At 60.4% G+C, this 53,405-nt stretch carries 59 protein-coding genes and 1 rRNA gene; 33 read left to right on the top strand and 27 right to left on the bottom strand.

Translation table 11 applies throughout. The features are described 5' to 3' along the window. Positions 1-158: 158 nt before the first annotated feature. From C9411_RS24490 to C9411_RS24470, 5 genes are all read right to left on the bottom strand, one after another. The gene (locus C9411_RS24490) at positions 159-383 is read right to left on the bottom strand and encodes a hypothetical protein (RefSeq protein ID WP_055317294.1); all 225 of its coding nucleotides are present in this window, start codon (positions 381-383) and stop codon (positions 159-161) included. Further along, positions 343-990, bottom strand: coding sequence for a hypothetical protein (locus C9411_RS25890; RefSeq protein WP_199200152.1), 648 nt, complete (start codon positions 988-990; stop codon positions 343-345). Before C9411_RS25890 ends, C9411_RS24490 begins: the two co-directional genes overlap by 41 nt. 355 nt (positions 991-1,345) lie before the next feature. Then, positions 1,346-3,007, bottom strand: a complete 1,662-nt coding sequence (locus C9411_RS24480; RefSeq protein WP_199200151.1) for a DUF2534 family protein — start codon at positions 3,005-3,007, stop codon at positions 1,346-1,348. Positions 3,008-3,078: 71 nt separating this feature from the next. Then, positions 3,079-3,495: a DUF2946 domain-containing protein gene (locus C9411_RS24475; protein WP_233221946.1), complete on the bottom strand. Its 417-nt coding sequence runs from the start codon at positions 3,493-3,495 to the stop codon at positions 3,079-3,081. A gap of 112 nt (positions 3,496-3,607) precedes the next feature. Then, entirely contained in the window at positions 3,608-4,060 is a 453-nt protein-coding gene (locus C9411_RS24470; protein ID WP_107228104.1) for a GNAT family N-acetyltransferase, read from the bottom strand. Between the two features lie 98 nt (positions 4,061-4,158). Here C9411_RS24470 and C9411_RS24465 point away from each other — a divergent pair, with 98 nt between their 5' ends. Next, the gene (locus tag C9411_RS24465; RefSeq protein WP_107228101.1) at positions 4,159-4,893 is read left to right on the top strand and encodes a bifunctional 2-polyprenyl-6-hydroxyphenol methylase/3-demethylubiquinol 3-O-methyltransferase UbiG; all 735 of its coding nucleotides are present in this window, start codon (positions 4,159-4,161) and stop codon (positions 4,891-4,893) included. Between the two features lie 62 nt (positions 4,894-4,955). Here C9411_RS24465 and C9411_RS24460 read toward each other — a convergent pair whose 3' ends face one another. Next, on the bottom strand, positions 4,956-5,453 hold the full coding sequence (locus tag C9411_RS24460) for a GNAT family N-acetyltransferase (protein ID WP_033649791.1): 498 nt from the start codon (positions 5,451-5,453) through the stop codon (positions 4,956-4,958). A gap of 85 nt (positions 5,454-5,538) precedes the next feature. On the opposite strand from C9411_RS24460, the gene C9411_RS24455 reads away from it, so the two are divergent. Continuing rightward, positions 5,539-6,465, top strand: coding sequence for a LysR substrate-binding domain-containing protein (locus C9411_RS24455; RefSeq protein ID WP_060426208.1), 927 nt, complete (start codon positions 5,539-5,541; stop codon positions 6,463-6,465). On the opposite strand, the gene C9411_RS24450 is transcribed toward C9411_RS24455, so the two are convergent. Beyond that, positions 6,460-6,975: a DUF1543 domain-containing protein gene (locus C9411_RS24450; RefSeq protein ID WP_063990619.1), complete on the bottom strand. Its 516-nt coding sequence runs from the start codon at positions 6,973-6,975 to the stop codon at positions 6,460-6,462. The genes C9411_RS24455 and C9411_RS24450 overlap by 6 nt on opposite strands. A 120-nt stretch (positions 6,976-7,095) precedes the next feature. On the opposite strand from C9411_RS24450, the gene C9411_RS24445 reads away from it, so the two are divergent. Beyond that, positions 7,096-7,278, top strand: coding sequence for a YodC family protein (locus tag C9411_RS24445; RefSeq protein WP_025303973.1), 183 nt, complete (start codon positions 7,096-7,098; stop codon positions 7,276-7,278). A 32-nt stretch (positions 7,279-7,310) separates the two neighbouring features. Here the strand turns inward: C9411_RS24445 and C9411_RS24440 are convergent, their stop codons facing one another. After that, positions 7,311-7,589, bottom strand: a complete 279-nt coding sequence (locus C9411_RS24440) for a GNAT family N-acetyltransferase (RefSeq protein ID WP_063990620.1) — start codon at positions 7,587-7,589, stop codon at positions 7,311-7,313. A 1-nt stretch (position 7,590) separates the two neighbouring features. Further along, on the bottom strand, positions 7,591-7,821 hold the full coding sequence (locus C9411_RS24435) for a (4Fe-4S)-binding protein (RefSeq protein WP_016929825.1): 231 nt from the start codon (positions 7,819-7,821) through the stop codon (positions 7,591-7,593). A gap of 192 nt (positions 7,822-8,013) precedes the next feature. Here C9411_RS24435 and C9411_RS24430 point away from each other — a divergent pair, with 192 nt between their 5' ends. Continuing rightward, the gene (locus C9411_RS24430) at positions 8,014-8,427 is read left to right on the top strand and encodes a DoxX family protein (protein ID WP_004928980.1); all 414 of its coding nucleotides are present in this window, start codon (positions 8,014-8,016) and stop codon (positions 8,425-8,427) included. Between the two features lie 50 nt (positions 8,428-8,477). On the opposite strand, the gene smrA is transcribed toward C9411_RS24430, so the two are convergent. Next, the gene (gene smrA / locus C9411_RS24425; RefSeq protein WP_039568637.1) at positions 8,478-9,050 is read right to left on the bottom strand and encodes a DNA endonuclease SmrA; all 573 of its coding nucleotides are present in this window, start codon (positions 9,048-9,050) and stop codon (positions 8,478-8,480) included. Between the two features lie 184 nt (positions 9,051-9,234). Here smrA and C9411_RS24420 point away from each other — a divergent pair, with 184 nt between their 5' ends. Next, a complete protein-coding gene (locus C9411_RS24420) occupies positions 9,235-9,570 on the top strand; it encodes an MbeD/MobD family mobilization/exclusion protein (protein WP_004928976.1) in 336 nt (111 codons plus the stop codon). A 67-nt stretch (positions 9,571-9,637) separates the two neighbouring features. Further along, positions 9,638-10,084, top strand: coding sequence for a DUF1198 family protein (locus tag C9411_RS24415; RefSeq protein WP_063990622.1), 447 nt, complete (start codon positions 9,638-9,640; stop codon positions 10,082-10,084). Positions 10,085-10,110: 26 nt separating this feature from the next. On the opposite strand, the gene C9411_RS24410 is transcribed toward C9411_RS24415, so the two are convergent. From C9411_RS24410 to C9411_RS24400, 3 genes are all read right to left on the bottom strand, one after another. Then, a complete protein-coding gene (locus C9411_RS24410) occupies positions 10,111-10,449 on the bottom strand; it encodes a DUF2002 family protein (protein WP_063990623.1) in 339 nt (112 codons plus the stop codon). Between the two features lie 102 nt (positions 10,450-10,551). Beyond that, positions 10,552-11,724 carry an MFS transporter gene (locus C9411_RS24405; RefSeq protein ID WP_107228100.1) on the bottom strand — a complete coding sequence of 391 codons (1,173 nt, stop codon included), beginning with the start codon at positions 11,722-11,724 and terminating at the stop codon, positions 10,552-10,554. A 94-nt stretch (positions 11,725-11,818) separates the two neighbouring features. Then, a complete protein-coding gene (locus tag C9411_RS24400; RefSeq protein ID WP_107228099.1) occupies positions 11,819-12,823 on the bottom strand; it encodes an AraC family transcriptional regulator in 1,005 nt (334 codons plus the stop codon). Positions 12,824-12,973: 150 nt separating this feature from the next. Between C9411_RS24400 and C9411_RS24395 the strand changes: the two genes are divergently transcribed. Then, on the top strand, positions 12,974-14,014 hold the full coding sequence (locus C9411_RS24395; protein WP_063990626.1) for a prolyl oligopeptidase family serine peptidase: 1,041 nt from the start codon (positions 12,974-12,976) through the stop codon (positions 14,012-14,014). Here C9411_RS24395 and C9411_RS24390 read toward each other — a convergent pair. Continuing rightward, complete coding sequence (locus C9411_RS24390; RefSeq protein ID WP_063990627.1) at positions 13,974-14,870, bottom strand: LysR family transcriptional regulator; 897 nt, start codon at positions 14,868-14,870, stop codon at positions 13,974-13,976. The two genes, C9411_RS24395 and C9411_RS24390, sit on opposite strands and share 41 nt — an antisense overlap. 105 nt (positions 14,871-14,975) lie before the next feature. On the opposite strand from C9411_RS24390, the gene C9411_RS24385 reads away from it, so the two are divergent. Both C9411_RS24385 and C9411_RS24380 read left to right on the top strand, forming a co-directional pair. Continuing rightward, positions 14,976-16,358, top strand: coding sequence for an MFS transporter (locus C9411_RS24385; RefSeq protein WP_063990628.1), 1,383 nt, complete (start codon positions 14,976-14,978; stop codon positions 16,356-16,358). Continuing rightward, positions 16,355-16,735 (top strand): DUF4440 domain-containing protein, encoded by a 381-nt coding sequence (locus C9411_RS24380; protein WP_107228098.1) that lies wholly within the window; start codon positions 16,355-16,357, stop codon positions 16,733-16,735. Before C9411_RS24385 ends, C9411_RS24380 begins: the two co-directional genes overlap by 4 nt. Before the next feature lie 195 nt (positions 16,736-16,930). Here the strand turns inward: C9411_RS24380 and asr are convergent, their stop codons facing one another. Further along, positions 16,931-17,281: an acid resistance repetitive basic protein Asr gene (asr, locus tag C9411_RS24375; RefSeq protein WP_004928953.1), complete on the bottom strand. Its 351-nt coding sequence runs from the start codon at positions 17,279-17,281 to the stop codon at positions 16,931-16,933. Between the two features lie 229 nt (positions 17,282-17,510). Between asr and C9411_RS24370 the strand changes: the two genes are divergently transcribed. Beyond that, on the top strand, positions 17,511-17,819 hold the full coding sequence (locus C9411_RS24370) for a YqjD family protein (RefSeq protein WP_004928950.1): 309 nt from the start codon (positions 17,511-17,513) through the stop codon (positions 17,817-17,819). A gap of 61 nt (positions 17,820-17,880) precedes the next feature. On the opposite strand, the gene C9411_RS24365 is transcribed toward C9411_RS24370, so the two are convergent. After that, positions 17,881-19,314, bottom strand: coding sequence for a PLP-dependent aminotransferase family protein (locus C9411_RS24365; RefSeq protein ID WP_107228097.1), 1,434 nt, complete (start codon positions 19,312-19,314; stop codon positions 17,881-17,883). Positions 19,315-19,409: 95 nt separating this feature from the next. On the opposite strand from C9411_RS24365, the gene C9411_RS24360 reads away from it, so the two are divergent. The 5 genes from C9411_RS24360 (at position 19,410) to nrdF (ending at position 23,864) form a co-directional block, all read left to right on the top strand. Next, positions 19,410-19,841, top strand: a complete 432-nt coding sequence (locus tag C9411_RS24360) for a carboxymuconolactone decarboxylase family protein (RefSeq protein ID WP_107228096.1) — start codon at positions 19,410-19,412, stop codon at positions 19,839-19,841. Between the two features lie 272 nt (positions 19,842-20,113). Next, entirely contained in the window at positions 20,114-20,344 is a 231-nt protein-coding gene (gene nrdH, locus C9411_RS24355) for a glutaredoxin-like protein NrdH (RefSeq protein WP_004928934.1), read from the top strand. Positions 20,345-20,353: 9 nt separating this feature from the next. Continuing rightward, positions 20,354-20,758 carry a class Ib ribonucleoside-diphosphate reductase assembly flavoprotein NrdI gene (gene nrdI / locus C9411_RS24350; RefSeq protein ID WP_004928930.1) on the top strand — a complete coding sequence of 135 codons (405 nt, stop codon included), beginning with the start codon at positions 20,354-20,356 and terminating at the stop codon, positions 20,756-20,758. Then, positions 20,740-22,884, top strand: a complete 2,145-nt coding sequence (nrdE, locus tag C9411_RS24345; protein WP_074181253.1) for a class 1b ribonucleoside-diphosphate reductase subunit alpha — start codon at positions 20,740-20,742, stop codon at positions 22,882-22,884. The genes nrdI and nrdE overlap by 19 nt, the downstream gene beginning before the upstream one ends. Before the next feature lie 8 nt (positions 22,885-22,892). Next, positions 22,893-23,864: a class 1b ribonucleoside-diphosphate reductase subunit beta gene (gene nrdF, locus C9411_RS24340; protein WP_025303987.1), complete on the top strand. Its 972-nt coding sequence runs from the start codon at positions 22,893-22,895 to the stop codon at positions 23,862-23,864. A gap of 43 nt (positions 23,865-23,907) precedes the next feature. Here the strand turns inward: nrdF and C9411_RS24335 are convergent, their stop codons facing one another. The 4 genes from C9411_RS24335 to C9411_RS24320 form a co-directional block, all read right to left on the bottom strand. Then, entirely contained in the window at positions 23,908-24,195 is a 288-nt protein-coding gene (locus C9411_RS24335) for a type II toxin-antitoxin system RelE/ParE family toxin (RefSeq protein ID WP_107228095.1), read from the bottom strand. Continuing rightward, complete coding sequence (locus tag C9411_RS24330; RefSeq protein WP_107228094.1) at positions 24,195-24,482, bottom strand: CopG family ribbon-helix-helix protein; 288 nt, start codon at positions 24,480-24,482, stop codon at positions 24,195-24,197. Before C9411_RS24330 ends, C9411_RS24335 begins: the two co-directional genes overlap by 1 nt. Before the next feature lie 77 nt (positions 24,483-24,559). Further along, on the bottom strand, positions 24,560-24,754 hold the full coding sequence (locus C9411_RS24325; RefSeq protein WP_107228093.1) for a DUF1289 domain-containing protein: 195 nt from the start codon (positions 24,752-24,754) through the stop codon (positions 24,560-24,562). 64 nt (positions 24,755-24,818) lie between these two features. Beyond that, positions 24,819-25,559, bottom strand: a complete 741-nt coding sequence (locus tag C9411_RS24320; protein WP_107228092.1) for an SDR family oxidoreductase — start codon at positions 25,557-25,559, stop codon at positions 24,819-24,821. A 105-nt stretch (positions 25,560-25,664) separates the two neighbouring features. Between C9411_RS24320 and C9411_RS24315 the strand changes: the two genes are divergently transcribed. Next, a complete protein-coding gene (locus tag C9411_RS24315) occupies positions 25,665-26,558 on the top strand; it encodes a LysR family transcriptional regulator (RefSeq protein WP_063990634.1) in 894 nt (297 codons plus the stop codon). A gap of 12 nt (positions 26,559-26,570) precedes the next feature. Here the strand turns inward: C9411_RS24315 and C9411_RS24310 are convergent, their stop codons facing one another. Further along, positions 26,571-27,515 carry an MBL fold metallo-hydrolase gene (locus tag C9411_RS24310; protein ID WP_107228091.1) on the bottom strand — a complete coding sequence of 315 codons (945 nt, stop codon included), beginning with the start codon at positions 27,513-27,515 and terminating at the stop codon, positions 26,571-26,573. Between the two features lie 206 nt (positions 27,516-27,721). On the opposite strand from C9411_RS24310, the gene C9411_RS24305 reads away from it, so the two are divergent. After that, on the top strand, positions 27,722-28,693 hold the full coding sequence (locus C9411_RS24305) for a patatin-like phospholipase family protein (protein ID WP_107228090.1): 972 nt from the start codon (positions 27,722-27,724) through the stop codon (positions 28,691-28,693). Between the two features lie 98 nt (positions 28,694-28,791). Here the strand turns inward: C9411_RS24305 and C9411_RS24300 are convergent, their stop codons facing one another. Continuing rightward, positions 28,792-30,147, bottom strand: a complete 1,356-nt coding sequence (locus C9411_RS24300) for a 2-hydroxycarboxylate transporter family protein (protein WP_033635692.1) — start codon at positions 30,145-30,147, stop codon at positions 28,792-28,794. Between the two features lie 326 nt (positions 30,148-30,473). Between C9411_RS24300 and C9411_RS24295 the strand changes: the two genes are divergently transcribed. Together C9411_RS24295 and C9411_RS24290 are read left to right on the top strand one after the other, a co-directional pair. Next, on the top strand, positions 30,474-32,066 hold the full coding sequence (locus C9411_RS24295) for a sensor histidine kinase (protein WP_107228089.1): 1,593 nt from the start codon (positions 30,474-30,476) through the stop codon (positions 32,064-32,066). A 32-nt stretch (positions 32,067-32,098) separates the two neighbouring features. Then, positions 32,099-32,785, top strand: a complete 687-nt coding sequence (locus tag C9411_RS24290) for a response regulator (protein WP_033635694.1) — start codon at positions 32,099-32,101, stop codon at positions 32,783-32,785. Between the two features lie 16 nt (positions 32,786-32,801). On the opposite strand, the gene C9411_RS25660 is transcribed toward C9411_RS24290, so the two are convergent. Further along, positions 32,802-33,065 carry a hypothetical protein gene (locus C9411_RS25660; protein WP_130018107.1) on the bottom strand — a complete coding sequence of 88 codons (264 nt, stop codon included), beginning with the start codon at positions 33,063-33,065 and terminating at the stop codon, positions 32,802-32,804. A 126-nt stretch (positions 33,066-33,191) separates the two neighbouring features. Between C9411_RS25660 and proV the strand changes: the two genes are divergently transcribed. The 3 genes from proV to proX all read left to right on the top strand — a co-directional run bounded on the left by proV (position 33,192) and on the right by proX (position 36,564). Continuing rightward, the gene (gene proV / locus C9411_RS24285; protein WP_063990638.1) at positions 33,192-34,394 is read left to right on the top strand and encodes a glycine betaine/L-proline ABC transporter ATP-binding protein ProV; all 1,203 of its coding nucleotides are present in this window, start codon (positions 33,192-33,194) and stop codon (positions 34,392-34,394) included. Continuing rightward, entirely contained in the window at positions 34,387-35,493 is a 1,107-nt protein-coding gene (proW, locus tag C9411_RS24280) for a glycine betaine/L-proline ABC transporter permease ProW (protein ID WP_063990639.1), read from the top strand. The genes proV and proW overlap by 8 nt, the downstream gene beginning before the upstream one ends. Positions 35,494-35,562: 69 nt before the next feature. Then, complete coding sequence (gene proX / locus C9411_RS24275; RefSeq protein WP_033635697.1) at positions 35,563-36,564, top strand: glycine betaine/L-proline ABC transporter substrate-binding protein ProX; 1,002 nt, start codon at positions 35,563-35,565, stop codon at positions 36,562-36,564. Positions 36,565-36,594: 30 nt separating this feature from the next. Here the strand turns inward: proX and C9411_RS24270 are convergent, their stop codons facing one another. After that, positions 36,595-37,473 (bottom strand): LysR family transcriptional regulator, encoded by an 879-nt coding sequence (locus C9411_RS24270; RefSeq protein ID WP_107228088.1) that lies wholly within the window; start codon positions 37,471-37,473, stop codon positions 36,595-36,597. Between the two features lie 105 nt (positions 37,474-37,578). Between C9411_RS24270 and C9411_RS24265 the strand changes: the two genes are divergently transcribed. The 7 genes from C9411_RS24265 to emrB all read left to right on the top strand — a co-directional run bounded on the left by C9411_RS24265 (position 37,579) and on the right by emrB (position 44,896). Further along, a complete protein-coding gene (locus tag C9411_RS24265; RefSeq protein ID WP_033632267.1) occupies positions 37,579-38,778 on the top strand; it encodes an MFS transporter in 1,200 nt (399 codons plus the stop codon). Between the two features lie 121 nt (positions 38,779-38,899). Then, the gene (locus C9411_RS24260; protein WP_107228087.1) at positions 38,900-39,646 is read left to right on the top strand and encodes an AzlC family ABC transporter permease; all 747 of its coding nucleotides are present in this window, start codon (positions 38,900-38,902) and stop codon (positions 39,644-39,646) included. After that, positions 39,636-39,983 (top strand): L-valine transporter subunit YgaH, encoded by a 348-nt coding sequence (gene ygaH / locus C9411_RS24255; RefSeq protein ID WP_025304001.1) that lies wholly within the window; start codon positions 39,636-39,638, stop codon positions 39,981-39,983. The genes C9411_RS24260 and ygaH overlap by 11 nt, the downstream gene beginning before the upstream one ends. Before the next feature lie 162 nt (positions 39,984-40,145). After that, positions 40,146-40,664, top strand: a complete 519-nt coding sequence (gene mprA, locus C9411_RS24250) for a transcriptional repressor MprA (RefSeq protein WP_025160249.1) — start codon at positions 40,146-40,148, stop codon at positions 40,662-40,664. Between the two features lie 28 nt (positions 40,665-40,692). Beyond that, entirely contained in the window at positions 40,693-42,144 is a 1,452-nt protein-coding gene (locus tag C9411_RS24245) for an efflux transporter outer membrane subunit (RefSeq protein ID WP_060425102.1), read from the top strand. A gap of 23 nt (positions 42,145-42,167) precedes the next feature. Continuing rightward, on the top strand, positions 42,168-43,340 hold the full coding sequence (gene emrA / locus C9411_RS24240) for a multidrug efflux MFS transporter periplasmic adaptor subunit EmrA (RefSeq protein ID WP_063990641.1): 1,173 nt from the start codon (positions 42,168-42,170) through the stop codon (positions 43,338-43,340). A 17-nt stretch (positions 43,341-43,357) separates the two neighbouring features. After that, positions 43,358-44,896, top strand: a complete 1,539-nt coding sequence (emrB, locus tag C9411_RS24235; protein WP_063990642.1) for a multidrug efflux MFS transporter permease subunit EmrB — start codon at positions 43,358-43,360, stop codon at positions 44,894-44,896. Positions 44,897-44,956: 60 nt separating this feature from the next. Here emrB and C9411_RS24230 read toward each other — a convergent pair whose 3' ends face one another. After that, entirely contained in the window at positions 44,957-46,045 is a 1,089-nt protein-coding gene (locus C9411_RS24230) for a tRNA/rRNA methyltransferase (RefSeq protein ID WP_063990643.1), read from the bottom strand. Between the two features lie 207 nt (positions 46,046-46,252). Between C9411_RS24230 and trxC the strand changes: the two genes are divergently transcribed. The 4 genes from trxC to pssA all read left to right on the top strand — a co-directional run bounded on the left by trxC (position 46,253) and on the right by pssA (position 51,681). Continuing rightward, complete coding sequence (trxC, locus tag C9411_RS24225; protein ID WP_004928868.1) at positions 46,253-46,672, top strand: thioredoxin TrxC; 420 nt, start codon at positions 46,253-46,255, stop codon at positions 46,670-46,672. Between the two features lie 114 nt (positions 46,673-46,786). Continuing rightward, entirely contained in the window at positions 46,787-47,476 is a 690-nt protein-coding gene (locus tag C9411_RS24220) for a tRNA-uridine aminocarboxypropyltransferase (protein WP_107228086.1), read from the top strand. Between the two features lie 48 nt (positions 47,477-47,524). Then, complete coding sequence (locus C9411_RS24215) at positions 47,525-50,173, top strand: bifunctional acetate--CoA ligase family protein/GNAT family N-acetyltransferase (protein ID WP_107228085.1); 2,649 nt, start codon at positions 47,525-47,527, stop codon at positions 50,171-50,173. Between the two features lie 152 nt (positions 50,174-50,325). After that, positions 50,326-51,681, top strand: a complete 1,356-nt coding sequence (gene pssA / locus C9411_RS24210) for a CDP-diacylglycerol--serine O-phosphatidyltransferase (RefSeq protein ID WP_063990646.1) — start codon at positions 50,326-50,328, stop codon at positions 51,679-51,681. 36 nt (positions 51,682-51,717) lie between these two features. Here pssA and C9411_RS24205 read toward each other — a convergent pair whose 3' ends face one another. Further along, complete coding sequence (locus tag C9411_RS24205; RefSeq protein WP_063990647.1) at positions 51,718-53,028, bottom strand: MFS family transporter; 1,311 nt, start codon at positions 53,026-53,028, stop codon at positions 51,718-51,720. A 256-nt stretch (positions 53,029-53,284) separates the two neighbouring features. Beyond that, positions 53,285-53,400: ribosomal RNA gene (gene rrf / locus C9411_RS24200) — 5S ribosomal RNA — on the bottom strand. Positions 53,401-53,405 lie beyond the last annotated feature (5 nt).

Below are 53,405 nucleotides of genomic sequence, written 5' to 3'. Positions count from 1 at the left end.
GGCCCCCCCCCCCCCCACTAACGACACAGTTTCCCAGGCGGCTCCGCACAGATCCAGTAAAGAAACAGGCCCGCGAGAGCTTTGGGAATACAGTAGGTGAAGTAATGGACACAGTGGAATCTTTGTAATGGCGACAAGAAAATTACGTCGCCACTTTGTTACCGCTCCCCACGCAGCCATGCAATCGCCAGGGTGATTAGATAGCCGGCAACGAAGAAACCAACAAAGCCAGCAACCTTCATTACTGCCCCATCAAGTAAGAACAGCGACATGAAAGCAGCAATCGCGCAAACGCCGGTTACTATCGCTTCCAAAGCATGCGAAGCACCTAACCCTATATACTTAGTGAGTTTTCTGGTTAGAGAGGATTTTGCAGAGTTCATTCTGAATACCTTTACAAAGCATAGGGTGGCTGTTAATGAATTGGAGATACGGCTCTAGTTGTTCCTCAACCAAGAAATATGCCATATCTAAATTTAACGCCGACACCTTCCGGAATGTTTGAGGAAACTTAACTTGCATTCGTCGGGATGCTTGGGCTGCCTCTTCGATAAGTCCCTGTAACATTACAAGGTTGAGAGTGAACGAAGCGCCAAAGCGTACAAATTGTTTATACGCTAATGCAGAGGTCGCTTTCCTTAGCATCATGTGAGCCGCAAATTGCGCCAATGCAAATTGGCCTCCAGTTCGTCCACCAAGACGACCGACACCATAGGCTAGTTTATTATTGATGGACTCTTTGCCGCTAGCGTCTAGTTTCTGATAGAAATCAGTGATCACAATAGTAATCAGGCGTCGTAAGGGTTCTTCACTGTTACCCATCGACTTAACCATACGGGCGAAACGTTCTGTTTCTTCTTGGTTTCTAGTTTTGAGGTTGCTACCAGCCAATCCAGCTCCTTGCCAAGTGCGAACGACGCCATGATACATCCCGCTGGGTATAGTCGAAATTCCATCCAAAATTCCATGTGCAATTTGCTTTGCGTCCATTCACTTTCCTTGAGCAAAATGTGTCCAGCTCAGAGAATAACCAAACCAGAACGCGATTACGAATTCACGCATTTTTCAGTTTGGGAGTACGCCAAAGTCCCAGGCTTGGCACGGCCCGATGGGGTATTTTATAGAAGAGCAGAACTGAAAAAACTTTCTGAACAAAATTGCGCAAATGGATAGGATACAGTACTGAAATACCAACCAATACATTGATTTATATATTTTTATTTCAAGCTTATTCAAACGTCATCGTTCGCTTACTTTCAGTGGAAATTGCCTATCCAGTGAGATAATACGTGCTTAAGCCCCATTCCCAAATATCCGGCATGCCCGCAGGCATGCCGGACGCCCCTCACCGCCCCTCATTCTCCCCCAGGAAGAAATACCACAGCGGAATGGAAAGCAGCAGGGTGAACACCAGCGTATACAGCAGCACCATCAGGCTCTGCATGATCACCATCTGGGCGCTCCAGGCGCCGATCGGCAGCTGGAATTGCTCGACGGTGCCGCCGAGGATCGCTCGGCCCATCACGCAGCCAACCGCCACCGCCACCGTCGCCACCGCCGCGCGGAACTTGCGCACTTCGGCGCGGCGGGCGGCCGCTTCCGGCGTTTCGTCCCGGTGGCCCTGCCGTTGGCCGCGCCAACGCCACACGTCCACCAGCAGCAACGCCGCGAGGCTCACGCCCATCACCGGCAGGCAATACCCCAGTGCGGAAGCCACCAGCAGCGTGACGGTTCGCGCCGGCAGGGAAAGCGCCAGCCAGGCGGCAATCAGCGTATGCACCGGATGCTGCGCCCCCGCCGCCGGGCGGCGGATCCACCACATGCGGTAACCCAACGCGATCATCAAGCACAGCCCAAGGCCGAACGCCGCCAGCAGCAGCTGATTCGGCAAGCCGAACAGAATGCCCATGTGGGCGTCGATGCCCCAGCGGGTCAGTTTGGCGATGAGCGGGAAGGTGTCGAACCGCACCTGGTCGACGACGGCGAAGCTTTGCGGCGCGATGGCAACCGCGTCCACCTGTGTCGGCCAGCTGCGATCCACTTCGGTCACCGTCCAGGCTTTGCCCTCGCCTTTCGGCTGGCGCAGCTCGACCTTGGCGGCATCTATTCCGGCGGCGCGCGCGGCGTGCAGCGCCCGATCCCAATCACCGTTCAACGCATTGGCCTGCGCGGCAGGGCCCATCTTCATGCCCGGCATCATCCCGCGGTGCTCGGCGTGCGGATCGGCCGGCGTCTGCGGCGCATCGGCCTGCAGGCTGGTGTTGACCTGCGGCGTCAGCCAGCCCAGGTTGGCCCGCAGCGCGTCGATGTTGCCGCCGGCCCACTGCGACCAGGTCAGCCCAGTAGCCGAGAAGAACAGCAGCCCGGCCAGCAGCGCCACGCCCAGCGTGATATGCCAATGGCGGCTGGCGGCGAAGCCCCCTTTCGCCCTTTTCAGCTTGCGCTTCGGCCGCGTCGCCAGCCACAGCGCCACGCCGCCCAGCGCGGCCACCCACAGCCAGGAGGCCACCAGCTCGCTGTAGTTGCGCCCTAGATCGCCAAGCAGCAGGCTGCTGTGCAGCTTGTCCAGCCAGGTGCGCAGCGGCAGCACGCCGGAGGTGCCGTACACCGTCATATCGCCCTTGATCGCCAGGGTATAAGGATCGACAAACAGCGCGCGCGACTCGGAAGCGCCCAGATCGGCGCCCGCGAACTGTACGCGCGTGGTGTCCATTGCGCCGGGTGCCGGGCGCACGGCGTAAATACGCGCCTCGTCACCCGCCGCGCGGCGGGCGGCGGCGATCTGGTCAGCCAGCGATCTCGCCTGCCCGTGCGGTTCGGTGAAAAGCGCATCGCGATACAGCGCCTCTTCAAGCTGCGGCGTCAGCACATACAGCGTGCCGGTCAATGCAGCGACCAGAATAAAAGGAGCGACCAGCAGGCCGATATAAAAATGCAGCCGTCTGATCAGGTTCAGCATTGCGCCACGCGGCGATGCGGCAGGTGGAGTTTTGGTTATTGAAGACATGGCCTTTCTCGTTTTTCAAACTGTGCGCGCAGGCAAACCGTCCGCAGCGATACGGACGGCGTTACCCATGATCAAGCAATAGGGAAAAACGGTTGGCCGGGTGGCCCGCGCGGGCTCGGCCGCAGAGTCAGGCGCCGAATGGGCGGAGAAACGATGCGCGGCGCGCAAGGCAGGCGCGCGATGCGCGTCATCAGCCACAGCAGCGGGACGAATGTCCATAGCAGCAGCGGCACGTGGATCAGCAGCTCGCAATAGCCGCAGAAAATCATCGCCGCAGGATCCATGCCGTGGTGGCCGGCATGCTCGGCGGCGGGCATCGCCATCGCGTGCATGTCGTGCGGCATGGCGGCGTCCGTCTGCGCCATGCCGCCCATCATCGGGTGGTGCATCAGCGATTTCGACACCACCGGCGCCACAAACAGCAACAGCACCGCCATAATGGCGATGCAGGCGGTAAAGCGTTGCTGTAGCTGGCGTGGCACTCTCATCGCGGCGGCGAATTAACCCGGTCGGTGGCGAACAAGCGGCCAGTGTAACCCGCGATGCGCGATGAGGTGAAAGAAAAGTCAGATTTGTCTTAATCGTCCCCGGCGGCGGCAATCACAGCACCCGCGAATAGACCCGAGAGGATTCGCCCCACGGGTGATACCCGAGCCCGTTATAAACGAAGCCGCTGCGCTCGTAGTAGCCTTCCAGATCGGTGCACAGGTGCAGCTGCGGGAAGCCCAACCGGCAGGTTTCCGCCGCCACATGCTCAATCAGTTTGGCGCCGCAGCCCTGGCCGCGCTGCGTTTCCTCTACGTAGAGCGCACACAGCCAGGGATACAGTTCCCCACGGCTGATAAAGTCATTGGTGATGAGCCCCGCGCAGCCGAGGATCTGGTCATTTTCCATCAGCAGGTACCACTGCGGCAGCGGGTTGGCGGCGCCGAGGCTGCGGTTGATGGCGTCTTCATACATCATCAGCGTTTCTGGCGTGGCCCAGTGCCGCTGAAAATACGCAATGGCGCGCGGCGCCAGCTCGGGCGCTTGTCGCACCGAAATCATGTCCATCGTCATTCCCGTTATTCATGTTGTCAGCGTAGAATTATGCAGCAATATGCACGGTATGGCAGCGGCATTCCGCCGCCGTCATTCACTAAGGAGTCTTCATGACGCAAAACATCTATGACAATCAGGCCTTCTTCGACGGCTACGCGCAGCTCAGCCGCTCGCGGCACGGCCTGGACGGCGCGCCGGAATGGCCCGCCATCCGCCGCATCCTGCCGGATTTGCAGGACAAAATCGTGGTCGATCTCGGCTGCGGCTACGGCTGGTTCTGCCGCAGCGCGTGCGAACAGGGCGCCGCCGACGTGCTGGGATTGGACGTCTCGGAAAAGATGCTGGCCAAGGCGCGGGAGATGACCGCCGACGCGGGCATTGAGTATCGTCGGCAGGATTTGGCGCAGCTGCAGCTGCCGCCGGAAAGTTACGATCTGGTCTACAGCTCGCTGACGCTGCACTACCTCGAGGATTTGTCCACCCTGTTCGCCACGGTGTATGCCGCGCTGAAACCCGGCGGGCAGTTCATCTTCACCGCCGAGCACCCGATCTACACCGCCCCGGCGCAGCAGGGCTGGTTGACCGACGGCAACGGGCAGAAATCCTGGCCGGTCAACGGTTACCAGCGAGAAGGCCAGCGCGTTTCCAACTGGCTGGCGGAAGGCGTCATCAAGCAGCACCGCACGCTTGGCGGCTATATCAACCCGCTGGCGCAGCAAGGGTTTATCATCCAGCATTTGAACGAATGGGGCCCCAGCGCGCAGCAAATCGCCGCTAATCCGTCGCTGGACGAAGAGCAGGAACGCCCGATGATCTTCATTCTCGCCGCCCGCAAACCCGCCTGATTGATCCGCAGTAAACCGTTCACATCACCACAGTTGGGGAGGCCGCCTCCCCCCAACGGCTATTATGCCGGCAGCGCCGCCCCGTGCGCCGCGAAGTGCGTCAGCGCCTCGCCCTCCATACGATAGCGCACCCACTCGCCCTGCGGCTGCGCGCCGATGCTGAGGTAGAAATCGATGGCCGGTTGGTTCCAGTCCAGCACGCTCCACTCCAGGCGGCCGCACTGCCGTTCGCACGCCAGTTGGGCGATGTGCCGCAGCAGCTTTTTACCGGCGCCCGCGCCGCGATGCTTCGGCGCCACGTACAGGTCTTCCAGATAGATGCCGTTTTTACCCAGCCAGGTGGAGTAACTCATAAAGAACACCGCATAACCCGCCGGCTCGCCGTTTACCGTACAAATCAGCGCTTCGGAACAGGCGCCCGGCCCAAACAGGCTGCGTTCGATATCTTCCACGCTGGCCAGCACCTGCTCGCGCGCCTTTTCGTACACCGCCAGCTCGATAATCATATCCAGAATCAGTTTGGCGTCGCTTTTTTGCGCCGGGTAAATCTCAATGGTCATGGCAAATCCTGAGTGTGTTGATAACTGTGCTTGCCAGCATATCGCGCCTCAAATACTGTATGAACTGCATTTTCATCAACAGGTAATGAATATCATGCATCTGGATTTGAAGCGTCTCGATCTCAACCTGCTGCTGGTGTTCGAAGCGGTCTATCGGCTGCGATCGGTGACGCGCGCCGCGGCGGAGCTGGCCCTCAGTGCGTCGGCGCTGAGCCACGCGCTGATCCGGCTGCGCAAGGCGCTGGCGGACGAGCTGTTCTACCGGGTCGGCAACGACATGCACCCGACGGTGTATGCCGACAGCCTGGCCCCGACCGTCAGCGAAAGTCTGGCGCTCCTGGCCAAAGGGCTGCATCCGCGCCCGCGCTTCGTTCCCGCCGAAAGCCGGGAGAGCTTCACCTTCGCCATTACCGATTACACCGCCTTCGCGGTGTTTCCCGCGCTGATGGCGCAGATGCAGCGCCTGGCACCGGGGCTGTCGTTTCAGCTGCGCTATTCCGAGCGCAAGGTGGCGCTGAACGATCTGCTGGCGGGGCGTATCGACTTCGCGCTGGGCTTTACCGAAACCGACGGCGAAAGCTATCCGGAGATCGACGAGGTGAGCTGGTTGGAGGATGAGTATGTGGCGATCTGTTCGCCCGCCTTCAGCGCAAAATACGGCGAGCTGACGCGGGAAAACTACCTGCGGGCGCGCCATCTGGTGGTGACGCCGTGGAACGAACAGCGCGGCGTCATTGACTATCAGCTCGACAAACTGGGGCTGCAGCGCGATATCGCCATCCGCACGCCTTCGCTGCTGGGAGCGCCGTTCATCGTCGCCGACAGCGAACTGGTGATGAGCATGCCGCGCTACGCCGCGCAAAAATTGCGGCAGGCGGCGGCGCTGGATATCCACCCCCTGCCGTTTCCGGTGCCGCCGTATCAGATCAAAATCTACCTGCACCGCAAGAACGGCCGGCCTGAGGCCTGCCGCTGGTTGCGGCAACAGCTGCAGGCGTTGGCGGCGTTATAACGCGGGTTCGCCGATCGGCAGATACCCCTGCCACAGCGGCCGGGCCGGTTTACCGTGCGGATTGGCCCGCAGATGCACGTGGTAGCCTTGCAGCGCCTGCAGCAGCAGGCAGTCGTCCACCTCGGCCAGGTCATCCTTGTGCTGCTGCGCGCTGTCCGTCAGTAGCACCCGTTTGGCTTTGTCCTTCGCCTCGCCGGCGGAACGCGCCACAAACAGGCCGAACTGGTGCAATTCCGCCAGCTCATCGCTGCGGTAGCCGCCCACGTTGACGAAAAACAGCTTCTCTTCACCGGCGAACGGCGCAGGCTCCAGGCTCACGTCGTAACCGTCCGCCCAGTCGATGCGCGCATAGCCGTCGACATGCACCTTGCGCTTATCGCCGAACCACTTTTCACGCAGCAGCGGATACGCCTCTTCCGGCCGATCCGCCGCCGCGAACTGTACGTCGTGCAGCTCAATATTGGCGCCCGGCGCCGTACCGCCCACATAAAACATCAATAATCCCGGCATGTTATTCTGCTCTCCTTGGTGATAATCGCTATATAAAATAATACATAACGAAACTCGTGCCAACGGCAGCGCCATTCTGTGTTATCAATAGGTGAGGTTTAATCTGTTGTGGAGGAACGCATGGCATTCAATATCGGTGATTTTGTTCAACGCACCACCGGCGGCCCAAAGATGACCGTGGTGGCGATCGACGGCGAAACCCTGGTTTGCAGCTGGAATGAACTGGGCAAAGAGCAGCGCACGGAGGTGCAGGCCAGCGATGTGGCGCTGTACCACGAAGACGGCGATTTCGGCGTCTGCTGAATAACCGGGGCGCACCGCGCCCCGTTATCGCCTCAGGCGCGAATGTCCTGATAGGCCGGCGTGGTATCAAACTCATGCTTGGCGAACGGGCATAGCGGAATGATTTTACGCCGCTCCGCGCGCATCTTCTCCACCACCAGCGCCACCAGCTTTTTGCCGACGCCCTGCCCCTTCAATGACTCATCCACCCAGGTGTGATCGATAATGGTCAGCTTGTCGCCGCTCGGCACGAAAGAGATCTCGGCGATCAGCTTGCCCTGCTCGTCATTGATATAAAAACGTTTGTCGTCTGCCAGTATTTTATGTTCCATATTATTTCTCCCTATATTTAAGTGCGCCGCTGGGGCAGGTGTCGATAACGCGTTTCACCTCCGCCGCGTCGGCATTGTCCGGCATAATCCACGGGCGGCGGTTCAGGGTAAAAATAGCCGCGTTGCCACGCACGCAGTTGGCGGAATGGCGGCATATCGCGCTGTTAAAATAAACGTCAATCTTGTCGCCGGAATAACGGCGGTAACCGGCGGCGGTCAATTCCTCGTCCATTTTGGCCTCACATTGCCTGTTTTATTGTTTTTGCTCCAGGCTCAAGTATAGGCAATGCCGCCGGCTTCACCACGCGTCTCGCCCACCGAAAAAAATGGCGCAACCGCCCGCCGCCGCTAGAAAAAAACGTAAATTGTTCTAATCTTTATTCAGTAAGACAACATCATTCCGACAGTGGCTAAGGAGTTCGAAATGGGTGATAGCTCAAAAGACGGCGTAATTCTGCTGTCCCGCATATTACTGATGATTCTGTTTATCATTTTCGGCTGGATGAAACTGGTCAACTTCGGTGCGACCGTCACGGCGATGGAAGGCTACGGCACGCCGATGCCTTATTTGGCGGCGATCGTTGCCGTGGTGGTGGAGTTTATTTTCGGCATCGCGCTTATTCTCGGTCTGTTTACTCGCCCTATCGCGGTCATTTTCGCCCTGTATGTGTTGGGCACCGCGTTTATCGGCCATCCGTTCTGGAAAATGACCGGCATGGAAATGATGGGCAACGAAATCAACTTCTTTAAAAACATCAGCATCATTGGCGGCTTGCTGTTGCTGGCGGTAACCGGCGCCGGCCGTTATTCGCTGGACTATAAAATATTTAATAAATAATTCATCGATGGCCGGCGATATTCGCCGGCCATTTTATTTCGGCTATCCCTTCAACGGCTGCGCTTGGCGTGGCGCTCAAAGTTTTCCGCCTTGGCCTGCACCGATTTACGCAGCGTGACATAGCAGGCGCCCTCGCCACCGTCGCGCGGTAAGGCGCGGCAAAACGCCTGTACCTGTTCAAACTGCGCCAGCCATTTGGCGACGTAACTGCGCACAATATTCGGATGGCTTTCGTTCTGCCGCCCGCGGCCGTGCACGATCAGCAGCGAACGCAGGTTTTGCGCCTCCGCCTGCATAATGAAGCGAAACAGCGCCTGCCGGCTGGCTTCGACCGACTGGCGCAGCAGGTTCAGCGACGCCTGCGGCGGGTAACGCCCGTTGCGCAGCTTGTCCAGCACGCCCTGTTGAATGCCTTCCCCTTTGAACTCCAGCGGCTGTTCGCAGGGGATCACCTCGAGAAAATCAGTGCTGAGGAAGTTTTCCTGCATCAGCCGCTGCGCTTCGCGCCGCGCGCTTTTGTCCACCGCCTCCTGCGGCTTGAGGTACAGCGTCTGCCGCCCGCTCGCCAGCGGCACCACGTCCGCCATCGCCTGTTCAAAAAAGTCTTTTTCCTGCTCGCTCATGTCCCACCTCTCTTGAACGGCAGCCGTTACGGCTGGGAATGGGGTCGATTGTAAGACGCCTTGCCACGGTTGCAAGCCGGGAATTGTCAGCGGCATTTGTCTCATTTGTCGTCAACGGGTGAGCTTGCGAACAGTTTTCGCTATACTGCTAAGCCATCATTGAGTGCCGCAAAGGATCGAGCCCATGACAATGCGCGAGCTGGAAATCCAGTTTCAAAATGCGATGAATGAGTTGCAGAGCAGCTTCGAACGGCAACACCGCGAATGGCAGCAGAGCTACCAGGCGCTGCAGCAACTGCTGGAAGAAGCCAAACAGCGCGAAGCCGCGCTGCGGGCGCAGAATGAACAACTGGCGCGCAAGCTGAGCACCGCCAGTTCGGTGCCGGAACAGCATGCGCTGGTGAAGCAGATCAAAATGCTCGGCGCCCATCTGGACGCGCTGGCCAAAGACGCGGCCACCTTCAATCACCACCTGCGCCAACAGAGCGCGGTCGGTAATTTCAGCGGCGAACAGCATTGATAGCGGGCGCTGTCGCACAGCGCCTCCCGCCCCTCTTATGGCGTATTGAGAGTGTAATAAAGCCTAAATGACCTGGATCATCCTCGCCGCCCTGATCGTCGTATTCATTATCGGTTACCGCATCCTGACGTCCGACACCCGCAAAGCCATCGATTCGCTGGCCCATCTGCTGAGGGTCAAACCGATGCTGATCGAATCGATGATCCAGGAAATGGGCGGCCGCCAAAGCCAGACCTTTATCCGCATGCTGAACAACGGCTACACCGAAGAGATGCACCAGGCGGCTTATCTGCTGTTCATCTACCTGACGTTCATCAAACAGGCGGACGACGAGCAGATCGCCCTGTGGCGCGACGTGCTGCTGCGCGCTGGGCTGTCGCCGGAGCTGCACGCCGAGCACACCGAAGCGGCGCTGTTTTACTTCGCCGAGCTGGATATTGATGCGTTTGAACTGGCGCAGTTCCGCCGCGCCTACAATGAGCGTTTCAACCACGAAGCGTTGGCCCACGGCTGATCGCGTCCCCCGGTGCGGGGGACCGATTACAAGAACATGCTGAAGAGGTAGCGCGACAGCGCTTCGCGCGAGCTGAAGCCGTGTGCGATGCCGTAGCGCTGGTTCGGGGCGTCGCCGCTTAAATCCAGGGGAAATTCCAGATACTGCTCGCTGGTGCGCACCGGGGAAGTTGGCGTGGCGAAATGCACGCTTCTCTCTTTCAGCGCCGGGTGGATCACCAACGCGGTTCTGCCCATCCGCGCTTCGCGGTTCACATACACGTAGTGTGCACCCTTGCGGTAGCCATAGGCCTGATCGGTGACATAATCACGCTCAAAGCCGGTATTCTCCAACACTTTAGCCACTTCATCCGGCCGTAAATACATCGATTCCTCCTCTCATTCTGGACCGCTGAGCGACCTTACCGTAATCATTCACCGAAACAATGATTTTCTGGGGAGGAATCCGGGTTTCGGACTATTCCTGAATCAGGCCCGGCTGCGCTGCAGCAGGCGCAGAGTGAGCAACACGCCGAGCGCCACCAGCAGCGCCGCCGCCAGATAGATCGACGGCACGCCCGCTTGCCCAATCAGCAGCCCGGCCAGCGGGCCGGTGATGCCCAGCGCCAGGTCGAGGAACGCCGAATAGGTGCCGAGCGCCGTGCCCTGATTCTGCGGCGGCACCTGTTTCACCGCCTCGACGCCCAGCGCCGGGAACACCAGCGAGAAACCGGCGCCGGCCAGCAACGCACCGGTTTGCACCATCCAGGGTTCGCCGGCCTGCCAGATCAACAGCAGCCCGACGATCTCGACCAGAAACGACGCCAGCGTCACCTTCAGGCCGCCGTGGCGGTTGATGACGTTGCTGAAGATCAGGCGGATGCCGACGAAGGCGCAGCTGAACAGCGTCAGCGAAAACGCCGCGCCGCTCCAACCTTTGTCGGCGTAGTAAAGGGTGATGAACGTGGCGATCACGCCGAAGCCGACGGTGCCCATCGCCAGCCCGAGGCCATAGGCCCAGATGCGGCCGAACACCGCGCGGAAGGCGATGCGTTGCCCGGCGGCGATCGAGACGTCCGGCTTGCCGCTCGCCAACAGCAGCGCCACCGCGACCGCCAGCACGATCAGCGCCGCCACCCCGGCCAATCCCCACTGCTGATTCAGGTACACGCCGAGCGGCGCCCCGGCCGCCATCGCCCCGTAGGTGGCGACGCCGTTCCAGGAAATCACCCGCGCGGTGTGCATCGCTCCGACCCGGCCGATGCCCCACAGCGTGGAACCGGTGCTGGCGAAGCTTTCGCCGACGCCGAGAAACACCCTCCCCACGCACAGCAACAGCAGGCTGAGCCACGGGTAATCGTCAATGCCGAACGCCAGCGCGTAAAACAGGCCGCTGGCACCGCAGCACGCCAGGCCGAACAGCACCACCTTCTTCGGCCCCAGCTGATCGGCATAGCGCCCGGCGTGCGGGCGGCTGAACAGCGTGGCGAAGTACTGCGCGCTGATGATAAGGCCCGCCAGCACCGAGTTGTAGCCCAGGTGGTCATGCACAAATCCCGGCAGCACCGCCAGCGGCAGGCCGATGGTCAGGTAGCAGACGAAGGTGAACATCACCACGGACAGAATGCGTCGGTTCAGCTGGAGGTTATTTTCTGCGGTCATCGAAGGTGGCTCGCATCGAACGGGGTAGACAGAGATTGCCAGCATACCCCGATGGGATCTGATGATAAATGAGAGATTTATAACGAATTATTATTTAACTAAGTCTTTGCTGTCTGCGCCATTCGCTGGGATTGGCACCATATACGCGCAAGAATTCGCGGTTAAAATTCGACTTGGTGGTAAATCCCGACTCATGCATGATTTCGGTTATCGGGCGGTCGCCGACAAGCAGCCTTCGCGCCGCCTCACCGATGCGCAATTGGTTCACGTATTGCGAGACATTCATCCCGGCATGCTGATTGATGGCCTGCGACACCCGGCGCGCCGGCAATCCACTTTTGCGCGCCAACAGCGCCAAATTCAGCTCCGGTTGCAAATAAAGATCGTCTTTCAGCAATCGCTGTTGCACCTGAACAAACCAGTGGTGGATCTGGTCATCATTCACTGCGACGACTTTAACAGGCTCCGGCGTTTCCTCGACCGGTTGCTCCGCCGGCCGGGTGCGGGACAAGACCAGGTACACGCCCAACGTAAGCAGCAGAGTGTCGACCGTCACCAACAGGCCGGCATGTCGCCCGCCAAACCAGGCAAAATCGAGGGTAATGATCAGCTCCGCTATCGCGACGGTGAACAATAAAATGGCTAACCCACGCCACAGACGGCAGCAGAGCCCGCTTTCCGCCAACGCCACCTGCTTCAAACTATTCTCACCGCCGCGCAGTGCATACCACAAGGCCACGCCGTAAGCCGCATCGGCGGCAATAATCAACGCATCCAACCAAACTGGCGCATACCAGCTGGCCAACAGCGTCAGGCATAAGGGCGCAAAATGCCAGACATCGGTAAGCCGCAATCGCCCCTGCGTGCTCACCCGGAAGGCCAGCCAGACCAGCACCGGGATCATGGCGGCGCCAATCGGCTGCAACCGGTTGAACTGCGTTAAGTCGTAACCGTAACGCAACCCCACCAGCAGGCTTTGCCATGCGCACAGCAGCAGTAACAGCTGGAAAACCCAACGCCGGGCGCTGGGCCGGCCAAGGCGAAGCAACAGCCCGCAGCACAGCAGGCTGAACAAAAAGGTAACGGGAATGAGCGGCATTCATTACGCCTTATCCAAAGAGACGACGCGGAAAAGTGTATGGCGTGAAGTCTGTTAAAACAATAATTTAACGACCTTGATCGCGATCGAGGTCGCCGAGAGGCACAGCCGATGTCACCTTTGCGCTTTTGTCGTAATGAGGATGTGAGGATGAAAAAGTTACTGTCTCTGTGGCTGCTGCTGTGCACGACGGCCAGCGCATCGCCTTATCAGATCGCCATTCATGATGAAGCGTTTTCCCGGGGTTCGCGCACGCTCGCCAGCCGTATTTATTATCCCACCGAGGCCGAAGGCCCACGACAAAACGTCGGTGCCAATCCGGTATTCACCGGTATTGCCGGCCAAATTGACGCACCACCGGCCAAGGGCGCCTTTCCCTTGGTGGTGTTCAGTCACGGCAGCGGAGGGAACAATACCAGCCAGGCCTGGCTGGCGGCAGCGCTGGTTAGCCAGGGCGTGGTGGTGATTGCCGCCAACTCACCCGGCAGTACCACCGGCGACTCAGTCCCGGCGCAGTCCATCAATCTTTGGCGGCAAACCGAAGATATCTCCGCGCTGATTGACGCGATCGGCGCCTCCCCTCGCTGGGCTGCTCTCGTCAACCCTCACGCCATCGGCGTTGTCGGCCACTCCAAGGGCGGTTACAGCGCCATCGCGGCCATCGGCGGCAGAGTCAGACTGGCAGATTTCATCGCCGGTTGCCGGCAACGGCCGCAGTCACCCAATTGCCGGTTCTATACCCAGGCCAGGGTTGACCTGACGCAGGTCGCCGCCGATCGGTTCGATGCCGATTATACCGACCCGCGCATCCGCTTTGCCGTCGCCCTCGATCCCGGCATGGTGCCCTATCTGCGGCCGGAGAGTTTGCGTCACCTAAACGCACCCTTGTTGATTATCGAACCGCAAAACTATCTGCCAAGCGAGAAAGGCTCGCGTTTGGGTGGGGCATCGCTGGCAGCTAACGGCGCTGAACAGCCTATCCGCGCACAGCGATTAACCCGCGGCAATCATTTCGATTTCTTACCCATTTGCCAACCCAACGGCCGCAAAATTTTGGCCTCTGAAGAACAGGAAGCAGAGGTACTATGCGCAACCACGCCTGCCCAACGTGCATGGGTACATCAGCAAACGGTGGCGGCAATATTGCCGTTCATTCGCCCCTGGCTACCCGCGCGCGCAGAAAATCGATAAACGCCCGCACCTTTTCCGGCACATGGCGGGTGTTCGGGTAAAGCGCATAGATGCTCTGTTCGGGGAAACGGTGATCCGGCAGCAACCGCTGCAGCCGGCCGGCGTCGATTTCGGGCTGTGCCAGCCACGCTGGCAGCAGCGCCACCCCGGCCCCATGCAGGGCGAACGCCAGCAATGCCGCGGCACTGTCGCCGGTGAGCGTGGCAGCGTCCGCGACCTTGAACAGCACCGCTTCGCGCTGCGGCGTGGCCACCTGCCAGCTGAGCGGTGAACTGAGCCGGCTGTGGGCGATCCACTGCGCCTGCGCCAGATCCGTCAGCGAATGAATCGGTCGGTCGGCCAGATAACCCGGCGACGCCACCGGAAAAATGGCGAAGCTGTCGATCAGCGCCGCGCGGTGGCTGGAATCCGCCAGTTGGCCCAGGCGGATCGCCACGTCAAAGCGCTCCGAGATCAGATCGGCGTGATAAGAAGAAGACACATGCTGGATGCGCAGCCGCGGGTGCTGTCGCGAAAATGCCGCCAGCGCCGGCACCACCACCTGCGCGCCGTACTCCGGTGTACTGGTGATGCGCAGCACGCCGCTCAGCCCGTGATGATCGCGGCGCACGTCGTCCAGCACGTTTTCCGCCTCCTGCAGCAGCTGCAGGCTGCGCTGGTAAAAGCGTTCGCCGGCGTCGGTCAGCGACAGCCGCCGGGTGCTGCGCGCCAGCAGTGACACCCCCAGCTCGTTCTCCAGCTGTTTGACGTTAAAACTCACCACCGCCTTGGTTTGCCCCAGCGCCGCCGCCGCCGCGGTAAAGCTGCCCGCTTCCACCACCGCCGCAAAGATCGCCAGGCGCTGCAAATTCAGCATTTCGCCGCCCTTATTGTCAAAATCATTTTGACAGTGTAATCGCCTGTCGCCGATTTATCCGCACTTTTCCCCCCGATACACTGCTCGCCTTCAACCGGAGGCACCATGTCTTATCGCAGCAAAGTGGCAATCGTCTATCTGCTCGGCTTTTTCGTCGATCTGATCAATATGTTTATCGCCAACGTCGCCTACCCCGCCATCGGCCAGGCGATGCGGGCATCGGTCAGCCAACTGGCGTGGGTCAGCAACGGCTATATTCTCGGCCTGACGCTGGTGATCCCGCTCAGCGCTTGGCTGGCGCAGCGCATCGGTGGGCGGCGGGTCTTTCTGCTGTCGCTGACGCTGTTCATGCTGGCCACCCTCGGCGCAGGCAACGCCGACAGCATCGGTGCGCTGATCGGCTGGCGTACCCTGCAGGGCATGGGCGGCGGCTTGCTGATCCCCATCGGCCAAACGCTGACCTACCAGCTGTACCGCAGCCATGAACGCGCCGGGCTATCGGCGGCCATCATGCTGGTGGGGCTGCTGGCGCCGGCGCTGTCACCGGCGCTGGGCGGCTGGCTCGTCGATCGGCTGGACTGGCGCTGGGTGTTTTTCGCCAACCTGCCGCTGGCGGCCCTGGCCCTGGCGCTGGCGGCCCTGTGGCTGCGCGCGGAAACGTCGACGGCGGTGCGTAAACCGCTCGACGGCAAAGGGCTGCTGAGCGCCTGCGCGGCGTTGACGCTGCTGCTGCTCGGCCTGACCCGGCTGAGCGAGGCCGGTCATCAGGCTTCCGGCGCGGCGCTGCTGGCCGCCGGCTTGCTGGTGCTGGCGTACTATCTGCGTCATAGCCTGCGCGCCCCACAGCCGCTGTTGAACCTGCGGCTGGTCGGCGATCCGCTGCTGCGCAACGCCATGGCGGTTTATTTGTGCATTCCCGGCCTGTTCATCGGCGTCAGCCTGGTGGCGATGCTGTATCTGCAAAACCAACTGGGGATGCCCGCCGCACAGGTCGGCGGCCTGATGCTGCCCTGGGCGCTGGCGTCGTTCCTGGCCATCACGCTGACCGGCAAAACCTTTAACCGCCTCGGCCCGCAGCCGCTGCTGATTGCCGGCTGCCTGTTGCAAGGTGCCGGCATGCTGACGCTGGCGCAGATCGATCAGGCCGGGCAGTACGCGTTGCAGATCGCCGCCTTCGCCCTGATGGGGTTTGGCGGCAGCCTGTGCAGCAGCACCGCGCAGAGCAGCGCGTTCCTGCAGATCCCCGACGCTCAGCTGGCGGACGCCAGTGCGCTGTGGAACATCAACCGCCAACTCAGTTTTTGCCTCGGCGTGGCGCTGCTCAGCCTGTTGCTGAATCTGCTGCTGACCGTGTTGCCGCCCGCAGCGGCCTACCGAACCTGCTTCATTCTGGCGGGCGCCAGCGTATTTATCCCGCTGTTGCTGTGCCTGCGCCTCGCTAACCGCGCCATCGTGCGCCAACTCAACGCTCAACAGGATGCTTTATGAACCCGTATTTTACCGAAGTGATCGACGCCCACATCGCCATTGAACGCTGGCTGGGCAAAGGGGCCGGAGAAGAGCAGGCGTTGCTGGCGCGCTTTACGCCGGATTTCAGTATGATCGCGCTGAACGGCGCTCCGCTGGATTTCGCCGTGCTGTGCGCCTTTTTCCGCGCGCATCGCGCCGCCAAACCGGGATTGGAAATCGTGATAGAAGAGATGAGGCTGGTGGCCGAATGGCCGACGGGCGCGGTAGTCAGCTACCGGGAAAAACAGAGCCTGCCGGGGCAAAGCGCCACGCTGCGCTATTCCACGGTGGTCTTTGAACGTCTGCCCAACGCGCTCGGCTGGCGGCATTTGCACGAAACTGCCGCGGTGCAATAATTACAGAAAGCTGCCGGCCAAAAACAGTTCCCAACCGACGATCGCTCCGCACAGGGTTACCGCACTGAAAATGACTTCAAACAGATAGCGATTGATCATCGTTCGTCGCCTCAAAAGAAGACACCCGGAAGAACCGGGTGTCTGGAGTACGGGCTGGAGAGTGCGGAACCTTTCGGTTCCGCAACCATCACTTAATTAAGCTTTTTTACCGGCTTTTTTGTGGTGTTTTTTAGCGGCCTGAGCTTTCTGCACTGGCGCTTTTTTGTGGTGTTTTTTAGCAGCCTGGGCTTTCTGAGCTGGCGCTTTTTTGTGGTGCTTTTTAGCGGCCTGAGCTTTCTGGGCTGGCGCTTTTTTGTGGTGCTTAGCTTTCTTGTGGTGCGTTGCTTTAGCTGGCGCTTTTTCAGCAGCAGCCGCTGGCGCAGCGGTAGTGGTGGTCGCAGCTGGCGCGGTGGTGGTAGCCGGAGCAGTAGCTGCAGTATCAGCAGCGAAAGCAACAGAAGACAGACCCATAGTGGCAGCAACGATCAGCGCTAATACTTTTTTCATCTTTAAATCCTCAGAGTGTTGTTTCGGTAAGCTCCGGTGGAGCCGTTGAAACAGATACTAGTGGAATCAAACTGCCGCTTCCGTGAGTGATTGGTTTCGCCGAGTAACCAAATGTACAAAGCCCAGACGCCGGCAAACACCTGCGTGACGGCGGTTTTTTTCCGTGATCGGCCACACAATTCTCGACATGGTCTACACTTAAAAGACATGTGTCGAAATGGAGAGCTGAATGTTTAAGAAAGCGGAAAGAACAGAACGCGATATCGATCAGGACGTCACTCTGTTGGCCGATACGCTGGATGAAGTGTTGCGCGAGTCCGGTGACAAGACCAAAGAGGAACTGAAAGAGCTGCACAGCAAGGCGAAAGGCGTGCTGCGCGACGCCCGGGCGCGGTTCAATGGCTCCACCAGTCTGACACAGCATGCGCGCGACGCGGTCGATCAAGCCGACAGCTACGTGCGTGACAAACCTTGGCAGGGCGTAGGGATCGGTGCCGCCGTCGGCATCGTGCTCGGCGTGCTGCTGGCCCGGCGTTAACACCCCTGCAGTCATAAAGATAAAACAGATGTGCGTCTGGCCCGCGGAAATCGCGGGCCGTTTAATTTAGGCGTTTGAACAGCTGCGCCAGCCCCTGCACCGCCCGCTCCGTCTCCTCTCGCCGGCTGAAATTGGCGAACCCCAGCAGTAACCCTTGCCCCACCGGATGGTCGATTCGCCAGTCCGACAACGCCTGCGCCGCCAGCCCCTGCTGCCAGGCTTGCGCCGCCAACGGCGCATCCGCCACGCCGTCGCGCAGCCGGGCCAACAGCTGAATGCCGCCCTGTTGCGGCACCGTCGTCAGCCACGCCCCCAGTTGCCGTTCCAGCGCCTGCGTCAACCACTCGCGCCGCTGACGGTACAGCGGCCGCATGCGTTTCAGGTGGCGGTAGAAATGCCCTTGTCGGATAAAATCCGCCACGCCGGCCTGCAGCAGCGGCGGGCACCCGCAGCCGCGCAGCCGACTGCTGCGCGCGAATGCCTCCGTCAGACCGACGGGCACCACCAGATAAGCCATGCGCAGCGCCGGGAACAGCGTTTTGCTGAAGGTGCCGGCGTACAGCACCCGCCCCTGAACATCGAGGCTTTTCAGCGGCGGCAGTGGCCGCCCGTGGTAGCGAAACTCGCTGTCGTAGTCATCCTCGAGGATCCAGGCCCCGCGCTGCTGTGCCCAGTCGAGCAGCGCCATGCGCCGCGCCAGGCTGAGCGAGACGCCGAGCGGGCTTTGATGGGTCGGCGTCACCACCGCCAGCCGCGCCTCAGGCGCCGTCAGCATACCGGCGGCCACGTCCATGCCTTGTTCATCCACCGGCACGGCGACCGGCCTGACGCCGGCGGCCCGCAGCAGCGGGCGCGTAACCGGATAGCCGGGATCTTCGATCCATACCGCATCGCCGGCGTGCAACAGCGTCTCCACCACCCAGTCCAACAGCGCCGGATAACCGGCACAGAGGAAAACCTGCTCCGGCCGGCAGCTGATGCCGCGCGACAAATGCAGATAATGGGCGATCGCCTCACGCAGCTCAGGCAGGCCGCCGGCCGGCGGCAGCGCCAGAGAAGCCACCGTGGAACCGCGCAGCTGACGGGCGACAATGCGCTGCCATAACGCCCGTGGAAACGCATCCAGCGCCGGTAGCCCCAGTTGGAAAGGCTGCAGCATACCCTGCGGTTGCAGCGGATCGGGCGCCATCGCCGCCAGCAGTGGCGCAGCGGATACCGCGCCCGACGGCATGTGCGGCAACTGTGGCGAGACATAGGTGCCCGCCTGCCCGCGACTCTGCAAAAAACCTTCGGCGATAAGTTGCGCGTAGGCGCTTTCCACCGTGGCGCGCGCCACGCCCAGATCGCTCGCCAACCCGCGCACTGAGGGCAACCGGCTGCCCGCCGCCAGGCTGCCCTGGGTAATGGCGTCTTTAATCCGCTGGTAAATCTGCCGGTACAGCGGCTCGGCGAGCCGGCTGTCCAGCCGCAGCGAAGTCAGGAAAGATGGCATCATGGCCCGGTTAAATAATCATTTTATGGCCCTATAGCATAGACCATAAGGCCGCTAAAGTAGCGCCATAATTTCGTTACTACCGATTGAGGTTGACCATGATTAAGCAACGTTTGAACTATGCCGAGCTGGCGCCCGCCCCGTACAAAAATATGGTGAGCGCGCTGATGGCGCTGGAGAAAGGCGCCCTGGACAAGGCGACCATCGAATTGATGTTTATGCGCGTTTCGCAGATCAACGGCTGCGCCTACTGCCTGGATATGCACGGCAAAGCGCTGCGCGAAAGTGGCTTCAGCCATGCCAAGCTGGATACGCTGGCGGGCTGGCGCGTCAGCCATGAATTCAGCGAGCGCGAACGCGCCGCGCTGGAATGGGCCGAGTCGGTGACGCTGATCGCCGCCACCGGTGCGCCGGACAGCGCTTTCGAGGCGCTGAAGGCGCACTTCAGCGACGTCGAGATCGCCGATCTGACCTTCACCATCAGCATCATGAACGCCTTCAACCGGCTGGCTGTCAGCATGCGCCAGTAATACGCTCGCCTCCCCCTCTTGACTGAGAGGGGGAATTCCACACCCGCAAAAATTTTTTCCCTCGCCTTTTCCAGCCCCGACGCGGCCTGCGCCCCCAACCTTACAAAACACCATATATAGCGTGGTTGATAAAACAAATATCAACATATAGTATTTTATGGGTCAGCCGCAGGGAATGTCGTTCGGTTGATAACGCCGTCAGAAACGCCAGGAACGATGCTCCGTTATCTGACTTGTCCGCCTTTCCTTCAGCCTAAAGGTAAATGCGAATCATGAGCATTATTATTTACAGTAAGCCGGACTGTGTCCAGTGCAACGCCACCTATCGTGCATTTGATAAACAGGGGATTGATTATCAGGTGATCGATCTCACCCAGGATCAGCAGGCGCTGAACCACGTTAAATCCTTAGGTTATCAGCAAGTTCCGGTAATTATCGCCGGTGACGATCACTGGTCCGGTTTCCGGCCGGACAAGATCGGCGCGCTGGCGCTCACCTGCTGAGGCCCGCCGATGAATCCGCTGGTCTATTTCTCCAGCAGCTCGGAGAACACCCATCGGTTCGTTGAGAAACTGGGCCTGCCGGCGATCCGCATTCCGATCGCCGGCGCCCGCAGCAAGCTGCTGATGGAGCAACCCTATATCTTGATCGTGCCCAGCTATGGCGGCGGCAGCGCCGTCGGCGCGGTGCCGATCCAGGTGATCCGCTTTCTCAACGTTCCGCAAAACCGTTCATACCTGCGCGGCGTCATCGCCGCCGGGAACACCAACTTCGGCGCAGCGTACGGCATCGCCGGCGACATCATCGCCAAAAAATGCCAGGTGCCTTTTTTGTACCGCTTCGAGCTGCTCGGCACGACGCAAGACGTTGAAAACGTTAGACAGGGAGTAACCGCATTTTGGCAACGACAGAATTGACCAGGCCCGAGACGGGCGCGCTGGATTACCATTCGCTCAACGCGATGCTCAATCTTTACGATGCGGAAGGCCGGATCCAGTTCGATAAAGATCGGCTGGCGGCGCGGCACTACTTCCTGCAGCACGTCAACCAAAACACCGTGTTCTTCCATAACCTGGAGGAAAAGCTGCGCTATCTGGTGGAGGAAGGCTACTACGAGCCGCAGGTGCTGGCGCAGTACGAATTTCCGTTTATCAAGCAGCTGTTCCAGCAGGCCTATGCCAAAAAATTCCGCTTCGAGACCTTCCTCGGCGCCTTCAAGTACTACACCAGCTATACGCTGAAAACCTTCGACGGCAAACGCTATCTGGAGCGCTACGAAGATCGGGTATGCATGGTGGCGCTGACGCTGGCGGCGGGCGACACCGGGCTGGCGCAGGATCTGGTGGAGGAGATGATTTCGGGCCGCTTCCAGCCGGCCACGCCGACTTTCCTCAACTGCGGCAAACGCCAGCGCGGTGAGCTGGTCTCCTGCTTCCTGCTGCGCATCGAAGACAATATGGAATCGATCGGCCGGGCGGTGAACTCCGCGCTGCAGCTGTCGAAACGCGGCGGCGGCGTGGCCTTCCTGCTGAGCAATATTCGCGAGGTGGGCGCGCCGATAAAGCGCATCGAGAACCAGTCCTCCGGCGTCATTCCGATCATGAAAATGCTCGAAGACGCCTTCTCCTACGCCAACCAGCTCGGCGCGCGCCAGGGGGCCGGCGCGGTGTATCTCAACGCCCACCACCCGGACATTCTGCGTTTCCTCGACACCAAGCGGGAAAACGCCGACGAGAAGATCCGCATCAAAACGCTGTCGCTGGGGGTGGTGATCCCGGATATCACCTTCGAGCTGGCGAAGAACAACGAAGAGATGTACCTGTTTTCGCCCTACGACGTCGAACGGGTGTACGGCGTGCCGTTTTCGGAGATTGCCGTTAGCGAGAAATATCGCGAGATGGTGGACGACAAGCGCATCCGCAAATCGCGCATCAACGCGCGCGAGTTCTTCCAGGTGCTGGCGGAGATCCAGTTCGAATCCGGCTACCCCTACGTGATGTTTGAGGACACGGTCAACCGGGAGAACCCGATCGCCGGGCGGATCAACATGAGCAACCTGTGTTCGGAGATCCTGCAGGTTAACCGCGCCAGCACGTATCACGAGGATCTGAGCTACGATCGCATCGGCAAGGACATCTCCTGCAACCTCGGCTCGCTGAACATCGCCAAAACCATGGACGCGCCGGACTTCGGCAAGGCGATTGAAACCGCGATCCGCGCGCTGACCGCGGTGGCCGACATGAGCGATATCCGCTCGGTGCCGTCAATAGCCGAGGGCAACCGCAGCGCCCGCGCCATTGGCCTGGGCCAGATGAACCTGCACGGTTACCTGGCGCGCGAGCGCATTTTCTACGGCTCGGAAGAAGGCATCGACTTCACCAACCTCTATTTCTATACCGTGGCCTATCACGCCCTCCGCGCCTCGAACCGGCTGGCGATAGAACGTGGCGGCGCCTTCGACGGCTTTGAGCACTCCCGCTATGCCAGCGGCGAGTACTTCGACAAGTACACCGAACGCGACTGGCTGCCGCAGACCGAGCGGGTGCGCGAGCTGTTCGCCGCCGCCGGCATCGCCATTCCGGGCCGCGACGAGTGGCGCGCGCTGCGCCAGTCGGTGATGATGCACGGGCTGTACAATCAGAACCTGCAGGCGGTGCCGCCGACCGGTTCCATCTCGTACATCAACAACGCCACCTCCAGCATCCATCCGATCGTCTCGCGCATCGAGATCCGCAAGGAAGGCAAGATCGGCCGCGTTTACTATCCGGCGCCCTACATGACCAACGACAACCTGGCGTATTACCAGGATGCCTACGAGATTGGTCCGGAAAAGATCATCGATACCTACGCCGCCGCTACGCAACACGTCGATCAAGGGCTGTCGCTGACGCTGTTCTTCCGCGATACCGCCACCACCCGCGACATCAACCGTGCGCAGATCTACGCCTGGCGCAAAGGCATCAAGACTATCTACTACATCCGCCTGCGCCAAATGGCGCTGGAAGGCACCGAGGTGCAGGGCTGCGTGTCCTGCGCGCTGTGAGGCAACTTATGACGACCCTAACATCGGCGCCGCTGGTGCGCGCCATCAACTGGAACATCATCGAAGACGACAAGGATCTGGAGGTGTGGAACCGCCTGACCTCCAACTTCTGGCTGCCGGAGAAGGTGCCGCTGTCCAACGATATCCCCTCTTGGGCCACGCTGACGCCAAAGGAACAGCAGCTGACCATTCGGGTGTTTACCGGGCTGACGCTGCTGGACACCATCCAGAACACCGTCGGTGCGCCGGCCCTGATAGCCGATGCGCTGACGCCGCACGAAGAGGCGGTGTACTCCAACATCAGCTTTATGGAGGCGGTGCACGCCCGTTCGTACAGCTCAATTTTCTCCACCCTGTGCCAAACGCCGGACGTGGACGACGCCTACCGCTGGAGCGAGGAAAACCGTGCACTGCAAAAGAAAGCCGGCATCATTCTGGCGCACTACCGCAGCGACGATCCGCTGCTGAAGAAGGTCGCCAGCGTGTTCCTCGAGTCGTTCCTGTTCTATTCGGGCTTTTATCTGCCGATGTACTGGTCGAGCCGCGCCAAGCTGACCAACACCGCCGATCTGATCCGCCTGATCATCCGCGACGAGGCGGTGCATGGCTACTATATCGGCTATAAATTCCAGAAAGGGCTGGAGAAAGTGGACGCCGCACGGCGCCAGCAGGTGAAAAACTTTGCCTTCGATCTGATGCAGGATCTGTACGATAACGAGGTGCGTTACACCGAGGAGCTGTACGACGGCGTCGGCTGGACGGAAGACGTGAAGACCTTCCTGCACTACAACGCCAACAAGGCGCTGATGAATCTGGGGTATGAGGCGCTGTTCCCACCGGCAATGGCGGAGGTCAACCCGGCGATCCTGTCGGCATTGTCGCCGAACGCCGATGAAAACCACGACTTCTTCTCCGGTTCAGGTTCATCTTACGTTATCGGCAAGGCGGTCAACACCGAGGATGAGGACTGGGATTTCTGAGGACATGACAACGATACCGGTCTTTCAGGCCGGTATCGTGCATTTAATACCCTTGTTCTTTCTGACTACGGATCGCCAGAACAAACGCCGTATCGATATCAGGGATATATTTGTAGAGCGCCAAATAACCGCGAGCCTGCTGCCCAATAATCAATTCACGCAGTCCTGCGCCAAGGGCTCGTCCGAGCAATGGATTATGTTCCAATACCGCAATCGCCTGGATGATTTCCTGAATGCGCCGCCCTGAATCCGCGGCACCATACTGAGCCAAATGAGCGAGAATACGTTCGATATCATCCCTGACCTCTGGCGCCAACTCGACATTTGCCATCAGCGCCCCAATTTTTTAACCGGAGGTTTAACCGCTTCGGTGTTACCCGCTGCGTAGTTTTCCAAATAACCGCGCATCTCTTTCCAAGAGACAGTCTCTCCCGTCGCAATTATCTTGGCATAGCGTTTTTCCGCTTCATTCTCAAAGCCGCGGCGCAGCTCTTCTTGCTGCGTTTTCTCCGCTATTGCCTGCAAAATAAAGCTGTGAGACGTCACGCCAGCCTGCTCGGCGACGGCGGCGACTCGGGCTTTAAGCTCATCTGGAATACGGATGGTCGTCGTCGACATAATCGCTCCCAACGTCGGTCAATCACATGTAGCTCAATTGTGCTACATGGAGTCTGGCAGCGCAATGATGCTGGGGATTATTTCACCCACTGACGCAGCTCAAGCCGCCGCCAAATAGCGCTTTTCTCCGCGTCACCGGCGGTCGGCCAGGCAGCGATCTCCGCCCGCGTGCGCCGGCATCCCCGGCACTGCTGGGTTTCGTCGTCGATGCGGCACAGGCTGACGCAGGGCGATCTCACGCCGTGCTGGAATTGCTGATTGTCACCCGCCATAAACCGCCCTTGATGTGATGTGTGCCGCCACAGGATACCCGATCCGGCGGCGGCGCGTCGTCAATCAGATGATGCCGCCGTTGGCGCGCAGGGTTTGGCCGTTGATCCAGCCGCCGTCGGCCCCGGCGAGGAAGGCCACCGCCGCAGCGATATCGTCCGGCGTGCCCAGCCGCTCCAGCGGCGCCATCTTCGCCAGCCGCTCGATCAGCTCCGGCGTTTTGCCATCGAGGAACAGCCCGGTGGCGGTCGGCCCCGGCGCGACGGCGTTCACCGTGATATTGCGGCCGCGCAGCTCTTTTGCCAGCACGCTGGTCAACGCTTCTATCGCCGCCTTGCTGGCGGCGTACATGCCGTACCCCGGCTGCAGCAGCCCGACTACGCTGGAGGAGAAGTTGATGATGCGGCCGTTATCCCGCAGGCGTTTCGCCGCTTCACGCATCGTGTTGAAGCTGCCTTTCAGGTTGATGTCGATCAGACGATCCGCATCTTCATCACGCATGTCCGCCACCGGCGCCAGCGCGATCACCCCGGCGTTGTTGATCAGCACGTCGACGCCGCCAAACGCCTGTTCGGCGCTGTCGAACAATCGGGAAACCGCAGCCGCATCGCTGACGTCGGCTTTGGCGCCGAGCGCGCGGCCGCCCGCCTGTTCTATCTTGCGCACCAGCTCATCGGCCGGCGCCGGGTTGCCTGAATAGTTAATGATGACGGTAAAACCGTCGGCGGCCAGACGCTCGGCGATGGCGGCGCCGATGCCGCGCGATGCGCCGGTGACGATGGCGACGCGTTGAGTAGCGTGATTCATGAATATCTCCTCATCGGGTTAATGTACCGTCATCATGCACCTTTCGCCGTGTCGAATAATCCCCTATTCTTCGACATCACAATCCGAAATAAGCGAACAATTATCATGGACAGGATCGATGCCATGCGCCTGTTCACCCGCGTGGTGGAACAGCGTAGCTTTACCCAAGCGGCGCAGGATCTTAACCTGCCGCGCTCCACCGTGACCGACGCCATCAAACAGCTCGAAGCCCGGCTGCAAGTCAGGCTGCTACAGCGCACCACCCGCCACGTCAGCCCGACGCTGGACGGCGAAGCCTACTATCAGCGCTGTCTGAGCATTCTGGCGGACATCGAAGAGGCGGAGATGGCGTTCGCCGGCGCCAAACCACGCGGGCTGCTGCGCATCGAGGTGCACGGCACGCTGGCGCGCCATTTTTTGTTGCCCGATTTGCCTGATTTCTTGGCGCAATACCCGGATATCGAACTCTCTATGAGCGAAGGCGATCGGCTGGTGGACGCGCTGCGGGAAGGCATCGACTGCGTGGTGCGCGTCGGCAAACTGCGGGACAGCGACATGGTGGCGCGCCGCCTGGGCGAGCTGGAAGAGGTGACCTGTGCCGCCCCGGCCTACCTGCAGCGCTTCGGCACGCCGCAAAACCTGGACGATCTGCGCCATCACCGCATGGTGGGCTTTCGCTCTTCGGCGACCGGCGCGCTGATGCCACTGGCGTTCACGGTGGCGGGGCAAGCGCAGCCCATCACGCTGCCGGCAACGGTGTCGGTCAACGCGGCGGAGAGCCTGGTCGCCGCCGCCCGCGCCGGGTTGGGCATCATTCAGGTGCCGCGCTATCACCTGCGCGGCGATCTGGCCGACGGCAGCCTGTTGCCGCTGCTGCCGGATTGGCCTTCTCCACCGATGCCGGTCTCGCTGCTTTATCCGCGTAACCGCCAGCTGTCGCCGCGGGTGCGCGTGTTTCTCGATTGGTTCAGCCGGGTGTTCGCCGAGCGGAACCGGTAGCGACCGAGTGCGTTACAGCGCGCCGTAATTCAGCGGCACCCAACCGTACCCTTCACCCTGGCGGTTCAGGTAGCCCAACCCTGGGAACGACAGGTGTGCGCCGCCCACCAACTCGCTCTGCCGCGCGCTATCGCCGAACACCCGCAGCCGCTGAGCGACCGCCGCCTTGGCGTCGCTGTCAAAGCTGATAGCCACCTTCGGATGCGGCATCTGTACCGCCGCCACGTGGATCAGATCCCCCAGCAACAGCAGCTTTTTGCCCTGGCTCGTCACCTGATACACGCTGTGCCCCGGCGTATGGCCGTGAGCGGCGAACGCAGCGATGCCTGGCGACAATTCACCGTCACCGCTGAACGGCTTAAAGTGGCCAACCGCCTGGTACGGCTTGATCGCCGCCATGGCCTTTTCGAAATTGCCTTTGTTCTGCGCTTTGGCCTGTTTCAGTTTGTCCGCGCTCAGCCAGAAGTCCGCGTCCTGGCTGGCGGCGCGCACCACCGCATTAGGGAATACCGCCTTGCCGTCGTGCGTCAGGCCGCCGAGGTGATCCGGGTGCATATGGGTCAGGTAGATCTCATCCACCTGCTCCGGCTGGTAGCCCGCCGCGCGCAGGTTATCCACCAGTTTGCCCAGACCGTCGCCCAGCAGCTGGCCGGCGCCGCTGTCGATCATCACCAGCTTGTCGCCGGTATTGATCAGATAGGCATTGACCGAGGTGACCACCGGCAGGCTTTGATGCCGCTCGGCCAACCCGGCGGCGATCTGCTGCGGCGTGGTGTTCAGCAACAGCTTGTCCGCCGGCAGGCGAATGACGCCGTCGGACAGCGCGGTCACTTCAAAGCTGCCCAGCATGATGCGATAAAATCCCGGCGTCGGGGTTTTGGCTTGCGGCGCGGCGGCCCCGGCCTGTAATGACATAACGGCCAGCGCCGCGCCCAGCAGACAACGTTTCCAGAACATGATGACTCCTTGCGAGAATTGAACAGCGCTAAGTATTGACGCAAAAAGCCCGATGCGCCTGTTTAATAAATGCCTTTGATAACTATATAAATAATATATTTATTATGAATAATTTTGTTTGCCGAGCCACACAACCCCAATCCATATTTTCTCGCTCGCCACTTGGTTATTTTCCTTACTCCCTAAACCAAGAGTGAGGAAATATCATGAACTATCAATTCGAAAATCTGGTCTTTGAAGGCGGCGGCGTAAAAGGCATCGCCTATGGCGGCGCGCTGGAATTGCTGGAAGCCAAAGGCATCATGCCGCAGATCAAGCAAACCTCCGGCGCCTCGGCGGGCGCCATCGCCGCGCTGCTGGTCGGCCTGGGCTGCAGCTCGGCGGACGTCACCAAAATTCTGTCGGCGATGGATTTTAAAAAATTCCTCGATTATAACGGCGGCTTTTTCGGTACGCTCCAGGACGCCTACCGCCTGTTCAATCAATACGGCATCGCGCCCGGCGATTATTTCTATCAATGGTCGCGCGATATTATCAAGCAATATACCGGCAAGCCGGATATTACCTTCGAGCAGTTCGAAGCGATGAAAACGGCGAAGGGGTTCAAGTCGATTTACTTTATCGGCGCCAACCTCAACAGCGGCCAGCGCGAGGTCTATTCGCATCGCACCACGCCGCGCATGAAAGTGGCGGACGGCCTGCGCATTTCGATGTCGTTCCCGTTCGCCTTCGTGGCGAAGAACAATACCCTGGGCGACCTGTGCATCGACGGCGGCATGATCGACAACTACCCGGTGCGGCTGTTCGACTATGACTTCTCCGCCACGCCGCCTTATATCGACGCCTCCAGCCAGCGCATCAACACCCGCACCCTGGGCCTTCGCCTGGACTCCGCCGGCGAAATCGCCCAGGCCGCCGGGCAGGCAGGCCCGCGCACGCCGGTCAACAACCTGTTTGATTTCACCCTGGCGGTGGCCAACGTGATGCTGGACATCCAAACCAAGGTGCACCTGGACAGCGACGACTGGAAACGTACCGTGTATGTCGACACGCTTGACGTCGGCACGCTGGAGTTCGGCATCAGCGAGGAGAAGAAACGCGCGCTGATCGAATCCGGCCGCCGCGGCGTAGAACGCTACTTCGCCTGGTACGACGCCGCCATGAAACAGGCGGCGTAACCCCCCATCCACCCCGCCCGCGCGTGCGGCCGGCGCGCGGGAAAAAAAATCCCCGCGGGGGCGGGGAAAGGCAAAGTAACGCTAAGGATTTCTAGGAGTTATACGAAGAATTTGGCCAACACCAGCAGCGATAGCGAGACGTTGATCGCCCCCCCGATCCGCGTGGCGATCTGGGCGAACGGCATCAGCGACATGCGATTGCCGGCGGTGAGGATCGCGACGTCGCCGGTGCCGCCCTGCCCGCTCTGGCAGCAGGAGACAATCGCCACGTCGATAGGGTGCATGCCGATTTTCTTGCCGACGAAGAAACCGGTCGCCACCAGCGCGCTGACGGTTGTGACGATCACGATCAGATTCTGTACGGTGAACGCGTCCACCAGCTCCTGCCACGGCGTGATGGCCACGCCGACCGCGAACAGGATCGGATAAGTCACGGCGGTGCGGAAGAATTTGTACACCACCTGCGAGCCTTCCTGAATGCGCGGCGACACCCCGTGCGCCAGCTTCACCGCCACGGCGGCGAACAGCATGCCCACCGGCGCCGGCAGGCCAATCAGGCGGTGCAGCAGCATGCCTACCATATACAGCAGGATGGCCAGCAGCGCGCCGCAGGCGATGGTGCTGACGTCCACCTTGCCGCTGATTTTTTCCACCGCGTTCATGTCGCTGTCGCCCTGCTTGCTCGGCATCAGGCTGCCTTCGCCGGTCAGGTGCGGATAACGCTTGCCCAGCTGGTTGAGCAGGCCGGCGATGACGATGGCGGTCAGGCTGCCGAGCATCACGATCGGCAGAATGCGCCCCAACGCCACGCCCTGCTCCATGTGCAGGATCGCCGCGTAGCCCATCGACAGCGGGATCGCCCCTTCACCCACGCCGCCGGCCATGATCGGCAGGATCAGGAAGAAGAAGATCTGGAACGGCTCCAGGCCCAGCGCCATGCCGACGCCCATCCCCACCAGCATGCCGACGATCTCGCCGCACAGCATCGGAATGAAGATGCGCAGGAAGCCCTGGATCAGCACCTGGCGGTTCATGCTCATGATGCTGCCGACGATGATGCAGCAGATGTAGAGATAAAGAATGTTGGTCGATTTGTAGAACTTGGTGGTCGACTCCACCACCACGTCCGGCAGCAGGCCGTAGTGCACCAGCGCGGAAGGAATAAAGGTGGCGCAGATCGCCGCCGCGCCCATTTTGCCGATCAGCGGCAGGCGTTTGCCGAATTCGCCGCAGGCGAAGCCGAAGAACGCCAGGGTGGCCACCATTACCACGATATCGCTCGGCAGCTTGCCTTCCAGGCAGTCGAGCAGAATCAATACGCCGGCCAGAATAAAGAACGGTAACGGAATAATCCCTACTTTATAATTGTCCAGTATCCGCCACCATTTCTCACGCAGAGGAATATCGGCGGCCTTGTCTTTGGCTACGAGGTAAGAATCATCTGTTGTGCTCATAATCTGGCCTCTTATTAGTTTGTTCAGCCATCATAGAGAAGCGCACGGATTATCTGCTGTGATTATGTTCAAAGTTAAAAAGGGTTTTTAATGGTGGTTATGGTTTCTATGGGGTTAATTAAGATTATGTAAAAACCGACGTGGTTTTAATGGTGTTAATACCGCTTTTATTTTAAAGCTTATCAACTTTATCGCAGACGAACAATTCTCGTCCGGTTCACTCTAATCCCGTGTGAGGGATCACAAGTTGATCGGGCGCAATATTACAGACCCCGCTTCTCGTGATAGGGTAAGGCTTCAAGATCTCTTTACGGTGAAGCTCCGCCATGCGGCTCAAACTCTCATTTCAAATCAAGCTGTTTCTTTGCCTGGTGGCCTTCTCCTGCCTGCTGCTGACCTGTATCGGTGCCTATACCTATTACCAGCTGGATGCGCAGCTGCACCGCGATCTCGGCGCCCGCGCCCAGGTGCAGGCGCGGGAAATCGCCCTCATTCCTTCGCTGGTCGACGCCGTGGAAAACAACGACGCCGCCAGAATTGCCGCGCTGATGAAAAAAATCCGCGCCAGCAGCGACGCCAGTTATATCGTCATCGGCGATAATCACGCCCGCCATCTTTATCATTCCGAATATGAAGGCCGCCTGGGCACGCCGATGATCGGCGGTGATAATAAAGAGGTGCTGGAAGGAAAAAGCATTATTTCCATTCGCAAGGGCGGCATTGGCATTTCATTACGCAGCAAGGCGCCGATCCTGGATGAAAATAATCACGTGATCGGCATCGTTTCCGTCGGCTATTTGAAATCGCATATCGATAATTTAAATGCCAGAACGTTGACGCAAATTATTGGCTCCATCGTCCTGCTGCTGATCGCCCTGTTCGTCTTTTCCTGGTTGCTGTCGAAAAACCTCAAGCGCCAGATGTTCTGGCTGGAGCCGAAAGAGATTGCGCTGCTGGTACGCCAGCAAAAAGCGCTGCTGGAAGCCATCTATGAAGGGGTGATCGCCATCGATCCGCAGATGCGGATCATCACCATCAACCATGCGGCGCGCGAGCTGCTGGATCTGCACCAGCCCGCCGCCGGCTTGCTGGGCCGGCCGATCGGCGACGTGATCCAGGCACAGCCGAACTTCTTCGCCGCCGCGCAGCTGGGCCAGGATACGCACGACGAAGTGTGCCGCTTCAACCACGTGCGGGTGATCGCCAGCCGGGTGCGCATCATGCAGGAGCAGGAGCTGCAAGGCTGGGTGATCAGCTTCCGCGACAAGAACGATATCAATACCCTGAGCAGCCAGCTCAGCCAGGTGAAACGCTATGCCGACAATCTGCGCATCATGCGCCACGAGCAGCTGAACTGGACCGCCACGCTGGCCGGGCTGTTGCATATGCAGCGCTACGACGAGGCCATTCGCTATGTGGAAGCCCAGTCGGAGGGGGCGCAGGAAATCCTCGATTTCATCTCGCAGCGCTTCAGTTCAGCGGCGCTGTGCGGCCTGCTGCTGGGCAAATACTCCAGCGCCAGAGAAAAAGGCATCGAGCTGCGCTTCGATCCGGCCTGCCAGCTGCGACAGATCCCGGCGGCGCTGAATGAGACCGAACTGATGTCGATCGTCGGCAACCTGTTGGATAATGCGGTGGAGGCGACGCTGCACTGCCCAGCCCCGCACGATGCGATTGAGCTTTATATCAGCGACGGCAGCGACGAACTGGTGATCGAGGTGGCGGATCGCGGCACCGGCATCGCCGAGGAGATTCGTGATACGCTGTTTGAACAGGGCGTCACCACCAAAGCGGATAAAAGCGACCACGGCATCGGCCTGCATCTGGTCGCCAGCCACGTGGCGCAGGCGCACGGCAGCATAGAAGTGTCGGACAACGAGCCGCACGGCGCGATATTCTCTATATTTATCCCTAAATAAAACCCATAACCCGATTTTTTGAGCACCCGATTATGTCACACCAAGCACTGGACGTTCTGATCGTGGAAGACGAGCCGCAACTGGCGACACTGCACGCGGAGTTCATCGAGAAAAATTTCAACCTGCGGGTGGTGGCTTACGCCGCCACGCTGGCCGAAGCACGAGCCAAAGCCAATGCGCATCAGCCGCGGCTGATCCTGCTGGATAACTTTCTGCCGGACGGCCAGGGCATCGAGCTGATGGAAGAACCGGCGGTGAAGAACCCCGCCTGCTCGGTGATCTTCATCACCGCCGCCAGCGACATGCATACCTGCAGCCAGGCGATCCGCAACGGCGCCTTCGATTACATCATCAAGCCGGTGTCCTACAAGCGGCTGCGCAATTCGCTCGAACGCTTCATGCAGTTTGTACAGACCCAGCGCACCTTCAAGATCATCGATCAGGATAACGTCGATGCGCTGTACAACCTGCAGTCGAAGCAGTTCTCCAGCGAGCCGAGCGCCAAAGGCATCGAAACCAATACCCTCGAGCTGGTGCAGGCGCTGTTTATCGCCCAGCCGGCGGTGGCGCATGCGGTGGAAGACGTGGTTGAGCAGGTCGGCATCAGCAAGACCACCGCCCGCCGTTATCTGGAATACTGCGTCGCCACCCAGTTCGTGCGGGTGGAAATGTTGTACGGCAATATTGGCCATCCGCGGCGGCTGTATCGCAAGGCCTGAGGCTGCCATCTGGCTGTCATATTACGGCGATAACATAGCGTTCGACGATATCCCCCTCGATATCGGCACCTGTCGTTAAAACTGATGAAATACTGATGACTTTTACCCGGCCTCTGGTCGGGTTTTTTATTATCCGAACGGCAGGCGTAAAACCGAAATAGCGCATTGCCCCACGCCGCGTTATTTCCCCGAAAACCAAACCATTATGGTGAATAACGGCCATCAATTTTGAGTCACGGGCCAAATTACCATAACTAATTAAAACCTTGATGTAAACCACTAATATCCCATTTAAATGACATTGAGGGTTGTCTCAGATATTCACTGTGTTAGGGTAAAAAGCTCTTTTATTTTGCTAAGGACAGCCCATAACGCGTTAATTAAACCAGAGGAAACAGCAAATTGCATGGCAATTAAACTCGAAGTAAAGAACCTGTATAAGATATTTGGCGAACACCCGGAACGCGCATTCAAACTGCTGGATAAAGGTCTGACAAAAGATCGGCTGTTTGAAAAAACCGGCTTATCGCTCGGCGTAAAAGACGCCACTCTGGCCATTGAAGAAGGCGAGATATTTGTCATCATGGGGCTCTCCGGTTCCGGCAAGTCCACCCTGGTACGCCTTCTCAATCGTCTGATAGAACCCACTCGCGGTCAGGTGCTGATCGACGGTGAGGACATCGCCAAAATATCTGACACCGCGCTGCGCGCCGTGCGGCGAAATAAGATCAGCATGGTATTTCAGTCATTCGCGCTGATGCCGCACATGAATGTCATTAATAACACCGCCTTCGGTATGGAATTAGCCGGCATACCGCTGCAGGAGCGCCAGGAAAAAGCGCTGGATGCCCTGCGTCAGGTCGGGCTGGAGAATTATGCGCTGTCTTATCCGGATGAATTATCCGGCGGCATGCGCCAGCGCGTGGGATTAGCCCGTGCCCTGGCCAATAACCCGGATATATTATTGATGGACGAAGCCTTCTCGGCGCTCGATCCGTTAATTCGTACCGAAATGCAGGATGAGCTGGTGAAATTACAGGCCCAGCATCAGCGCACCATCGTGTTTATTTCCCACGATCTGGACGAAGCGATGCGCATCGGCGATCGCATCGCCATCATGCAGGGCGGTGAGGTGATCCAGGTCGGCACGCCGGACGAGATCCTGAACAACCCGGCCAACGATTATGTACGCACCTTCTTCCGCGGCGTGGACATCAGTCATGTATTCAGCGCCAAGGATATCGCCCAACGGCGCCCGGTGACGCTGATCCGCAAAACCCCCGGCTTTGGCCCCCGATCGGCGCTGCAGCTGCTGCGCGATGAGGACCGTGATTATGGTTATGTTGTTGAACGCGGAAAGAAATTTATCGGCGTAGTGTCGATAGAGTCGCTGAAAAAGGCGCTGTCCGCCAATCAAACGCTGGACGATGCCCTGCTCGAGGCCCCCGCTGCCGTGCCGGCCGACACGCCGCTCAGCGATCTGATTTCCCTGGTCGCCCAGGCGCCGTGCGCGGTGCCGGTGGTGTGCGAAGAACATAACTATCTCGGCATCATCTCCAAGGCCATGCTGCTGCAGGCGTTGGACAAGGAGGGCTCCGCCAATGAGTGATACTACGCAAACCCAAGATCCCTGGGCTACCGCACCGGCCGATACCGGCGCCGCACCCGCAAACGATGCCGCCGCCAACGCCGGCGACGCCTGGTCCAGCGCGCCGCCGCCGGCCGCCCATGACGCCGCCGCGTCAGGCGCCGATTGGCTCAGCAGCGCCCCGGCTCAGCCGGAACACTTCAGCCTGCTCGATCCGTTCCACAAAGCCTGGGTGCCGTTCGATACCTGGGTCACGCAGGGCATCGACTGGCTGGTGCTGCACTTCCGCCCGCTGTTCCAGGGCATCCGCGTGCCGGTGGACATGATCCTGAGCGGCTTCCAGCAATTGCTGCTGGGCATGCCGGCGCCGATCGCCATTCTGGTGTTCTCGCTGCTCGCCTGGCAGGTCTCGGGCCTCGGCATGGGCGCCGCCACGCTGCTCTCACTGGTCGCCATCGGCGCCATCGGCGCCTGGTCGCAGGCGATGGTCACGCTGGCGCTGGTGCTGACTGCGCTGTTCTTCTGCATTCTTATCGGCCTGCCGCTCGGCATCTGGCTGGCGCGCAGCAAACACGCCGCCAAGGTGATAAGACCGCTGCTCGACGCCATGCAGACCACCCCGGCCTTCGTCTACCTGGTGCCAATCGTCATGCTGTTCGGCATCGGCAACGTGCCGGGCGTGGTGGTCACCATCATCTTCGCGCTGCCGCCGATCGTGCGCCTGACCATTCTGGGCATCAAGCAGGTGCCGGAGGATCTGATCGAGGCCGCCGAATCCTTCGGCGCCAGCCCGCGTCAGCTACTGTTCAAGGTGCAGCTGCCGCTGGCGATGCCGACCATCATGGCCGGCGTGAACCAGACGCTGATGTTGGCGCTGTCGATGGTCGTCATTGCCTCGATGATCGCCGTCGGCGGACTGGGGCAGATGGTACTGCGCGGCATCGGCCGGCTGGACATGGGCCTGGCCGCCGTCGGCGGCGTCGGCATCGTGATCCTGGCGATCATTCTCGATCGCCTCACCCAATCGTTGGGGCGCGATCGCCGCAGCAAAGGCATCGGCCGCTGGTATCGCCGCGGCCCCATCGGGCTGCTGACTCGCCCGTTCATCAAACAAGCCTGACGCTTTTCCCGCCGGCGGCTGCGGCCCCGGCGGGCTATGACACACCACATCGAAAAAAGGGGAAACACTATGCGCACTACGGGCATCTGGGCTCTCGCCCTGACGACGCTGATTGGCTCACAGAGCGTGAGCGCGGCAGATTTACCCGGCAAGGGGATCGCGGTACAGCCGGTGCAAAGCACCATTTCCGAAGAGACCTTCCAGACGCTGCTGGTCAGCAAGGCGCTGGAAAAATTGGGTTACGACGTGAAGGAACCGCGTGAAGTGGATTACAACGTCGCCTACACCTCGATCGCCTCCGGCGACGCGACCTTCATCGCGGTCAACTGGGATCCGCTGCATGCCGATCAGTACAAGGCCGCCGGCGGCGACGCCAAGTTCTATCGCGAAGGCGTCTACGTCAACGGCGCCGCACAGGGCTACCTGATCGACAAGAAAACCGCCGAGCAATATCACATCACCAACGTCGAGCAGCTCAAGGATCCCAAGATCGCCAAGCTGTTCGATACCAACGGCGACGGCAAGGCCGATCTGACCGGCTGCACCCCGGGCTGGGGCTGCGAAGCGGTAATTAACCACCACATCAAGGCCTACGGCCTGAGCAATACCGTCGAACACAACCAGGGCAACTACGCGGCGATGATCGCTGACACCATCACCCGCTACAAAGAGGGCAAACCGGTGCTGTATTATACCTGGACGCCGTACTGGGTCAGCGATGTGATGGTGCCGGGGCGCGACGTGGTCTGGCTGCAGGTGCCGTTCTCCTCCCTGCCGGGCGAGCAAAAGAACGTCGACACCAAGCTGCCTAACGGCGCCAACTACGGCTTCCCGGTCAACACCATGCGTATCGCCGCCAACAAGCAGTGGGCCGAAGCCAATCCGGCAGCCGCCAAGCTGTTCGCCATCATGAAGCTGCCGATCGCCGACATCAACGCGCAAAACCTGCGCATGCATGAAGGCCAGGCTTCGGAAGCTGACATCCAGAACCACGTCAACGGCTGGATCAAGGCGCACCAGGCCACCTTCGACGGCTGGGTGAAAACCGCCGCCGAAGCGGCGAAGCCGTAACCGTTCAGGGGCGCCGCCTGTGCCGCGCCCCTACCCCGCCATATCGATGCCGCTGAAATGCAAAAAGCGCTCGGCGATAGTCGACATGGGCTGCGGCCAAATGCAATACACCTGGCGCCGCGGCCCGTCTTCAATCGGAATCGACACCAGCGCGCTTAAGCGTTGCGCGGTCGAGATCGGTACGATGCCCGCCGCCAGCCCCCGTCGCACCAAATTCTCCAGCCATTCGATATGATCGATTTCAAAACTGACGTGCCGACGGATGCCCGCCGCCTGAAAGGCGCGATCGGTTTGGCGCCGCGCGCCGGTGCCGCTGTAGAAATCCACCAGCGGCACTTCCGCCAGCGCCTGCAGGTTCACCCGCTCGCGGCCGGCCAGCGGATGCTGCGGCGCCACCAACGCCACCAGCGGCTCATCGGCCAACTGCCGGTGCGACATCGGCAACAGATCAGCATCGCCCGGCCAGATGCCGACGAACGCCATATCGCATTTTTGCTGGCGCACGTCTTCCAACAGCGCTTCGCTCATGCCGACGTACAGGCGGATATTGACCGCCGGATAGTGGCGGTGAAACTTGTCGAGCCTTTCGGTCAGAGCCATCACGTTTATCGTTGAAATGGTGCCGATGGTCAGGGTGCCGGACACCGCGCCATCGGCCGCCGCCACCTCCTCCACCAGCGCCTGCTGCGCCGCCAGCAGGCGCTGCGCAGGGGCGACAAAAGCCTGGCCGGCGGGGGTCAACCTCACCCGACGCGAAGTGCGTTCAAACAGCGTACAGCCCAGCTCTTCTTCCAGTTTGGCGATCTGGTGGCTGAGCGCCGACTGCACCGTATGGCAGCGCTGCGCCGCCCGGGTAAAGTTCAGCTCTTCCGCCACCGCCAGCGCATAGCGGATCTGTTTCAGGTTCATGGCATCTATCTTGAAATGAGATAAATAAAATGAAAATTATACATTGGTTTCCCGGCCTGCGTTGCCGGATACTGCGCGCCATCTTATTCCCGTGATGAAAAAACCATGAGTCAACAAAACGCCCACCCGGGCCTCAGCCCGGCGCTGACCGTGCTGATCGCCATCGCTACCGGCCTGGCGGTCGCCAGCAACTATTACGCACAGCCGCTGCTGGAAACCATCGCCACCGGCTTCAACCTGTCGGTCAATCAGGCCGGCTTTATCGTTACCGCCGCGCAGCTGGGTTACGCCACCGGGCTGCTGCTGTTGGTGCCGCTCGGCGATATGTTCGAGCGCCGCGGGCTGATCGTGTTCATGACGCTGCTGGCTGCCGGGGGCATGCTGATCACCGCCACCTCCGCCACCCTACCGATGATGATCCTCGGCACCGCGCTCACCGGGCTGTTCTCGGTGGTGGCGCAGATTCTGGTGCCGCTGGCCGCCACGCTGGCCCACCCGGAAAAGCGCGGCAAGACCGTCGGCATCATCATGAGCGGCCTGCTGCTCGGCATCCTGCTGGCGCGCACCGTCGCGGGCGCGCTGGCATCGTTCGGCGGCTGGCGCACCATCTACTGGGTCGCCAGCGTGCTGATGATCCTGATGGCGCTGATCCTGTGGCGCGCGCTGCCGCGCTATAAGCAACACTCCGGGCTGAACTACCCGCAGCTGCTGGCCTCGATCTTCAGCCTGTTCTGCCGCACGCCGCTGCTGCGCACCCGCGCCATCCTCGGCGCCCTGTCGTTCGCCAACTTCAGCGTGCTCTGGACCTCCATGGCCTTTCTGCTCGCCGCGCCGCCGTTCAACTATTCCGAGGGGGTGATCGGGCTGTTCGGCCTGGTGGGCGCCGCCGGGGCGCTGGCCGCTTCGCGCGCCGGGCATCTGGCGGACAAGGGCAAAGCCGGATTGACCACCACCGTCGGCCTGGTGCTGCTGCTGCTGTCCTGGATACCTATCGCGTTCGCCAAACAATCGCTGTGGGCGCTGATCGCCGGCATCCTGATCCTCGATCTGGCGGTGCAGGCGGTACACGTCACCAACCAGAGCGTGATGTACCGCATCATGCCGGACGCACGCAACCGCCTGACCGCCGGCTACATGACCAGCTACTTTATCGGCGGCGCCCTCGGTTCACTGCTCTCCGCCTCGGCCTATCAGCATGCCGGCTGGTACGGCGTGGCCGCCGCCGGCGGGGTGTTATGCCTGCTCAACCTGCTGACCTGGTGGCTCGGCAAGCACCACGATCCGCAGGGGCCGGCGACAATCTGATTATCGTGCAAATAGTCACTTAAGAAATTTATTAGCGGTGCAGGGTATAAACATTACTTACTCTCTGGTAATGTTCTGGGCATAAACTATTGAAGTCCTATCTACCCTGCGACCCACAACCATGCAAAGCCAAGCTGCAGACAGCCTCAATCCGCCCGCCGTCAGCGCCACCTTCGCCAACGGCGTCGTCGACAGTTTGCCGATCGTCATCGGGTATGTCCCGGTGGCGTTCGCCTTCGGCCTCAGCGCCGTCAAACTGGGCTTTTCCCCGCTGGAAAGCATTTTCTTCTCCTGCATCATCTACGCCGGCGCCAGCCAGTTCGTGATCACCGCCCTGCTGAGCGCCGGAATGTCGCTGTGGGTCTCCGCGTTGACGGTGATGGCGATGGACGTGCGCCACCTGCTGTACGGCCCGGCTCTGCGTCACCGCATCGTCTCGCGCATGTCGCCCGGTAAAACGGCGATATGGGCCTTTGGCCTGACCGATGAGGTCTTCGCCGCCGCTACCGCCAGGCTGATGCGCAATAACCGCAGCTGGAGCGAAAACTGGATGCTGGGCATCGCGCTCTGTTCCTGGCTTTCCTGGGTGGCCGGCACCGCGCTCGGCGCGCTGTTCGGCAACGGCCCGCTGGAGCAGTTCCCGGTGATCGAAGCCTCGCTGGCCTTCATGCTGCCGGCGCTGTTTCTCAGTTTCCTGCTGGCCGCCTTCCGGCGCCCGCAGAGTCTGACTATCGCCGCCGCGCTGGCCGGCGCGCTGCTCGGCGTGGTGCTGTTCTCCATTCCGGTCGCCATTTTGGCCGGCATCGCCGCCGGCTGCATCGCCGCCCTGTTCCAGCCCGCCCCTGCGGAAGCCAACCATGAACACTGATGTGCTGGTGATCGGCCTGGTGGTGGGCTGCGCCAATTACCTGTTCCGTTATCTGCCACTGCGGCTGGCGCCGGCACGCGCCCAGCCCGGCCTCAAACGCGGTAAAGCCGCTCTGTTGCTCGACAGCATCGGCATCGCCTCGATCTGCGCCCTGCTGGTGGTCTCCAGCACGCCGGTGGTGATGCGCGAACCGGACAAGCTGCTGCCCACATTGGCGGGGTTCGCCGCGCTGGCGCTGTGCTTCTACCGCAGCAAAAGCATCATTCTGTCGACGCTGCTCGGCGCGACGGCCTTTGGCGTCACATTAAAGCTGTTAATGCTTTTCGGTCCGGGCTGACGCCGCTCCCGATCGTTTGGCTTCGCTTTGGCGTTTTCAGGCGCCACATCTTTACAAACTCTGACAAATGACACGAATTGCTAAATTATCCGCACGACTGAACATTTACATTATTAGTCACCGTCGTTACTATCTCGAACGAAATTAATGAGGCCCTAAATTATGGAAAGCTCGTTTGCCCCCATAGAACAAATGCTGAATTTCCGCGCCACCCGGCAGAAAGACTTCCCGTATCAGGAAATCCTGCTGACCCGCCTGTGCATGCACATGCAAGGCAAGCTGCTGGAAAATCGCAACAAGATGCTGAAGGCGCAGGGGATTAACGAAACACTGTTTATGGCGCTGATTACCCTGGATGCGCAGGAGAGCCACAGCATCCAACCTTCTGAGCTAAGCTCTGCCTTAGGCTCCTCGCGCACCAATGCGACCCGCATCGCCGACGAGCTGGAGAAACGCGGCTGGATCGAGCGCCGGGAAAGCGACAACGATCGCCGCTGCCTGCATCTGCATCTGACGCCGCAGGGGGAAGAATTTCTCAGTCAACTGCTGCCACCGCAGCACCAATGTCTGCATTTCCTGTGGTCCACGCTGACCGACGATGAGCAAAAACAGCTGGAACAGCTGACGCGCAAATTGCTGGCACGTCTGGATCAAATGGAAATCACAGAACAGTTATCCTAATTCACAATTTCTGTTCAGGTACCTACTTATGCGATCCCCATTTAACTGGAGATTCACCCCGCTGTTCGCCGTGTTGCTGCTGGCCGGGTGTGCTTCGACCGATAATATTGCCCCGCAATCCACGCTGATGGATCCGCAGAGCCTGCAGTTGGCTCAGCCGAAAGTCAGTTCGCTGGCCGTCAGCCCGCAGTGGTGGCGCGCCCTCAAGGATCCGCAGCTGGACGCCTTGATGACGCAGACGCTGCAAAGCTCGCCGACCCTGCGGCAGGCCGCCGCCCGCGTGCGCGAAGCGCAGAGCGTGGTGGGTGAAGCCAGCGCCGCCAACGGGCCGAATCTGGATCTGAACGCCAGCACCCAGCGCCAACGCGTGCCGCAAAACGTCAATATGGGGTTGGGGTATCCGCATAAGCCGATCTACGAAAGCTCCAATTCGCTGGGGTTGAACCTGGCGTACGAGTTCGACTGGTGGGGCAAATACCGTAACCAAGTGAACGCCGCCAAGGCGCAGGTCAACGCCGCACGCGCCGAGCAGGAACAGGCGGCGCTGACGCTGACCAGTTCGGTGGCGTCCGCCTACTATCAGCTGCAGAGCAATCTGGCGCTCGAGAAACTGCTGCAACAGGAAGTGAACAACAATGAACGCCTGACCGCACTGCGTCAACAGCGCTATCAGGCCGGCCTGACCGGCGTCGACGTGCCGCAACAAACCCAGGCGCAGTCCGACGTTGCCAAGCAGCAGATCCTGCAGCTGCAGTCGCAGATCGAACAGCTCAGACACCAGCTCGCCGCGCTGGCGGGCCAGGGGCCGAACGCCATGCAGCACCTGCGTCAGGTGCCGTTGCCCGCAGACAACCTGATGGCGCCGCAGGGCGAGCTGACGGCGGATCTGTTGGGTAAACGCCCGGACATCGCCGCGCAACGCCAGCTGGTGGAGTCTTACAGCCAGCGCGTCAGCGCCGCGCGTAAAGAGTTTTACCCCAGCCTGACCATTTCAGCCTTCGCCGGCCTGATGACCACCAATACCAGTGGCACCAGCCCGAATCTGTTTGAAGCGGCCAGCCAGGCCTGGAACGTGATGCCGGCGATTTCGCTGCCGATCTTCCACGCCGGGGCGCTGCGCAGCAAGCTGGGCGAGGAATCCGCGCTGTATGACGAAGCGGTGGAATCCTACAACCAAACCATCCTGAATGCGGTACAGGAAACCGCCGACGCCATCACCATCCAGCAGAGCTCTGCGCAACAGCAGCTGCAGGCGGCGTCCGCGGCCCAGTCGATGCAACAGGTGTATCAGGTCGCCAACGCCCGTTACCAGGCAGGGATTATCGGGCGCGACGATCTGTTGACCAGCCAGACGCAGCTATTGCAGCAGCAACAGGCGGAGTTGAATGCCAGCAGCAACTTACTGCAGGCGAAGATAGGACTGATCCGTGCGCTGGGCGGTGGCTATCAGGCCCCGGCCGCAGCGGATTCGAAAGCATAATAATATAAGGCTTGGAGAACACCATGAGCGCAAGCGCGGAAATCCAAAACCCGCAGCAGCCGAGCGGCAAAAAGAAGCAGCGTAAATTTTGGCTGCTGTTGCTGACGGTTATTTTCATTGTTATAGGGGTGGCTTACTTAGTGTATTGGTTCCTGGTGCTGCGTCATCACCAGGAAACCGACGACGCCTACGTCTCCGGCAACCAGGTGCAGATCATGGCCCAGGTGTCCGGCAGCGTGAACAGCGTCAATTTCGACAACACCGACTACGTCAAGCAGGGCGACGTGCTGCTGACGCTCGATCCGACCGATGCCGAGCAGGCGTTTGAACGCGCCAAGACCGGCCTGGCCAACAGCGTGCGTCAGACCCACCAGCTGATCATCAACAGCAAGCAGTATCAGGCCAACATCGCCCTGCGCAAGACCGATCTGAGCAAGGCCGAGAACGATCTGAAACGCCGCGTGGTGCTGGGCAGCGTTGACGCCATCGGCCGCGAAGAGCTGCAACACGCTCGCGATGCGGTCGACAGCGCCAAGGCCGCGCTGGAAGTGGCGGTGCAGCAATATAACGCCAACCAGGCGATGGTGCTGAATACCCCGTTGGAACAGCAGCCGGCGATCCAACAGGCCGCCGCGCAGATGCGCGATGCCTGGCTGGCGCTGCAGCGAACCAAAGTGATCAGCCCCATTACCGGCTATGTCTCGCGCCGCAGCGTGCAGGTCGGCGCGCAGATCGCCGCCGGTTCGCCGCTGATGGCGGTGGTGCCGGCCGATCATATCTGGGTTGACGCCAACTTCAAGGAAACCCAGATCGCCAACATGCGTATCGGCCAGTCGGCGACAGTGGTCAGCGACGTCTACGGCGACGACGTGGTGTATCAGGGCAAAGTGGCTGGTATCGACATGGGCACCGGCAGCGCCTTCTCGCTGCTGCCGGCCCAGAACGCGACCGGCAACTGGATCAAGGTAGTGCAACGTCTGCCGGTGCGTATTGAGCTCGACGCCAAGCAGGTGGCCGACCATCCGCTGCGCATCGGTCTTTCTACGCTGGTGACCGTCGACACCGCCAACCTGGATGGCCGCGTGCTGGCCGACGTGGTGCGAGACAAACCGCTGTATCAGAGCGACGCGCTGGCGTTGAATCTGGCGCCGGTTAACCAGCTGATCGCCGACGTGATCCATGCGAACGCCGGCTAAGCGCGCGGGAGGCCATCTTGCCACAGAAACCGCTTGAAGGCGCCCAGCTCGCCTGGATGACGGTCGCGCTCGCCATGGCGACCTTCATGCAGGTGCTGGACTCCACCATCGCCAACGTGGCGATCCCCACCATTGCCGGTAACCTCGGGTCTTCCAACTCGCAGGGCACCTGGGTGATCACCTCATTCGGCGTGGCGAACGCCATCTCGATCCCGATCACCGGCTGGCTCGCGAAGCGCATCGGCGAAGTGCGGCTGTTCCTCTGGTCCACCGCGCTGTTCGTCATCGCCTCCTGGCTGTGCGGCATCTCCAACAGCCTCGGCATGCTGATCTTCTTCCGCGTGATCCAGGGCGTGGTGGCCGGGCCGTTGATCCCGCTCTCGCAGAGCCTGTTGCTGAACAACTACCCGCCCGCCAAGCGAGCGATGGCCCTGGCGCTCTGGTCGATGACCGTTATCGTCGCGCCGATCTTTGGGCCGATCCTCGGCGGTTACATCAGCGACAACTACCATTGGGGTTGGATCTTCTTCATCAACATCCCGATCGGCGCCTTTGTTATTATGGCGGCGATGGCGACGCTGAAGGGGCGAGAAACCAAAACCGAGATCAAACCGATCGATACGGTTGGCCTGGTGCTGCTGATCGTCGGCATCGGTTCGCTGCAGGTGATGCTCGATCAGGGCAAGGAGCTGGACTGGTTTAACTCGACCGAGATCATCACCCTGACCGTCGTGGCGGTCGTGGCGTTGCTGTTCCTGGTGGTCTGGGAGCTGACGGACGACCATCCGGTGGTGGATCTGTCGCTGTTCAAGTCGCGCAACTTCACCATCGGCTGCCTGTGCATCAGCCTGGCCTACATGCTGTACTTCGGCGCCATCGTGCTGCTGCCGCAGCTGTTGCAAGAGGTGTATGGCTATACCGCCACCTGGGCGGGGCTGGCGTCGGCGCCGGTCGGGCTGATCCCGGTGCTGCTGTCGCCGATCATCGGTAAGTTCGGCAACCGGCTCGACATGCGCAAGCTGGTGACCTTCAGCTTCATCATGTATGCCGTGTGCTTCTACTGGCGCGCCTATACGTTTGAGCCAGGCATGGACTTCGGCGCTTCGGCCTGGCCGCAGTTCGTCCAGGGCTTTGCCATCGCCTGCTTCTTCATGCCGTTGACCACCATCACGCTGTCCGGCCTGCCGCCGGAACGCATGGCGGCGGCGTCAAGCCTGTCGAACTTTACGCGAACGCTGGCGGGTTCGATCGGTACCTCGATCACCACCACCCTGTGGACGCAGCGCGAATCACAGCACCATTCGCAACTCACGGAGTTCGTCAATCCGTACAACCCGCAGTCGCAGGAGATGTATCGGCAGCTGGAGCAGCTCGGCATGAGCAAGCAGCAGGCGTCGGCGTATATCGCCAACGAGATCACCGCGCAGGGCCTGATCATCTCCGCCAACGAGATCTTCTGGCTGTCGGCCGGGGTGTTCCTGGTGCTGCTGGTGCTGGTATGGGTGGCGAAACCGCCATTCAGCTCTGGCGGCGGTGGGGGCGGCGGCGCCCACTAAGCTTCAATAAACGAAACGGGCGCCCTGAGGCGCCCGTTTTTTTATCCGACGTAGAACAGATTACGCCTGATTCTGACGCCACCAGTCCGCCAGCAGAATGCCGGTCGCCACGGAAACGTTCAGGCTTTCCACTTTACCGGTGCCGCCGATCGAGACGCTCATGTCGCCCTGCTGCCAGGCGCTGTCGCTCAGACCGTCACGTTCCTGGCCCAGCACCAGCACCATCTTGGCCGGCAGCTTGGCCTGCGCCAGCGCGGTGCCTTTATGGCTCGAGGTGGTAACGATGGTGTAACCCGCCTTGCGGAAGGTATCCAGCACCGACAGGAAATCATCGGCGTTGATCGCCTTGATATGCTCTGCACCGCCTTCTGCGGTACGCACCGCCGCACCGGATTCCAGCAGCGCCGGATCCTGCAGCAGCACGCCGTTGACGCCAAAGTGGGCGCACGAACGGACGATAGCGCCCAGGTTATGCGGGTTACCCACTTCTTCCAGCGCCAGCACGCAGTCGGTCGCCGGTGCACTTTTCAGGTAGGTCTGCGCATCCAGGCCCTGACGCTTTTTGATCAGGAAGCACACGCCGCCGTGATGCTCGGTGCCGGAAGCCTTGGCCAGCTCTTCTTCATCCACCACGTGGTAAGCCTTGCGGTTAGCCGCCATCCAGCGCAGCGCTTCGCGGAAACGCGGGGTGACCGACTGCACGAACCAGGCGCGCACGATCGCTTCCGGGCGGCTTGCGAACAGCGCCTGACAGGCGTTTTCACCGTAAACGCGGGTTTCTTCCGCGCGCTGACGGCGCAGCTGTTCCGGATCGATAAAGCTTTTGCCGCTGATACCACCGTGATCGAACGCCGGCTCTTCATTCGGCGCGCGCGAAACGGTTCTCCACGGCGACTCGTTGCCACCGCGATCTTCAGAGCGCGCCGGACGGCGAGGACGATCGCTTTCACTGCGGCGGGAGTCGGCGCCGCGGCGATCGTTGCCGCCACGCGCCTTGTCTTGACCGGTGCGGCCCGAGCGCGCACCGTCAGCCGGACGGCCTTTGCCGGCCGGACGTTTATTCTTGTTGCGGTCGTCGCCGTTGTCGTCGTCATTGCGGACGTACATCACTTTGACTTTACCGTTCTTGCCACTAAATGAATCGTTCATTGTCTTCTCCACCAACGCGCAGGGCGCGAAGATTACCTGATGTTGGTGCACGAAGCCACCAACTTGCGCTAAAAGCTCCCAACTATCACATCCATTGAACAAACCTCATTGTTCATGCGCCGGGTTTTGCCGATAATTGTCAGCATTAAAGAAACATCTCCGCAACTGCGTTGCGGGGACCATGCTTTCTCTGTACCCGAGGTCAACATGAATACAGTTTGTGCAGCTTGCAATGCCACCAACCGCGTGCCGGAAGAACGTTTGGCGGACAACGCGAAATGCGGCCGCTGCGGCCATGAGCTCTTCGACGGTGAAGTGATCAATGCCACCGCCGCCACGCTGGACCAGTTGCTGCAGGACGATCTGCCGGTCGTGGTCGATTTCTGGGCGCCGTGGTGCGGCCCGTGCCGCAGCTTTGCGCCGATCTTTGAAGACGTGGCCGAAGAGCGCGCCGGCAAAGTGCGCTTCGTGAAAGTAAACACCGAAGCCGAGCCGGAACTGAGCGCCCGTTTCCGCATCCGCAGCATCCCGACCATCATGGTGTTCCGTCAGGGCAAGATGGTCGACATGCTCAACGGCGCGATGCCGAAAGCGCCGTTTGACAATTGGCTCAACGAGTTAGTGTGATTCGGCAAGTATAGGCCGTATCCCGCCATCGCGCGCGAACGCGCCCCGATCGAGCCCGCCCCTCCCGGCGGGCTTTTTTCTGCGTTACAATGGCGGTTTTTCCCCAGGATCGTTATGACCGACAACGCCGTACTTCGCCTGCGCCAATTCCGTTTAGACCGCGCCACCCGCCCTTTTCTGGCGCGCGGTTGCCGGGTGGCGCGTTGTCAGGGTTGCCTGCTGCCGCATAAAAACTGCCTGTGCGACACCATTCGCCCGCAGCAGGCCGGCAGCCGTTTCTGCCTGATCATGTTCGGCGCCGAGCCGCTCAAACCCAGCAACACCGGGCGCCTGATCGCCGATATCCTGCCGGACACCCAGGCGTTCCTCTGGTCGCGCACCGAGATCGATCCCGCCCTGCTGGCGGCCATCAACGATCCGACGCGGCAGCCTTACGTGGTGTTCCCCGCCTCCTACGCGGACGCAGCACGGCCGGTGTTCAGCGAGCTGCCCGCCGGCGGCAAACCGCCGCTGTTCATCATGCTGGACGGCACCTGGGCGGAAGCGCGCAAAATGTTCCGTAAAAGCCCGTATCTCAATCAATTCCCGGTGTTTTCCCTCAACGTCGACGCCGCATCGAACTACCAGCTGCGCGAAGCCAGCCGCGCCGAGCAACACTGCACGGCGGAAGTGGCCGCCGCCCTGCTGCAACAGGCGGGCGATCTGCCGGCCGCCGACGGATTGAATCAGCATTTCCGCTATTTCCGTCAACAGTATCTGGCAGGAAAACCGACCCGGCCGGAGGCACCGGTCACAGCAATGTAGCCATAAAGCGCCTAAAATCAGGCGTAACGTTGCCAAAAGGAGCCGTGCATGAGCCAGCGAGGGTTAGAAGCGCTACTACGTCCCAAATCGATCGCCGTTCTGGGCGCTTCGCAGCAGCCCGGCCGCGCCGGTAACCTGATGATGAGCAACCTGCTGGCCGGCGGTTTCGGCGGGCCCATCTTGCCGGTCACGCCGCGCTACAAGGCGGTATGCGGCGTGATGGCCTACCCCGACGTCGGCAGTCTGCCGCTGACGCCGGATCTGGCGATCATCTGCACCCACGCCAAACGCAATCTGGCGCTGATTGAAGCGCTGGGCCAACGCGGCTGCAAAACCGCCATTGTGCTCTCTTCGCCGCCGGAACAGTTCGCCGAGCTGAAGGCCTGCGCGCAGCGCTATGCCATGCGGCTGTTAGGCCCCAACAGTCTGGGGCTGCTGGCGCCGTGGCAGGGCATCAACGCCAGCTTCTCGCCGGTGCCGATCCAAAAGGGAAAACTGGCGTTTATCTCGCAGTCCGCCGCCGTGGCCAACACCATTCTCGACTGGGCGCAGCAGCGCGAAGTCGGTTTCTCCTACTTCATCGCGCTGGGTGACAGCCTGGACATCGACGTCGACGACCTGCTCGACTTTTTGGCCCGCGACAGTAAAACCAGCGCCATCCTGCTGTATCTGGAAAACATCAGCGACGCACGGCGCTTTCTCTCCGCCTCGCGCAGCGCCTCTCGCAACAAGCCCATTCTGGTGATCAAAAGTGGCCGCAGCCAACAGGCGCAGCTGCTGCTCAACAGCCAACTGGGGCTGGACGCCGCCTATGACGCCGCCATCCAGCGCGCCGGCCTGCTGCGCGTCCAGGATACCCATGAGCTGTTCTCGGCGGTGGAAACCCTCAGCCATATGCATCCGCTGCGCGGCGAGCGGCTGATGATCGTCAGCAACGGGGCGGCGCCGGCGGCGATGGCGCTGGATGAACTGCTCGGACGCAACGGCAAGCTGGCCACGCTGAGCGATGAGAGCCTGGCGACATTGAGCGACGCGCTGCCGGATTTCATTCGCGCCGGCAACCCGCTCGATCTGCGCGACGACGCCACGCCGCAGCGCTTCCTGGCGGCTATCGAAGCGCTACTCGACAGCCACGACTATGACGCGCTGCTGTTAATCCACGCGCCGAGCGCGGCGGCGCCGGGCACCGCCACAGCGGAAAGGCTGATCGACGCGCTGCATCACCATGCGCGCGGCAAGCGCATCACATTGCTGACCAACTGGTGCGGCGAATACTCTTCACAAGAGGCGCGCAGGCTGTTTACCGAAGCCGCCATTCCCACCTACCGCACGCCGGAAGGCGCGGTGACTGCCTTTATGCATATGGTGGAATATCGCCGCAACCAGAAGCAGCTGAAAGAGACGCCGGCGCTGCCGGTCGGCCTGACCGCCAACACCGCCGACGCCCACCGCCTTATCCATCAGGCGCTGGCCGAAGGCGCCACCCAGTTGGATACCCACGAGGTGCAATCCATCCTGCAGGCCTACGATCTGAGCACCCTGCCGACCTGGATTGCCGAGGACAGCGCCGAAGCGGTACACATTGCCGAACAGATCGGCTATCCGGTGGCGCTGAAGTTGCGTTCGCCGGATATCCCGCACAAATCGGAAGTTCAGGGAGTCATGCTCTACCTGCGCACCGCGACCGAAGTGCAGCGCGCGGCGGAGGCGATCCTCGACCGCGTGAAGCGCACCTACCCCCAGGCACGCATCCATGGCCTGTTGGTGCAGAGCATGGCCAACCGCGCCGGCGCCCAGGAGCTGCGCATCGCGGTAGAGCAGGATGCGATTTTCGGCCCGCTGATCATGCTGGGCGAAGGCGGCGTAGAGTGGCGCCAGGAAAATCAGGTGGCGGTCGCGCTGCCGCCGCTGAACATGGCGCTGGCGCGTTATCTGGTGCTGCAGGCGGTGAAAGGCGGCAAGATCCGCGGGCGCAGCGCGCTGCGGCCTTTGGATATCCCTGGGCTGAGTCGCCTGCTGGTGCAGGTCTCCAACCTGATCCTCGACTGCCCGGAAATCGCCCGGCTGGATATTCACCCGGTGCTGGCCTCCGGCAGCGAATTTACCCTGCTGGACGTTTCGATGCAGCTCGCGCCGTTCAGCGGCGATCCGCAGGCGCGGTTGGCGATCCGCCCTTATCCGCATGAGCTGGAAGAGACCATCGCGTTGAAAGACGGCAGCCAGTGCCTGTTCCGCCCGATCCTGCCGGAAGACGAACCGGCGCTGAAGCATTTCATTGACCGGGTGACCAAGGAAGACCTCTATTATCGCTACTTCAGCGAGATCAACGAGTTTACCCATGACGATTTGGCCAACATGACGCAGATCGACTACGATCGAGAAATGGCCTTTGTGGCGGTGCGCGCAGACGAGATCATCGGCGTGACCCGCGCGCTGTCCGATCCGGACAACACCGACGCCGAATTCGCCGTGCTGGTGCGTTCCGATCTGAAAGGCGTGGGCTTGGGCCGGCAGCTGCTGGAGAAAATGATCGCCTATGCGCGCGCTCATGGCCTGACCCGCCTGAGCGGCATCACCATGCCGAATAACCGCGGCATGATCGCACTGGCGCAGCGGCTGGGCTTTGGCATCGAGGTGCAGCTTGAGGACGGCATCGTCAATCTGACGTTGCCGCTGCAGGCCGCCGACGCGCAGTGACCTGCGTCGCAATGCGCTACGAATCCACCACTTAACGCCAAAACATACGCACAATCGAGGCAACTAATGGTATTATCGCCCGATTATTCGGTTTATTTTTTTTAAGCCTGTGGCGTTCCGGCCATCAATCATGAGAGAAGAAACGCACTGTGATGTTGTCAAAATTTAAACGTAGCAAACATCAACAACACCTTGCACAACTGCCCAAACTCCCCCAGACGGTTGCTGATGTTCGTACGTTGTACGCGCCGTCCGATTTTCGCACCACGCTGCTGGACGCCATCGCCAACGCCACCCAACGCATCTATCTGGTGGCTCTATATCTGGAGCATGACGACGCCGGGCGCGAGATCCTCAACGCGCTGTATCAGGCCAAGCAGCGGCGGCCCGAGCTGGAAATCTGCGTGCTGGTCGACTGGCATCGCGCACAGCGCGGGCGCATCGGTGCCGCCGCCGCCAATACCAATGCCGACTGGTACTGCGCCATGGCCGGCCAACATCCCGAGCAGTCGGTGCCGATCTACGGTGTGCCGGTCAATACCCGCGAAGCGCTGGGCGTACTGCACCTGAAGGGCTTTGTGGTCGACGATACCGTGATCTACAGCGGCGCCAGCATCAATGACGTTTATCTGCATCAGCATGAGAAATACCGTTACGATCGCTACCAGCTGATCACCAACGAGGTGTTGGCCGATACCCTGATCGATTACATCAAGCAGCATCTGCTCACCGCCGGCGCCGTACAGCGCCTCGATCGCAGCGATCGGCCGAAAAGCCCGGAGATCAAAAACGAGACCCGTCTGTTCCGTTTCGCCCTGCGCCGCGCCGGTTACCACTTCCGTGGCAAGGCCGGCAACGATGAGTTGGCGGTGACGCCGCTGGTTGGGCTTGGCAAGCAAAGCGTGCTGAATAAAACCATTCACCACCTGATGTCGTGCGCCGACCAGAAACTGACGCTGTGTACCCCCTATTTCAATCTGCCGGCGCTGCTGGTGCGCAACATCATTTATCTGTTGCGCCAGGGCAAACAGGTGGAGATCATCGTCGGCGACAAGACCGCCAACGACTTCTATATTCCGGAAGACCAGCCGTTCAAAATCATCGGCGCGCTGCCCTACCTGTACGAGATCAACCTGCGCCGCTTTCTGAGCCGCTTGCAGCGCTATATCGACACCGGGCAGCTGATCGTGCGTCTGTGGAAGGATGGCGATAACAGCTATCACCTGAAAGGCATGTGGGTAGACGAAGAGTGGCAGCTGATTACCGGTAATAACCTTAACCCGCGCGCCTGGCGGCTGGATCTGGAAAATGCCATTCTGATCCACGATCCCAAGCAGGAAATGCGCGAGCAGCGGCAAAAAGAGCTGGAATGCATCCGCACTCACACCACCGTGGTCGGTCACTATCAGGAGCTGCAAAGCATTCAGCAATACCCGATCAAGGTGCGTAAGCTGATTCGCCGTCTGCGGCGTATCCGCATCGATCGGCTGATTAGCCGTATCCTGTAAACACTACTCTGACCCCGGCCAAAGCCGGGGTTTTTATTACAGCTGTATCTCCTTGCCTTTACGATGCAGCCGGAGCGAGACCAATAGCGCCAGCAGGCACATGCCGGAAACATACCAGAAGAAGGCATTTTCCACGCCGAACGATTTAAGCGACAACGCGACATATTCCGCCGAGCCGCCGAACAGGGCATTCGCTACCGCATAAGACAAGCCCACCCCTAACGCACGCACCTCTGGCGGGAACATCTCGGCTTTAAGCAACCCGCTGATCGCGGTGTAAAAGCTGACGACGAACAACGCCAGCACGATCAGACCGAACGCCATAAAGGGATTGGTTACCCCTTTCAAGGCAAACAGGATCGGCACCGTCAGTACGGTGGCCAATGCCGAGAAGATCAGCATCGAGCTGCGACGGCCGATTTTATCCGAGAACGCGCCGACCGCCGGCTGCAGCAGCATAAAGACGAACAGCGCGACGGTCATGATGGCGCTGGCCAGCTTGGCGTCCATACCGGCGGTGTTCACCAGATATTTCTGCATATAGGTGGTGAAGGTGTAGAAGGTCAGCGAACCGGCGGCGGTAAAGCCCAGCACCATCACAAACGCTTTGCGGTTTTTCCACAGCCCCGTCAGCGAACCGGCATCTTTGTGGTTACGCGTCTTCGCATCAGAGGTTTCATTCAGCGAACGGCGCAGGTACAGCGCCACCACCGCCAACAGCGCACCGAGCGCAAACGGGATACGCCATCCCCAGGCCTTTAGCTCTTCACCGGACAATATCTGCTGCAAGATCACCAAGACCAGCAGCGCCAGCAGTTGCCCGCCGATCAGCGTTACGTACTGGAACGACGCGTAAAAGCCGCGCCGCCCCTTGATTGCCACCTCGCTCATGTAGGTGGCGCTGGTGCCATATTCACCTCCCACCGACAGCCCTTGGAACAGGCGGGCAATCAGCAGCAGCGCCGGTGCCCAGCTGCCGATCGATTCATACGTCGGCAGGCAGGCGATCACCAGCGACCCGGCGCACATCATGCAGACCGAAATCAGCATTGAGTTTTTTCGGCCATGCTTGTCAGCGATGTAGCCGAATAACCAACCGCCGATAGGTCGCATAAAGAAGCCGGCGGCGAACACCCCAGCGGTTTGCAACAGCTGCGTGGTGCTGTTGCCCGCCGGAAAGAACGAGGCGGCAAAGTAAATGGAACAGAAGGAGTAAACGTAAAAATCAAACCACTCCACCAGATTGCCTGATGAAGCCCCGACGATGGCAAAAATGCGCTTCTTGTTATCCAGCGCTCCCTGCTCGACGCCGTGCTCATCCCCAAGAGCCGAGGTTGTTTCTGTCATGATGTTTTCTCCGAGCCATAGCAATGATGAAATTCGGCGTCCTGCCGCCAGATGTTACTTTATTGTTATTTGTAAGTTAACAGCCAAACTTAATAGCGGACGAAGAATATCTGGCGTTTGGAGGAACAATGCGCGGATTTTGTGATGAATATTAAACCGTACGATGAAAGCTGAAGCGGATTACAACGGGGATTTTTCATTTTACGCATAGCAAAAAGCCCTGAACGTCAGTTCAGGGCTTTCGGCTTGGTTTGATGCCTGGCAGTGTCCTACTCTCGCATGGGGAGACCCCACACTACCATCGGCGCTACGGCGTTTCACTTCTGAGTTCGGCATGGGGTCAGGTGGGACCACCGCGCTATTGCCGCCAGGCAAAT

This window comes from Serratia sp. Nf2 (assembly GCF_003028435.1).
GTDB lineage: Bacteria > Pseudomonadota > Gammaproteobacteria > Enterobacterales > Enterobacteriaceae > Serratia > Serratia marcescens_L.
Note: the sequence above shows the minus strand (reverse complement) of the source record. Positions and strands in the feature narration are given on the sequence as shown.

Coding starts and splice junctions, on each gene's coding strand:
- asr (WP_004928953.1), bottom strand. CDS start 17,281: ATGAAAAAAGTATTAGCGCTGATCGTTGCTGCCACTATGGGTCTGTCT.
- C9411_RS24410 (WP_063990623.1), bottom strand. CDS start 10,449: ATGTATTTACGGCCGGATGAAGTGGCTAAAGTGTTGGAGAATACCGGC.
- C9411_RS24300 (WP_033635692.1), bottom strand. CDS start 30,147: ATGAGCACAACAGATGATTCTTACCTCGTAGCCAAAGACAAGGCCGCC.
- C9411_RS24380 (WP_107228098.1), top strand. CDS start 16,355: ATGAACCCGTATTTTACCGAAGTGATCGACGCCCACATCGCCATTGAA.
- C9411_RS24455 (WP_060426208.1), top strand. CDS start 5,539: ATGAATATCATGCATCTGGATTTGAAGCGTCTCGATCTCAACCTGCTG.
- C9411_RS24335 (WP_107228095.1), bottom strand. CDS start 24,195: ATGGCAAATGTCGAGTTGGCGCCAGAGGTCAGGGATGATATCGAACGT.
- pssA (WP_063990646.1), top strand. CDS start 50,326: ATGTTGTCAAAATTTAAACGTAGCAAACATCAACAACACCTTGCACAA.
- C9411_RS24400 (WP_107228099.1), bottom strand. CDS start 12,823: ATGCCGCTCATTCCCGTTACCTTTTTGTTCAGCCTGCTGTGCTGCGGG.
- emrA (WP_063990641.1), top strand. CDS start 42,168: ATGAGCGCAAGCGCGGAAATCCAAAACCCGCAGCAGCCGAGCGGCAAA.
- C9411_RS24480 (WP_199200151.1), bottom strand. CDS start 3,007: ATGTCTTCAATAACCAAAACTCCACCTGCCGCATCGCCGCGTGGCGCA.
- mprA (WP_025160249.1), top strand. CDS start 40,146: ATGGAAAGCTCGTTTGCCCCCATAGAACAAATGCTGAATTTCCGCGCC.
- smrA (WP_039568637.1), bottom strand. CDS start 9,050: ATGAGCGAGCAGGAAAAAGACTTTTTTGAACAGGCGATGGCGGACGTG.
- C9411_RS24370 (WP_004928950.1), top strand. CDS start 17,511: ATGTTTAAGAAAGCGGAAAGAACAGAACGCGATATCGATCAGGACGTC.
- C9411_RS24205 (WP_063990647.1), bottom strand. CDS start 53,028: ATGACAGAAACAACCTCGGCTCTTGGGGATGAGCACGGCGTCGAGCAG.
- C9411_RS24395 (WP_063990626.1), top strand. CDS start 12,974: ATGAAAAAGTTACTGTCTCTGTGGCTGCTGCTGTGCACGACGGCCAGC.
- C9411_RS24245 (WP_060425102.1), top strand. CDS start 40,693: ATGCGATCCCCATTTAACTGGAGATTCACCCCGCTGTTCGCCGTGTTG.
- C9411_RS24360 (WP_107228096.1), top strand. CDS start 19,410: ATGATTAAGCAACGTTTGAACTATGCCGAGCTGGCGCCCGCCCCGTAC.
- C9411_RS25890 (WP_199200152.1), bottom strand. CDS start 990: ATGGACGCAAAGCAAATTGCACATGGAATTTTGGATGGAATTTCGACT.
- C9411_RS24420 (WP_004928976.1), top strand. CDS start 9,235: ATGACAATGCGCGAGCTGGAAATCCAGTTTCAAAATGCGATGAATGAG.
- C9411_RS24265 (WP_033632267.1), top strand. CDS start 37,579: ATGAGTCAACAAAACGCCCACCCGGGCCTCAGCCCGGCGCTGACCGTG.
- C9411_RS24445 (WP_025303973.1), top strand. CDS start 7,096: ATGGCATTCAATATCGGTGATTTTGTTCAACGCACCACCGGCGGCCCA.
- C9411_RS24405 (WP_107228100.1), bottom strand. CDS start 11,724: ATGACCGCAGAAAATAACCTCCAGCTGAACCGACGCATTCTGTCCGTG.
- C9411_RS24435 (WP_016929825.1), bottom strand. CDS start 7,821: ATGGACGAGGAATTGACCGCCGCCGGTTACCGCCGTTATTCCGGCGAC.
- C9411_RS24390 (WP_063990627.1), bottom strand. CDS start 14,870: ATGCTGAATTTGCAGCGCCTGGCGATCTTTGCGGCGGTGGTGGAAGCG.
- trxC (WP_004928868.1), top strand. CDS start 46,253: ATGAATACAGTTTGTGCAGCTTGCAATGCCACCAACCGCGTGCCGGAA.
- C9411_RS24315 (WP_063990634.1), top strand. CDS start 25,665: ATGGACAGGATCGATGCCATGCGCCTGTTCACCCGCGTGGTGGAACAG.
- nrdF (WP_025303987.1), top strand. CDS start 22,893: ATGACGACCCTAACATCGGCGCCGCTGGTGCGCGCCATCAACTGGAAC.
- C9411_RS24230 (WP_063990643.1), bottom strand. CDS start 46,045: ATGAACGATTCATTTAGTGGCAAGAACGGTAAAGTCAAAGTGATGTAC.
- C9411_RS24310 (WP_107228091.1), bottom strand. CDS start 27,515: ATGTTCTGGAAACGTTGTCTGCTGGGCGCGGCGCTGGCCGTTATGTCA.
- C9411_RS24290 (WP_033635694.1), top strand. CDS start 32,099: ATGTCACACCAAGCACTGGACGTTCTGATCGTGGAAGACGAGCCGCAA.
- C9411_RS24365 (WP_107228097.1), bottom strand. CDS start 19,314: ATGATGCCATCTTTCCTGACTTCGCTGCGGCTGGACAGCCGGCTCGCC.
- C9411_RS24465 (WP_107228101.1), top strand. CDS start 4,159: ATGACGCAAAACATCTATGACAATCAGGCCTTCTTCGACGGCTACGCG.
- C9411_RS24305 (WP_107228090.1), top strand. CDS start 27,722: ATGAACTATCAATTCGAAAATCTGGTCTTTGAAGGCGGCGGCGTAAAA.
- C9411_RS24325 (WP_107228093.1), bottom strand. CDS start 24,754: ATGGCGGGTGACAATCAGCAATTCCAGCACGGCGTGAGATCGCCCTGC.
- nrdI (WP_004928930.1), top strand. CDS start 20,354: ATGAATCCGCTGGTCTATTTCTCCAGCAGCTCGGAGAACACCCATCGG.
- nrdH (WP_004928934.1), top strand. CDS start 20,114: ATGAGCATTATTATTTACAGTAAGCCGGACTGTGTCCAGTGCAACGCC.
- C9411_RS24260 (WP_107228087.1), top strand. CDS start 38,900: ATGCAAAGCCAAGCTGCAGACAGCCTCAATCCGCCCGCCGTCAGCGCC.
- C9411_RS24270 (WP_107228088.1), bottom strand. CDS start 37,473: ATGAACCTGAAACAGATCCGCTATGCGCTGGCGGTGGCGGAAGAGCTG.
- C9411_RS24385 (WP_063990628.1), top strand. CDS start 14,976: ATGTCTTATCGCAGCAAAGTGGCAATCGTCTATCTGCTCGGCTTTTTC.
- C9411_RS24460 (WP_033649791.1), bottom strand. CDS start 5,453: ATGACCATTGAGATTTACCCGGCGCAAAAAAGCGACGCCAAACTGATT.
- C9411_RS24320 (WP_107228092.1), bottom strand. CDS start 25,559: ATGAATCACGCTACTCAACGCGTCGCCATCGTCACCGGCGCATCGCGC.
- C9411_RS24330 (WP_107228094.1), bottom strand. CDS start 24,482: ATGTCGACGACGACCATCCGTATTCCAGATGAGCTTAAAGCCCGAGTC.
- C9411_RS24220 (WP_107228086.1), top strand. CDS start 46,787: ATGACCGACAACGCCGTACTTCGCCTGCGCCAATTCCGTTTAGACCGC.
- C9411_RS24475 (WP_233221946.1), bottom strand. CDS start 3,495: ATGAGAGTGCCACGCCAGCTACAGCAACGCTTTACCGCCTGCATCGCC.
- proW (WP_063990639.1), top strand. CDS start 34,387: ATGAGTGATACTACGCAAACCCAAGATCCCTGGGCTACCGCACCGGCC.
- ygaH (WP_025304001.1), top strand. CDS start 39,636: ATGAACACTGATGTGCTGGTGATCGGCCTGGTGGTGGGCTGCGCCAAT.
- C9411_RS24430 (WP_004928980.1), top strand. CDS start 8,014: ATGGGTGATAGCTCAAAAGACGGCGTAATTCTGCTGTCCCGCATATTA.
- C9411_RS24215 (WP_107228085.1), top strand. CDS start 47,525: ATGAGCCAGCGAGGGTTAGAAGCGCTACTACGTCCCAAATCGATCGCC.
- C9411_RS24490 (WP_055317294.1), bottom strand. CDS start 383: ATGAACTCTGCAAAATCCTCTCTAACCAGAAAACTCACTAAGTATATA.
- C9411_RS24470 (WP_107228104.1), bottom strand. CDS start 4,060: ATGGACATGATTTCGGTGCGACAAGCGCCCGAGCTGGCGCCGCGCGCC.
- proX (WP_033635697.1), top strand. CDS start 35,563: ATGCGCACTACGGGCATCTGGGCTCTCGCCCTGACGACGCTGATTGGC.
- C9411_RS24450 (WP_063990619.1), bottom strand. CDS start 6,975: ATGCCGGGATTATTGATGTTTTATGTGGGCGGTACGGCGCCGGGCGCC.
- proV (WP_063990638.1), top strand. CDS start 33,192: ATGGCAATTAAACTCGAAGTAAAGAACCTGTATAAGATATTTGGCGAA.
- C9411_RS24295 (WP_107228089.1), top strand. CDS start 30,474: ATGCGGCTCAAACTCTCATTTCAAATCAAGCTGTTTCTTTGCCTGGTG.
- C9411_RS24440 (WP_063990620.1), bottom strand. CDS start 7,589: ATGGAACATAAAATACTGGCAGACGACAAACGTTTTTATATCAATGAC.
- C9411_RS24415 (WP_063990622.1), top strand. CDS start 9,638: ATGACCTGGATCATCCTCGCCGCCCTGATCGTCGTATTCATTATCGGT.